Origin of the sequence: Nocardioides pini (assembly GCF_026712185.1) — a bacterium.
GTDB classification, from domain to species: Bacteria; Actinomycetota; Actinomycetes; order Propionibacteriales; family Nocardioidaceae; genus Nocardioides; species Nocardioides pini.
Window position 1 is genome coordinate 337,982 of record NZ_JAPPUX010000001.1, and the last position, 55,217, is coordinate 393,198.

The 55,217-nt window shown below is 72.5% G+C and carries 58 protein-coding genes, 1 tRNA gene and 1 riboswitch (2 of these 60 running past the window's edge); of the genes, 35 read left to right on the forward strand and 24 right to left on the reverse strand.

Annotated features, from left to right (window positions below; genetic code table 11):
* A protein-coding gene (locus NYO98_RS01630; protein ID WP_268109778.1) for an acyltransferase family protein crosses the window boundary here: on the reverse strand, positions 1-436 show its beginning. The gene continues 593 nt to the left of window position 1, outside the view; the window shows 436 of its 1,029 coding nt (coding positions 1-436); its start codon is at positions 434-436; the stop codon falls past the left edge of the window.
* A gap of 31 nt (positions 437-467) precedes the next feature.
* On the opposite strand from NYO98_RS01630, the gene NYO98_RS01635 reads away from it, so the two are divergent.
* The 4 genes from NYO98_RS01635 to NYO98_RS01650 all read left to right on the forward strand — a co-directional run bounded on the left by NYO98_RS01635 (position 468) and on the right by NYO98_RS01650 (position 4,845).
* Positions 468-1,370, forward strand: a complete 903-nt coding sequence (locus tag NYO98_RS01635) for an NUDIX domain-containing protein (RefSeq protein WP_268109779.1) — start codon at positions 468-470, stop codon at positions 1,368-1,370.
* Entirely contained in the window at positions 1,363-2,625 is a 1,263-nt protein-coding gene (locus NYO98_RS01640; protein WP_268109780.1) for a hydroxyacid-oxoacid transhydrogenase, read from the forward strand. The genes NYO98_RS01635 and NYO98_RS01640 overlap by 8 nt, the downstream gene beginning before the upstream one ends.
* A 131-nt stretch (positions 2,626-2,756) precedes the next feature.
* Positions 2,757-3,971: a class I SAM-dependent methyltransferase gene (locus tag NYO98_RS01645; RefSeq protein WP_268109781.1), complete on the forward strand. Its 1,215-nt coding sequence runs from the start codon at positions 2,757-2,759 to the stop codon at positions 3,969-3,971.
* Positions 3,964-4,845, forward strand: a complete 882-nt coding sequence (locus tag NYO98_RS01650; protein WP_268109782.1) for a hypothetical protein — start codon at positions 3,964-3,966, stop codon at positions 4,843-4,845. The genes NYO98_RS01645 and NYO98_RS01650 overlap by 8 nt, the downstream gene beginning before the upstream one ends.
* On the opposite strand, the gene NYO98_RS01655 is transcribed toward NYO98_RS01650, so the two are convergent.
* Together NYO98_RS01655 and NYO98_RS01660 are read right to left on the reverse strand one after the other, a co-directional pair.
* Positions 4,842-5,537, reverse strand: coding sequence for an aspartate/glutamate racemase family protein (locus NYO98_RS01655; protein WP_268109783.1), 696 nt, complete (start codon positions 5,535-5,537; stop codon positions 4,842-4,844). The two genes, NYO98_RS01650 and NYO98_RS01655, sit on opposite strands and share 4 nt — an antisense overlap.
* Before the next feature lie 20 nt (positions 5,538-5,557).
* Complete coding sequence (locus NYO98_RS01660; protein WP_268109784.1) at positions 5,558-6,310, reverse strand: SDR family NAD(P)-dependent oxidoreductase; 753 nt, start codon at positions 6,308-6,310, stop codon at positions 5,558-5,560.
* Positions 6,311-6,335: 25 nt separating this feature from the next.
* On the opposite strand from NYO98_RS01660, the gene NYO98_RS01665 reads away from it, so the two are divergent.
* The 4 genes from NYO98_RS01665 to NYO98_RS01680 all read left to right on the forward strand — a co-directional run bounded on the left by NYO98_RS01665 (position 6,336) and on the right by NYO98_RS01680 (position 9,551).
* Entirely contained in the window at positions 6,336-7,217 is an 882-nt protein-coding gene (locus tag NYO98_RS01665; RefSeq protein WP_268109785.1) for a ribonuclease HI family protein, read from the forward strand.
* Between the two features lie 90 nt (positions 7,218-7,307).
* The gene (locus NYO98_RS01670) at positions 7,308-7,679 is read left to right on the forward strand and encodes a hypothetical protein (RefSeq protein ID WP_268109786.1); all 372 of its coding nucleotides are present in this window, start codon (positions 7,308-7,310) and stop codon (positions 7,677-7,679) included.
* Positions 7,680-7,776: 97 nt separating this feature from the next.
* Complete coding sequence (gene mshA / locus NYO98_RS01675) at positions 7,777-9,033, forward strand: D-inositol-3-phosphate glycosyltransferase (RefSeq protein ID WP_268109787.1); 1,257 nt, start codon at positions 7,777-7,779, stop codon at positions 9,031-9,033.
* The gene (locus tag NYO98_RS01680; protein ID WP_268109788.1) at positions 9,030-9,551 is read left to right on the forward strand and encodes a type III secretion system chaperone family protein; all 522 of its coding nucleotides are present in this window, start codon (positions 9,030-9,032) and stop codon (positions 9,549-9,551) included. The genes mshA and NYO98_RS01680 overlap by 4 nt, the downstream gene beginning before the upstream one ends.
* On the opposite strand, the gene NYO98_RS01685 is transcribed toward NYO98_RS01680, so the two are convergent.
* From NYO98_RS01685 to NYO98_RS01695, 3 genes are all read right to left on the reverse strand, one after another.
* Complete coding sequence (locus NYO98_RS01685; protein ID WP_268109789.1) at positions 9,548-10,477, reverse strand: DMT family transporter; 930 nt, start codon at positions 10,475-10,477, stop codon at positions 9,548-9,550. The two genes, NYO98_RS01680 and NYO98_RS01685, sit on opposite strands and share 4 nt — an antisense overlap.
* A gap of 91 nt (positions 10,478-10,568) precedes the next feature.
* Complete coding sequence (locus NYO98_RS01690) at positions 10,569-11,246, reverse strand: response regulator transcription factor (protein ID WP_268109790.1); 678 nt, start codon at positions 11,244-11,246, stop codon at positions 10,569-10,571.
* A 10-nt stretch (positions 11,247-11,256) separates the two neighbouring features.
* On the reverse strand, positions 11,257-12,489 hold the full coding sequence (locus NYO98_RS01695) for a sensor histidine kinase (protein WP_268109791.1): 1,233 nt from the start codon (positions 12,487-12,489) through the stop codon (positions 11,257-11,259).
* Between the two features lie 120 nt (positions 12,490-12,609).
* Here NYO98_RS01695 and phoU point away from each other — a divergent pair, with 120 nt between their 5' ends.
* Positions 12,610-13,260: a phosphate signaling complex protein PhoU gene (gene phoU, locus NYO98_RS01700; RefSeq protein WP_268109792.1), complete on the forward strand. Its 651-nt coding sequence runs from the start codon at positions 12,610-12,612 to the stop codon at positions 13,258-13,260.
* Positions 13,261-13,504: 244 nt separating this feature from the next.
* Here the strand turns inward: phoU and NYO98_RS01705 are convergent, their stop codons facing one another.
* From NYO98_RS01705 to NYO98_RS01715, 3 genes are read right to left on the reverse strand one after another with little or no spacing between them, the layout of a single operon-like run.
* Positions 13,505-14,248, reverse strand: a complete 744-nt coding sequence (locus NYO98_RS01705; protein WP_268109793.1) for a phosphoglyceromutase — start codon at positions 14,246-14,248, stop codon at positions 13,505-13,507.
* A complete protein-coding gene (locus NYO98_RS01710) occupies positions 14,245-14,727 on the reverse strand; it encodes a hypothetical protein (protein ID WP_268109795.1) in 483 nt (160 codons plus the stop codon). Before NYO98_RS01710 ends, NYO98_RS01705 begins: the two co-directional genes overlap by 4 nt.
* A 21-nt stretch (positions 14,728-14,748) precedes the next feature.
* Entirely contained in the window at positions 14,749-15,459 is a 711-nt protein-coding gene (locus NYO98_RS01715) for a UbiA family prenyltransferase (protein WP_268109796.1), read from the reverse strand.
* A 157-nt stretch (positions 15,460-15,616) separates the two neighbouring features.
* Here NYO98_RS01715 and NYO98_RS01720 point away from each other — a divergent pair, with 157 nt between their 5' ends.
* Both NYO98_RS01720 and NYO98_RS01725 read left to right on the forward strand, forming a co-directional pair.
* Entirely contained in the window at positions 15,617-16,102 is a 486-nt protein-coding gene (locus NYO98_RS01720; protein ID WP_056602200.1) for a CarD family transcriptional regulator, read from the forward strand.
* A gap of 2 nt (positions 16,103-16,104) precedes the next feature.
* Positions 16,105-16,698 carry a 2-C-methyl-D-erythritol 4-phosphate cytidylyltransferase gene (locus NYO98_RS01725; protein ID WP_268109797.1) on the forward strand — a complete coding sequence of 198 codons (594 nt, stop codon included), beginning with the start codon at positions 16,105-16,107 and terminating at the stop codon, positions 16,696-16,698.
* On the opposite strand, the gene NYO98_RS01730 is transcribed toward NYO98_RS01725, so the two are convergent.
* Both NYO98_RS01730 and ispF read right to left on the reverse strand, forming a co-directional pair.
* The gene (locus tag NYO98_RS01730) at positions 16,679-17,362 is read right to left on the reverse strand and encodes an IspD/TarI family cytidylyltransferase (protein WP_268109799.1); all 684 of its coding nucleotides are present in this window, start codon (positions 17,360-17,362) and stop codon (positions 16,679-16,681) included. The two genes, NYO98_RS01725 and NYO98_RS01730, sit on opposite strands and share 20 nt — an antisense overlap.
* Before the next feature lie 10 nt (positions 17,363-17,372).
* Complete coding sequence (gene ispF, locus NYO98_RS01735; protein ID WP_268109800.1) at positions 17,373-17,858, reverse strand: 2-C-methyl-D-erythritol 2,4-cyclodiphosphate synthase; 486 nt, start codon at positions 17,856-17,858, stop codon at positions 17,373-17,375.
* A 36-nt stretch (positions 17,859-17,894) separates the two neighbouring features.
* Between ispF and NYO98_RS01740 the strand changes: the two genes are divergently transcribed.
* Positions 17,895-19,412 carry a molybdopterin-dependent oxidoreductase gene (locus NYO98_RS01740; RefSeq protein WP_268109801.1) on the forward strand — a complete coding sequence of 506 codons (1,518 nt, stop codon included), beginning with the start codon at positions 17,895-17,897 and terminating at the stop codon, positions 19,410-19,412.
* Positions 19,413-19,446: 34 nt separating this feature from the next.
* Here the strand turns inward: NYO98_RS01740 and NYO98_RS01745 are convergent, their stop codons facing one another.
* Positions 19,447-19,917, reverse strand: a complete 471-nt coding sequence (locus tag NYO98_RS01745) for a hypothetical protein (RefSeq protein WP_268109802.1) — start codon at positions 19,915-19,917, stop codon at positions 19,447-19,449.
* Between the two features lie 77 nt (positions 19,918-19,994).
* Between NYO98_RS01745 and NYO98_RS01750 the strand changes: the two genes are divergently transcribed.
* Positions 19,995-20,165 carry a hypothetical protein gene (locus NYO98_RS01750; RefSeq protein WP_268109803.1) on the forward strand — a complete coding sequence of 57 codons (171 nt, stop codon included), beginning with the start codon at positions 19,995-19,997 and terminating at the stop codon, positions 20,163-20,165.
* A 293-nt stretch (positions 20,166-20,458) separates the two neighbouring features.
* On the opposite strand, the gene NYO98_RS01755 is transcribed toward NYO98_RS01750, so the two are convergent.
* Positions 20,459-21,673 carry a peptidase C39 family protein gene (locus tag NYO98_RS01755; RefSeq protein WP_268109804.1) on the reverse strand — a complete coding sequence of 405 codons (1,215 nt, stop codon included), beginning with the start codon at positions 21,671-21,673 and terminating at the stop codon, positions 20,459-20,461.
* Between the two features lie 110 nt (positions 21,674-21,783).
* On the opposite strand from NYO98_RS01755, the gene cysS reads away from it, so the two are divergent.
* The 3 genes from cysS to NYO98_RS01770 are packed head-to-tail and all read left to right on the forward strand — an operon-like array spanning position 21,784 to position 25,665.
* A complete protein-coding gene (cysS, locus tag NYO98_RS01760) occupies positions 21,784-23,184 on the forward strand; it encodes a cysteine--tRNA ligase (RefSeq protein WP_268109805.1) in 1,401 nt (466 codons plus the stop codon).
* Position 23,185: 1 nt separating this feature from the next.
* Complete coding sequence (rlmB, locus tag NYO98_RS01765; RefSeq protein WP_268109806.1) at positions 23,186-24,142, forward strand: 23S rRNA (guanosine(2251)-2'-O)-methyltransferase RlmB; 957 nt, start codon at positions 23,186-23,188, stop codon at positions 24,140-24,142.
* 2 nt (positions 24,143-24,144) lie between these two features.
* Positions 24,145-25,665 (forward strand): metallophosphoesterase, encoded by a 1,521-nt coding sequence (locus NYO98_RS01770; protein WP_268109807.1) that lies wholly within the window; start codon positions 24,145-24,147, stop codon positions 25,663-25,665.
* Here the strand turns inward: NYO98_RS01770 and NYO98_RS01775 are convergent.
* A complete protein-coding gene (locus NYO98_RS01775; protein ID WP_268109808.1) occupies positions 25,649-26,857 on the reverse strand; it encodes a DUF4032 domain-containing protein in 1,209 nt (402 codons plus the stop codon). The genes NYO98_RS01770 and NYO98_RS01775 overlap by 17 nt on opposite strands.
* A gap of 49 nt (positions 26,858-26,906) precedes the next feature.
* A complete protein-coding gene (locus NYO98_RS01780) occupies positions 26,907-28,733 on the reverse strand; it encodes a glycoside hydrolase family 13 protein (protein WP_268109809.1) in 1,827 nt (608 codons plus the stop codon).
* A gap of 49 nt (positions 28,734-28,782) precedes the next feature.
* On the opposite strand from NYO98_RS01780, the gene NYO98_RS01785 reads away from it, so the two are divergent.
* Positions 28,783-28,857: transfer RNA gene (locus tag NYO98_RS01785), tRNA-Thr, on the forward strand.
* A 4-nt stretch (positions 28,858-28,861) separates the two neighbouring features.
* Here the strand turns inward: NYO98_RS01785 and pdxY are convergent.
* From pdxY to NYO98_RS01815, 6 genes are all read right to left on the reverse strand, one after another.
* Positions 28,862-29,725: a pyridoxal kinase PdxY gene (pdxY, locus tag NYO98_RS01790; protein WP_268109810.1), complete on the reverse strand. Its 864-nt coding sequence runs from the start codon at positions 29,723-29,725 to the stop codon at positions 28,862-28,864.
* A gap of 9 nt (positions 29,726-29,734) precedes the next feature.
* Positions 29,735-30,508, reverse strand: a complete 774-nt coding sequence (locus NYO98_RS01795; protein ID WP_268109811.1) for a dioxygenase family protein — start codon at positions 30,506-30,508, stop codon at positions 29,735-29,737.
* Between the two features lie 96 nt (positions 30,509-30,604).
* Positions 30,605-31,327, reverse strand: coding sequence for a uracil-DNA glycosylase (locus NYO98_RS01800; protein WP_268109812.1), 723 nt, complete (start codon positions 31,325-31,327; stop codon positions 30,605-30,607).
* Positions 31,324-32,760 (reverse strand): pyridoxal phosphate-dependent decarboxylase family protein, encoded by a 1,437-nt coding sequence (locus tag NYO98_RS01805; protein ID WP_268109813.1) that lies wholly within the window; start codon positions 32,758-32,760, stop codon positions 31,324-31,326. Before NYO98_RS01805 ends, NYO98_RS01800 begins: the two co-directional genes overlap by 4 nt.
* Positions 32,757-34,106: an MFS transporter gene (locus NYO98_RS01810; RefSeq protein ID WP_268109814.1), complete on the reverse strand. Its 1,350-nt coding sequence runs from the start codon at positions 34,104-34,106 to the stop codon at positions 32,757-32,759. The genes NYO98_RS01805 and NYO98_RS01810 overlap by 4 nt, the downstream gene beginning before the upstream one ends.
* On the reverse strand, positions 34,103-35,281 hold the full coding sequence (locus tag NYO98_RS01815; RefSeq protein WP_268109815.1) for an alpha/beta fold hydrolase: 1,179 nt from the start codon (positions 35,279-35,281) through the stop codon (positions 34,103-34,105). The genes NYO98_RS01810 and NYO98_RS01815 overlap by 4 nt, the downstream gene beginning before the upstream one ends.
* A gap of 113 nt (positions 35,282-35,394) precedes the next feature.
* On the opposite strand from NYO98_RS01815, the gene NYO98_RS01820 reads away from it, so the two are divergent.
* From NYO98_RS01820 to NYO98_RS01835, 4 genes are read left to right on the forward strand one after another with little or no spacing between them, the layout of a single operon-like run.
* Positions 35,395-36,033 carry a fasciclin domain-containing protein gene (locus NYO98_RS01820; RefSeq protein WP_268109816.1) on the forward strand — a complete coding sequence of 213 codons (639 nt, stop codon included), beginning with the start codon at positions 35,395-35,397 and terminating at the stop codon, positions 36,031-36,033.
* A 39-nt stretch (positions 36,034-36,072) separates the two neighbouring features.
* Positions 36,073-36,714 (forward strand): RNA polymerase sigma factor, encoded by a 642-nt coding sequence (locus tag NYO98_RS01825; protein ID WP_268109817.1) that lies wholly within the window; start codon positions 36,073-36,075, stop codon positions 36,712-36,714.
* Complete coding sequence (locus tag NYO98_RS01830; RefSeq protein WP_268109818.1) at positions 36,701-37,417, forward strand: anti-sigma factor; 717 nt, start codon at positions 36,701-36,703, stop codon at positions 37,415-37,417. The genes NYO98_RS01825 and NYO98_RS01830 overlap by 14 nt, the downstream gene beginning before the upstream one ends.
* Before the next feature lie 60 nt (positions 37,418-37,477).
* Positions 37,478-39,040 (forward strand): FMN-binding glutamate synthase family protein, encoded by a 1,563-nt coding sequence (locus NYO98_RS01835; RefSeq protein WP_268109819.1) that lies wholly within the window; start codon positions 37,478-37,480, stop codon positions 39,038-39,040.
* A gap of 16 nt (positions 39,041-39,056) precedes the next feature.
* Here NYO98_RS01835 and NYO98_RS01840 read toward each other — a convergent pair whose 3' ends face one another.
* Positions 39,057-40,499, reverse strand: a complete 1,443-nt coding sequence (locus tag NYO98_RS01840) for an alpha,alpha-trehalose-phosphate synthase (UDP-forming) (protein ID WP_268109820.1) — start codon at positions 40,497-40,499, stop codon at positions 39,057-39,059.
* Positions 40,500-40,710: 211 nt separating this feature from the next.
* Between NYO98_RS01840 and NYO98_RS01845 the strand changes: the two genes are divergently transcribed.
* The 5 genes from NYO98_RS01845 (at position 40,711) to NYO98_RS01865 (ending at position 44,306) form a co-directional block, all read left to right on the forward strand.
* Entirely contained in the window at positions 40,711-41,004 is a 294-nt protein-coding gene (locus tag NYO98_RS01845; RefSeq protein ID WP_268109821.1) for a DUF3263 domain-containing protein, read from the forward strand.
* Between the two features lie 107 nt (positions 41,005-41,111).
* Positions 41,112-41,597: a LytR C-terminal domain-containing protein gene (locus NYO98_RS01850; protein ID WP_268109822.1), complete on the forward strand. Its 486-nt coding sequence runs from the start codon at positions 41,112-41,114 to the stop codon at positions 41,595-41,597.
* 78 nt (positions 41,598-41,675) lie between these two features.
* On the forward strand, positions 41,676-42,506 hold the full coding sequence (gene otsB / locus NYO98_RS01855; RefSeq protein ID WP_268109823.1) for a trehalose-phosphatase: 831 nt from the start codon (positions 41,676-41,678) through the stop codon (positions 42,504-42,506).
* 76 nt (positions 42,507-42,582) lie between these two features.
* Positions 42,583-42,721: riboswitch (SAM riboswitch) on the forward strand.
* A gap of 10 nt (positions 42,722-42,731) precedes the next feature.
* A complete protein-coding gene (thrC, locus tag NYO98_RS01860; protein ID WP_268109824.1) occupies positions 42,732-44,015 on the forward strand; it encodes a threonine synthase in 1,284 nt (427 codons plus the stop codon).
* A gap of 15 nt (positions 44,016-44,030) precedes the next feature.
* A complete protein-coding gene (locus NYO98_RS01865; protein WP_268109825.1) occupies positions 44,031-44,306 on the forward strand; it encodes a MoaD/ThiS family protein in 276 nt (91 codons plus the stop codon).
* A 12-nt stretch (positions 44,307-44,318) separates the two neighbouring features.
* Here NYO98_RS01865 and NYO98_RS01870 read toward each other — a convergent pair whose 3' ends face one another.
* Positions 44,319-44,816, reverse strand: a complete 498-nt coding sequence (locus NYO98_RS01870; RefSeq protein WP_268109826.1) for a GDYXXLXY domain-containing protein — start codon at positions 44,814-44,816, stop codon at positions 44,319-44,321.
* Complete coding sequence (locus NYO98_RS01875; RefSeq protein ID WP_268109827.1) at positions 44,813-46,036, reverse strand: DUF2157 domain-containing protein; 1,224 nt, start codon at positions 46,034-46,036, stop codon at positions 44,813-44,815. Before NYO98_RS01875 ends, NYO98_RS01870 begins: the two co-directional genes overlap by 4 nt.
* Positions 46,037-46,160: 124 nt before the next feature.
* On the opposite strand from NYO98_RS01875, the gene NYO98_RS01880 reads away from it, so the two are divergent.
* The 9 genes from NYO98_RS01880 to NYO98_RS01920 all read left to right on the forward strand — a co-directional run.
* Positions 46,161-47,000 (forward strand): SGNH/GDSL hydrolase family protein, encoded by an 840-nt coding sequence (locus NYO98_RS01880; RefSeq protein ID WP_268109828.1) that lies wholly within the window; start codon positions 46,161-46,163, stop codon positions 46,998-47,000.
* 9 nt (positions 47,001-47,009) lie between these two features.
* The gene (locus NYO98_RS01885; RefSeq protein ID WP_268109829.1) at positions 47,010-47,882 is read left to right on the forward strand and encodes a hypothetical protein; all 873 of its coding nucleotides are present in this window, start codon (positions 47,010-47,012) and stop codon (positions 47,880-47,882) included.
* Positions 47,882-48,745 carry an ATP-grasp domain-containing protein gene (locus NYO98_RS01890; protein ID WP_268109830.1) on the forward strand — a complete coding sequence of 288 codons (864 nt, stop codon included), beginning with the start codon at positions 47,882-47,884 and terminating at the stop codon, positions 48,743-48,745. Before NYO98_RS01885 ends, NYO98_RS01890 begins: the two co-directional genes overlap by 1 nt.
* Before the next feature lie 244 nt (positions 48,746-48,989).
* Positions 48,990-49,367, forward strand: coding sequence for a TadE/TadG family type IV pilus assembly protein (locus NYO98_RS01895; protein WP_268109831.1), 378 nt, complete (start codon positions 48,990-48,992; stop codon positions 49,365-49,367).
* A complete protein-coding gene (locus tag NYO98_RS01900; RefSeq protein ID WP_268109832.1) occupies positions 49,364-50,833 on the forward strand; it encodes a TadE/TadG family type IV pilus assembly protein in 1,470 nt (489 codons plus the stop codon). The genes NYO98_RS01895 and NYO98_RS01900 overlap by 4 nt, the downstream gene beginning before the upstream one ends.
* Positions 50,834-51,086: 253 nt before the next feature.
* Entirely contained in the window at positions 51,087-52,715 is a 1,629-nt protein-coding gene (gene groL / locus NYO98_RS01905) for a chaperonin GroEL (RefSeq protein WP_268109833.1), read from the forward strand.
* Between the two features lie 216 nt (positions 52,716-52,931).
* The gene (locus NYO98_RS01910; protein ID WP_268109834.1) at positions 52,932-53,993 is read left to right on the forward strand and encodes an ABC transporter ATP-binding protein; all 1,062 of its coding nucleotides are present in this window, start codon (positions 52,932-52,934) and stop codon (positions 53,991-53,993) included.
* A complete protein-coding gene (locus NYO98_RS01915; protein ID WP_268109835.1) occupies positions 53,990-55,204 on the forward strand; it encodes an ABC transporter substrate-binding protein in 1,215 nt (404 codons plus the stop codon). Before NYO98_RS01910 ends, NYO98_RS01915 begins: the two co-directional genes overlap by 4 nt.
* Positions 55,205-55,207: 3 nt before the next feature.
* On the forward strand, positions 55,208-55,217 hold the 5' end (the start) of the coding sequence (locus tag NYO98_RS01920; RefSeq protein WP_268109836.1) for an ABC transporter permease. It continues 869 nt past the right edge of the window; 10 of the gene's 879 nt are visible here — the first part of the coding sequence; its start codon is at positions 55,208-55,210; the stop codon falls past the right edge of the window.

Consider the following 55,217-nt stretch of genomic DNA (forward strand, 5'->3'; position numbering starts at 1 on the left):
CCCCGCCGACCAGGCTGACGATCACCGACAGCGGCAGGAAGAGCCAGTGCAGCTTGAGGATCGGCGTCACCAGCCGCCACATCAGCAGCACGATGAGGTACCACATCGTCCAGTGGGGCTCGATCCACAGCGGACCGGTCACGCCCTCGCCGACCACCTCGCGACGGTAGTAGAACAGTGCCGGCTCGAAGAGCAGGTAGGGGACGGCGAGCGTGTAGACCAGGTTCTTCATCCGCCGGCGGTCCCACTCGAACGACTTCGACAGGTAGCCGCTGATGAAGACGAAGGCCGGGATGTGCCACAGGTAGATGAAGTCGTAGACCCAGTGGCTACCCGCGGTGGCCTCGACAAGGCCGATCGCGTGGCCCACCACGACCAGCGTGATCAGGACCATCTTGACGTTGTCGAGCCACGGATCTCGGGACGCGGGGGGCACGGCGCTCACCGTACTTCACTAGGTTGGGCGCATGGGATCCCTGCCGAGGCGACAGCGGGTGGCGGCGTACGCCGTCATCCTCCGCGAGCGCGGCGGCCGGGTCGAGATCCTGCTGAGCCGTCTCGCGCCGCGGGTGTCCCGCTCCGAGCTCTGGACCTTGCCGGGCGGTGGGGTCGACCACGGCGAGGACCCGCGCGACGCCCTGATCCGCGAGGTACAGGAGGAGACGGGCCTCGACGCCACGGTGGGTGACCGGGCCCGCGTCTACAGCGCCCACATGCCCCGGTCGCCGCGCGACGGGCAGCTCGTCGACGCCCACGCGATCCGGCTCGTGTACGAGGGCTGGGTGCCGCCGGACGCGCCCGTGCCGCGGGTGGTGGAGGTCGACGGCTCCACGATCGAGGCGGCCTGGAAGGCGCTCGACGACGTCGCCTCGGGCGCCGTCCCGGTGTCGTCGGTGGTGACGGAGGCCCTGGTCGACCACCAGCCGTTCCGGCTGCAGCGCGTCGCGGCGTACGCCCTCATCACCCGGTGCGCCGGTGCCCACGACGAGGTGCTGCTGACCCGCCTCTCGTCCACCGCCGCGCACCCCGGTCGGTGGACGCTGCCCGGCGGGGGCGTGGACCACGGCGAGCACCCGTCGGTCGCGCTCGCCCGTGAGGTCGAGGAGGAGTGCGGGCTGCCGTGCGAGGTCGGCGCGCTGCTCGGCGTGCACGACACCCACTTCTCCGGCACCGCCCCGTCGGGGCGGATCGAGGACTACCACGGCGTGCACCTGCTCTACCGCGCGACCGTCGCCGACGGCGAGCCGCGCGTGGTGGAGCTCGACGGCACCACCGACGCCGTCGCCTGGGTGCCCACGAGCGACATCGCGTCGGGCGAGGTCGACGTGCTGGACCTCGTCACCTACGCACTGGGAGCGAATCGTGGCTGAGAGCGTCTTCACCTACGCCGCGCCCGGCCTGAAGCTGGGCCGCGGCGCCAGCGACGAGATCGGCTGGGACGTCCAGCAGCTGTGCCGCGACGTCGCCGGCGACGTGCGGGTGCTGCTCGTCACCGACCCCGGCGTCGCGGCCACCGGCCACCCCGACCGGATCGCCGACGGGATGCGGTCGCGGGGCCTCGAGGTGGTGGTCTACGCCGAGGCGCACGTCGAGCCGACGGACGCCTCGCTGGAGGCGGCGATCGGCGCGGCCCGGGGGAGCGGTCCGTTCCACGCGGTGGTGGCGGTCGGGGGCGGCTCGTCGATCGACACCGCCAAGGCGGTCGACCTCATGCTCACCAACCCCGGCGAGCTGATGGACTACGTCAACGCGCCCGTCGGCGGCGGCCGGGCCCCCGAGCACCCGCTCCTGCCCCTCGTCGCCGTGCCGACGACCACCGGCACCGGCGCGGAGTCGACCACCATCTGCGTGCTCGACGTCCTGGCACTCGAGGTCAAGACCGGCATCTCCCACGCCCGGCTGCGGCCCACCCTCGCGGTCGTCGACCCCGACCTGACGATGACGCAGCCTGCCATGGTGACCGCGTCGGCGGGCATGGACATCCTGTGCCACGCGCTGGAGAGCTGGACCGCACGCTGGTTCGCCGACTTCGACGCCAAGCAGCCCGAGCAGCGGGTGCCCTACTGCGGCGCCAACCCCATCGCCGACGTGTGGGCCGAGAAGTCGCTCTCGCTCCTCGCCGGGGCGTTCCGGCGGGCGGTCCGCGACGGCTCCGACGCCGAGGCGCGCGAGCAGATGGCGCTCGCCGCCACCTTCGCCGGGCTGGGCTTCGGCAACGCCGGCGTCCACGTCCCGCACGCCTGCGCCTACCCGATCGCCGGCCGGGTCCGCGACTACCGTCCCGAGGGCTACCCGGCGGACGAGCCGATCGTCCCGCACGGGATGGCCGTGGTGATGACGGCGCCCGCCGCCTTCGCGTTCGTGCACGACGCCGCGCCCGAGCGGCACCGCCGGGCGGCCGAGCTCCTCGGCGGCACCGGCGAGCCGCTCCCCGACGTGCTGCGGCGGCTGATGCGCGACGTGGGCCTGCCCAGCGGCCTGGCCGAGCTCGGCTTCGGCGAGGCCGACGTCGACGACCTGGTCGAGGGGGCGCTCCAGCAGCAGCGCCTGCTCGCCACCGCGCCCGTCGACGTCACCGCCGAGGACCTCGCAGCCGTGTTCCGGGAGTCCCTCGAGCACTGGTGACCCGTGCGCGAGGAATGAGGGGCCGACGCCCCGGTCACTAGGATGAGGGGCATGAACCCGCGCCACCGTCGACTCGTGATCCCGGTGGCGCTGGGGGCACTCATCCTCATCGTCGTCCTCGCCGCCGTCCTGTGAGCACCACTGCCGGGGCTGAGCTCGCCACCGTCCGGTCGGCGCTCCTCGACGCCGACCACCTCGTCCGCGCGCTCGCGAGCGGGCGGCGCAAGGGACAGCCGGTGCCGGTCGTCGAGGGACGCGAGGTGCGCCGGGTCGAGGTGCGGGTCGTCGACCTGCGGGCCGGGCGCCACCTGCAGGTGACGTCGTACGACGCCACGCAGGCGCACACCACCAACCACCTCGTGGGCGAGGCGGCGGAGGCGGCGGTGGACGCGCTGCTCGCGCAGCCGTTCGCCAACTGGCACGTCGACACCGCCACCGCCACCCACCAGCTGCGGGTGACGAAGAAGGGCGTGCCGCTGCTGCACACCTCGACGCGCGCCGAGGAGGTCGCGCCGTCCCGCGGCCACGACCGGCCCAAGGACCGGCTGCTCGCCGAGGACCACCCGGTGCTCGTCGCCCTCGGGATCAGCGACGCCCAGGGCCGCGTCAAGCCGACCCGGCAGGCGAAGTACCGCCAGGTGGAGGAGTTCGTCCGGCTGCTCGACGCGAGCCTCACCGAGGCGGTCGCGCAGGGACGGGTGCGCACCCCGACCGCCGACGACCCGCTGCGGGTGGTCGACCTGGGCTGCGGCAACGCCTACCTCTCGTTCGCCGCCCACGCCTTCCTGTCCGGACGCTTCCCGGTGCGGGTCACCGGCGTCGACGTCAAGCAGCAGTCCGCCGACCACAACTCCCGCGTCGCCGCCGACCTCGGCATCGACGCCGACTTCGTGGTCGGGTCCATCGCCGACGCCCGGCTCGAGCAGGCACCCGACGTGGTGCTCGCGCTGCACGCCTGCGACACCGCGACGGACGACGCCCTCGGCCGGGCGCTCGAGTGGGAGGCCCCACTGGTCCTCGCCGCGCCGTGCTGCCACCACGACATCGCCGCCCAGCTCCGCACGGCCGACGTGCCCGAGCCCTACGCGATGCTCACCCGCCACGGCATCCTGCGCGAGCGCTTCGCCGACACGCTCACCGACGCGCTGCGTGCCGCGCTGCTGCGCCGCGAGGGCTACCGCGTCGACGTCGTGGAGTTCGTCGAGAGCGCGCACACCCCGCGCAACACGCTGCTGCGGGCGGTGCGCACGGGCGCCGACGGCTCCGAAGCGGCGCGCGAGTACGACGACCTGCTCGCCGCGTGGGGCGTCCGGCCCCGGCTCGGCGAGCTGCTCGGGCATGGCTGAGCGTCGTCGGATCGCCCTCGCGGCGCTCGTCGCGGTCCCGTTCCTGCTGGGCGCGGCGGCCGGGGCGCCGGGCGCGGCCGACCACCCGGCCTTCCGCTTCCGGGACCCCGAGATCGTGGAGTCGAGCGGGCTCGTCGTGCTGGGACGCGACGGTGGCCTGGTGGTCACCACCAACGACTCCGGCGACCCGGGCCGGGTCTTCGCGGTCGACCCTGCCACGGGCGACACGGTCGGCGTCACCAGCTGGGAGACCGACCCCGAGGACGTGGAGGCGCTGGCCCCCGCCGGCCCCGGCCACGTGTGGGTCGCCGACATCGGTGACAACCGGCACGCCCGCGACGCGGTGTCGGTGCTCCGGGTGCCGGTCGGGCGCGGCGACCGCGTGGTCGTGCCCGAGGCCTACGACCTGGTCTACCCCGACGGCTCGCACGACGCCGAGGCCCTGGTCAGCCACCCCGTGACGGGCCGGCTCTTCGTCATCACCAAGGGTGTCTTCTCCGGCACGGTGTACGCCGCCCCGCAGCGGCTGCGCGCGGACCGGCCCAACCGCCTGACCGAGGTCGGCCAGGCGCCGGGCATCGTCACCGACGCCACGTTCCTGCCGGGCGGGGGCGGGGTCGTGATGCGCACCTACACGACCGCGCACCTGTCGGCGTTCCCGTCGTGGCAGGGCGTGGAGTCGTGGACCCTGCCCGACCAGGACCAGGGTGAGGGCGTCGCCCTCGACGGGGACGAGCTGCTGGTCAGCACCGAGGGCGCCCGGTCCCAGGTGCTCCGGGTGGGCCTACCGACGTCGGCCGGCGCGACCGACCGGCTCTCACCGGCCTGGACGAGCCTGCGCTGGCTCGCGACGGCGTACGCCCTGCCGCTCTAGCCCTCGGCGAGTGCGGCGTCGAGCGCCGCCTGGACGTGCAGCGTCGTGCACGGGAACACCGGCAGCTCGACGTCGGCCTGCTTGACCAGCAGCTCGAGCTCGGTGCACCCCAGCAGCACGCCACCGGCACCGGCGTCCCACAGCTCCTCGATGATCGACACCACCCGGCTGCGCGTGCGGGGCAGCACGACACCGTGCACGAGCTCCTCGTAGATCGCGTCGTTGAGGAAGTCGTGGTGCGAGGCGTCCGGCACCACGACCGACAGGCCGTGGGACTCCAGCCGGTCGACGAAGAACGACTCCGACATCGCGACCTTCGTGCCGATCAGCCCCACGGTCTCGACCCCCGCCGCCTTGACCGCCTCCGCCACGACGTCCCCGAGGTGCAGCAGCGGGATGCCGACCGCCTCCTCGACCTGGTCGGCGACCTTGTGGAACGTCGTGGTGCACAGCAGCAGGAAGTCGGCACCCGCCCGCTCCACCCCACGCGCCGCGTCGGCGAGGAGCACGCCGACCTGGTCCCAGCGCTCGTCGTCCTCGAGGTGGGTGACCTCGGCGAAGTCGACGGTCGTGAGCGCCAGCCTGGGCGAGGACAGCCCGCCCAGGCGCTCCCGCATCCCGAGGTTGAGGTCGCGGTAGTAGACCGCGCTGCTCTCCCAGCTCATGCCGCCGACGAGTCCGATGGTCTTCACGCGCGGCAGTCTCCCACGACTCAGGAGCGGTGCACCTTGTGTGCCGCAGCCTGGGCACGCGGCTTGATCACCAGCTCGTCGATGTCGACGTGCGAGGGCCGGGTGGCCACCCACGCGATGGCGTCGGCGACGTCCTCGGCCAGCAGCGGCTGGTCGACACCGGCGTACACCGCGTCGGCGCGCTCCTGGTCGCCGCCGAAGCGCACGAGGGAGAACTCGTCGGTCCGGACCATGCCGGGGGCGACCTCGCTGATCCGCACCGGCTCGCCGTTGAGCTCGAGCCGCAGCGTCTCGGTCACGACCTTCACGCCGTGCTTGGCGGCGGTGTAGCCGGCGCCTCCCTCGTAGGCCCAGCGCCCGGCGGTCGACCCGACGTTGACGATCACCGCGTCGCCGCTGGCGCGCAGCGCGGGCAGCAGCGCCTTGGTCACCCGGACCAGGCCGAGCACGTTGACCTCGTACATCCAGCGCCAGGCCTCCACGTCGGCCCCGTCCACCCGGTCGACGCCGACGGCGCCACCGGCGTTGTTGACGAGCACGTGGCAGGTCGGCACGGCCGCCGCGAGCGCGTCGACCGACGCCTGGTCGGTGATGTCGCAGGTGATCGCCTCGCCGCCGATCTCGGCCGCCAGGTCCTCGATGCGGTCGGTGCGGCGGGCGGCGCAGACGACGCGGAAGCCCTGCGCCGCCAGCGCACGGGCCGTCGCGGCACCGATGCCGCTGGAGGCGCCGGTCACGACGGCCGTACGGGTCTGGGTGCTGTCATCGCTCATGCAGCCATCCTGCCAATATGTCCCCGTGATCATCGCGGCGGCTGACGGTTCGGCACTCGGCAACCCCGGCCCGGCCGGCTGGGCCTGGTACGTCGACGACGACTGCTGGGCGTCCGGCGGCTGGCCGCGCGGCACCAACAACATGGGCGAGCTGATGGCGGTGCTCGACCTCCTGCAGCAGACCGCCCACGTCGACGACGAGCTGCACGTCTTCTGCGACAGCAAGTACGTCATCGACTCCGTCACCAAGTGGATGCCCGGCTGGAAGCGCAAGGGCTGGAAGAAGAGCGACGGCAAGCCCGTGCTCAACGTCGAGCTGATGAAGGCCCTCGACGCCGCCATGGAGGGTCGGCGCGACCGGGTCCGGTTCGAGTGGGTCAAGGGCCACGCCGGCCACGAGCTCAACGAGGCCGCCGACAGGCGCGCCAACGCCGCCGCCACCGCCTACCAGCGCGGCGTCGAGCCGGACGCCGGGCCCGGGTTCGCGGGGAGCAGCGTCTCGCACCCCGACGCCGCGGTGGGCCAGGTCGAGGCGGAGCCCGACCTCTTCAGCGACCTCGACGACGCGGAGCCCACCGACGAGGAGCGCGTCGTCGCGATGGAGCGCTCGCTGCTCACCGACGAGGTGCGCGGCGACCGCGCCGCCGTCGCCGCGCTGCTGCACCCCGAGTGGCAGGAGGTCGGGCGCTCGGGACGGCTGTGGACCCGCGACGACCTGCTCGCCGAGGTCGGCCCGATCGAGCCGGTGAGCCTGGACGTCGTGGCCGTCGAGCGGGTCGACCGCGACACGATCCTGCTGCTCTGGCGAGCGCTGGCAGACGACCGGTCCACGCTGCGCAGCAGTCTGTGGGTGCGCACCGGCGGGCAGTGGCAGCAGCGCTTCCACCAGGGCACCGACGAGCCCTGACGGGGCTCGACCGGCCCTGACCGGCCCTGACGGCCGCGGGGGACCGGGCCCGGGACCGCCCATCGGGGTGAGTCGTGGCACACTCGTGCGATGCCTCCTGCGAAGCTCGCTGCGTCGCTCGCTCTCCTGGGCGGCGTGCTCTGGATCCTGCACGCGCTGCTCGGCGGCGGTGACGGCACCCTCCTCGACGTCCTGCACGTCCTCGGCCTCGTCTGCCTGATGGGCGCGTCCGCCGTCTTCGGCACCACGCTCGTGAAGAGCGACGCCGTGGCGGTGCGCGCCGTCGTCGGCGTGGCGTCGGCGCTCCTCGCGCTGTCGGTCGTCGAGGCGTTCCGGCCCGACGGCACGTCGTGGTACGACGGCTTCTGGGGCGTCGTGGCCGTCCTCCTCGGTGGCGTCGCACTGGTGCGCGGCCGGGGCCGCGCGCCCGCCCGCCGGACGTCCGGCGCCCACGCCCGCTGACCGGCGGGGATCCTCGGCGGGAATCCCGGGAGGCCCTGCGGGGTTGTGCCTGAGGTGCCCTGACCGGGGCGCGCAGTCGAGGTCTCGAGGAGGCAACGTGGGCGAGCGGGTCGCGATGATCAGCCTGCACACCTCACCGCTGGACCAGCCGGGGACCGGCGACGCGGGCGGCATGAACGTCTACGTGATCGAGCTCTCCCGTCGCCTGGCCGCCCAGGGGATCGCGGTCGACGTGTTCACCCGGGCCACCTCGTCCTCCCTGCCGCAGGTGGTGGAGGCCGCCGACGGCGTGCTCGTCCGGCACGTCGCCGCCGGGCCGTTCGAGGGGCTCACCAAGGGGGAGCTGCCCGGCCAGCTCTGCACCTTCGCGCGCGAGGTGCTGCGCACCGAGGCGATGCAGCCCCTCGGCCACTACGACGCGGTCCACTCCCACTACTGGCTCTCCGGCCAGGTCGGCGCGCTCGCCCGCGACCGCTGGAACGTCCCCCTCGTGCACTCGATGCACACCATGGCCAAGGTCAAGAACGAGGCCCTGGCCGACGGCGACACCCCCGAGCCCGTGTCCCGCGTCATCGGCGAGGAGCAGGTCGTGGAGGCCGCCGACCTCCTCGTCGCCAACACCGACACCGAGGCCCGCCAGCTCGTCGACCTGTACGACGCCCGCCCCGACGCGGTCGAGGTGATCCACCCCGGCGTCGACCTCTCGGTCTTCGCCCCGCGCGGTCGCGCGGAGGCCCGCCGCGAGCTCGGCCTGCCCGAGGACGCGGCCGTGCTGCTGTTCGCCGGCCGCATCCAACCGCTGAAGGCGCCCGACGTGCTGCTCCGCTCGGTCGGGGTGCTGCTCGAGCAGGACCCGTCGCTGCGGCACCGGCTCGTCGTACCCGTCGTGGGCGGTCCGTCCGGCTCGGGCCTGGAGCACCCCACCGCCCTGGCCGACCTCGCGTCCGGTCTCGGGATCGACGACGTGGTGCGGTTCGTCCCGCCGGTCAGCCAGGCCGAGCTGGCGGTGTGGACCTCGGCCGCCACCGCGGTCGCGGTGCCGTCCTACAACGAGTCGTTCGGCCTCGTCGCCGTCGAGGCGCAGGCGACCGGCACGCCCGTGGTCGCCGCCGCGGTCGGCGGGCTCACGACGGTGGTGCGCGACGGTGTCAGCGGGCTCCTCGTCGACACCCACGAGCCCCGCGACTGGGCCGCCAGCCTGCGCCGCCTGATCGACGACCCGCAGCTCGTCGAGCGGCTCGGCCGCGGCGCGGTCGCCCACGCGCAGGACTTCTCGTGGGAGCGCACCGCCGAGCGCACGCTGGCGGCCTACGAGCGGGCCGGCGGGCGCATGCGTGCTGAGATGGCCTCATGAGCAGCCCCTCCACGCCCGCGACCGCGACGGCCGTCGACGTCGTGCGCGACTACCTCGTCGCCAACGACATCGAGCACGACGAGACGACCCGCGAGGGTGTCGAGGGCGCGAGCTTCTCGCTCACGCTGCCGGGGGAGAAGAAGCTGCAGACGCCCGTCCGCCTCGACGTCGGCGCCCACGCGCTGGGCGTGCACGCCTTCGTGTGCCGCAACCCCGACGAGAACCACCCGCGGGTGCACCGCTGGCTGCTCGAGCGCAACCTCAGGATGTACGCCGTCTCGTTCGCCGTCGACCGCCACGGCGACATCTACCTCGAGGCGCGGCTGCCGCTGGCCGCGGTGGCCCCCGACGAGCTCGACCGCATCCTGGGCTCCGTGCTCGCCAACGCCGACGAGTCGTTCAACGCGATCCTGGAGCTCGGGTTCGCCACGTCCATCCGCAAGGAGTGGGAGTGGCGGATCTCCCGCGGCGAGTCGACCCGCAACCTCGAGGCCTTCCGCGGCTGGCTCGAGGCCTAGGCGACCTGCGGCCGCGCGGCCCGCGGCTTGCGGCGCGTCATCAGCACGCCGACGATCGCCAGCGCGCCGCCCACGAAGCTGAGCGTCGGCGGCACCTCGTCGATCGTCAGCCACGCCACGAGCGTGGCGATCCCCGGCACCAGGAACGTCGTCAGCGACAGCGCCCCGGCGTCGGTGTGGGTGAGCGCGTAGGCCCAGGTCGTGAAGGCGACGGCGGTGGGGAAGACGCCGAGGTAGACGATCCACCACAGCTCGGCGCCCCCGTCGGCGACGATGCCCGGCAGGTCGCCGGAGAAGGGCAGGCAGATGAGCGCGCCCATCAGGAACGACACGAACACGACCTGGACCGACGGCAGGCGGCGCAGCAGGACCTTCTGCGTCAGCACCCCGACGGCGTACATCACCGCGGCGACGAGCACGAGCCCCACGCCGAGGAGGCTGGCGTCCGCGTCGGTCGAGGACCCGCGGGCGATGACCGCGACGCCGGCGAAGCCGACGACCATGCCGCCCAGCAGCCACGCGTGCAGGCGCTCGCCGAACAGCGGGATCGCGAGCAGGGCGACGATCACTGGGCCGATCTGGATGATCATCGCGGCGGTGCCGGCGTCGACGTGGCGCTCGCCGGCGTTGAGGGCCAGGTTGTAGACGCCGAACCAGCCGACGCCACCGGCCGCGAGGAGCATCCACTCACGCCGGGTGGGGCGGACCCACCCGCGGCGCAGCACCAGCGGCAGGACCACCAGCGCAGCGACCAGCAGACGACCCGAGCCGAGCGCGCCCGGGCTCACGTCGTGGGCGACGTGCCGGATCACGACGAACGCCGACGCCCACATGACCAGCGTGACGGCGCCGGCGGTGACCGGCAGCCAGGGGGCGGGGGAGGTGGTGGTGCGGTCGTTCGCGGCGGTCGGGGTCGTGGTCGTCACAAGTCAAGGCTAGGTACGGTCATGACCGACCGCCAGCGCATTTCGGACGCCGTACGCCCACATCCCGCCGCGCCGGATCTCGTCCCTCCGGTCAGAGGTCCAGCTTGTAGCCCAGCCCGCGGACGGTGACGAGGTACTTCGGCTCGCCCGGGTCGGGCTCGAGCTTGGCCCGGAGCCGCTTCACGTGCACGTCGAGGGTCTTGGTGTCGCCGACGTAGTCCGAGCCCCACACGCGATCGATCAGCTGGCCGCGGGTGAGCACGCGGCCGGGGTTGCGCAGGAACATCTCGAGCAGCTCGAACTCCTTGAGCGGCAGCCGCTGCTCCGTGCCGTCCACCGTGACGACGTGGCGCTCGACGTCCATGCGGACCGGGCCGGCCTCGAGGGTGTCGGGCATGAGGTCGGGCTCCTGGCCACGGCGCAGCACGGCGCGGATGCGGGCGACCAGCTCGCGCGGGGAGTAGGGCTTGGTGACGTAGTCGTCGGCGCCGAGCTCGAGCCCCACGACCTTGTCGACCTCGTCGTCCTTGGCGCTGACCATGATCACCGGCACCGACGACGTCTGGCGGATCTGCCGGCAGACCTCCGTGCCCGGGATGCCCGGGAGCATCAGGTCGAGCAGGACGATGTCGGGGCCGAAGCGGTCGAACTCCGTGAGGGCGGTGTTGCCGTCGGCGGCGATGGCGACCTCGTAGCCCTCCTTGCGGAGCATGTAGGCGAGTGCGTCGCTGTAGCTCTCTTCGTCCTCGACGACGAGTACGCGGGTCATGCGGGGGTGCTCATGTGGTCGTCTCCTGCTGTGCTCTGCGTGGTGCGGGATCGGTGGCGGACCTGGGTCGCGCGGGCGCGACGACCTCGACCGGGGTGGTGGTGCTGCCGGTGGCCGGGCCGGGCTCCGAGCTGCGGGGGAGGGTCAGGGTGAACGTCGAGCCCTGCCCCTGGACCGACCAGACGGAGATGTCGCCTCCGTGGGTCGCGGCGACGTGCTTGACGATCGACAGGCCGAGGCCGGTGCCGCCCGTCGAGCGGTGGCGCGCGGGGTCGACGCGGTAGAAGCGCTCGAAGATGCGGTCGATGTCCTCGGCGGGGATGCCGATGCCCTGGTCGACCACCGAGATCTGGACCTGGGAGCCCTCGGACCTGGTCGTGACGACGACGCGCGAGCCGGCGTTGGAGTAGGCGACCGCGTTGGCGACGAGGTTGCTGATCGCCGCGCCGATCTGCTCCTGGGAGCCGAAGACCTCCAGGCCCGGCTCGCCGCGCGACTCCACGGTGATCTGCTTGGCGGTCGCCTCCATCGCGCTGGTGTCGACGGCGGTCGCGACCGCCGCGTCGAGGTCCACCATGACGGGCGTCTCGAGCGGGTCGTGCCCCTGGAGCCGCGAGAGCTCGATGATCTGCTGGACGAGCTTGGAGAGCCGGTCGCTCTCGGTGAGCATCCGCCCGGCGAAGCGCTGCACGGCCTCGGGGTCGTCGGCCGCGTCGGTGACGGCCTCGGCGAGCAGCCGGATCGCGCCGACGGGGGTCTTGAGCTCGTGGCTGACGTTGGCCACGAAGTCGCGGCGCACCGCCTCCACGCGGCGCTCGCGCGTGCGGTCCTCGACGAGGGCCAGCACCAGGCGGGCTCCCAGGGGGGCCACGCGCGCGGTGAGCGTGCGGGTGAGCCCGCCGTCGGGGGCAGGCATGTCGATGTCGCTCTCGCGGATCTGCCCGTCGCGGCGCACCTGCGCGATGAGGTCGAGCAGCTCGGGCACCAGGACGGTGTCGCCGCGCACCAGCCCGAACGCGTACGCCGGAGCCGACGCCTTGAGGACGTGGTCGGACTCGTCGACCACGACGGCGCTCGAGCGCAGGATGCTCAGGACGGCCGCGACGCCCGCCTGCACCACGGGCGGCTCCACCTCGGGCACCCGGTGGCGCTGGCGGTCGCTGATGTGCCACGCGAGGACGGCGCCGCCCGCCACGATGGCTCCGACCAGCGCGGCCAGGGCAGCCTGCGTCGTCGGATCCACGCTCACATCGTACGCATCGCGAACGCGCGTCCCGACCGGATGGAGGGGCGGCACGGAGTGTTCATCCCTCGTTCATCGAGCACGCACATCTGTTCGCTTCGGCTCCCTACAGTGCCCGTCATGCGTGAGGCTTTCCATGACCAGCTCGACGGCATCTTCGCCGACCTCTCCGACATCTGCGGACAGGTCGAGGTGGCAGTGCGCGAGGCCACCAAGGCGCTGCTGAGCGGTGACGTGCACACCGCCGACCAGGTGATCAGCAACGACAAGGCGATCGACGCGGCCCGCGAGCGGGTCGACGACACGTCGTTCGCGCTCCTGTCGCTCCAGCAGCCGGTGGCGGGCGACCTGCGGATGATCGTGTCCGCGCTGCGGATGGTCAGCGAGCTCGAGAGGATGGGTGACCTCTCCGTCCACGTCGCGAAGATCGCCCGCCTGCGCGTGCCGTCGGTCGCGGTGCCCGACGAGCTGCGGCCCACGATGGAGCGCATGGCCGCCACCGCCGAGGACATGGTGCGCCGGGTGCGGGACATCATCGTCGACCGCGACGTCGACGCGGCCATCGAGCTCGGCCGCGACGACGAGGTGATGGACCAGCTGCGCCGCCGCAGCTTCACGGAGCTGCTCTCCACCGACTGGCAGCACGGCGTCGAGGCCGCGGTCGACATCGCCCTGCTCGGCCGCTACTACGAGCGCATCGCCGACCACGCCGTCTCGGTCGCCAACCGGGTCGTCTTCGTCGTCACCGGCGACCTGCCCCCGCGCGACTGACGTACGCCCCGCCGCTGCCGCTCGGCCTCGAGCGGTGCCGGAGCCACATTCCGGTGCTGCGGAACGTGGGTGGGCCACCGCCCGCGGGCGTGTCGTACGACGGCCCGCGCTCGGGCGGTGCCGGAGCCACCTTCCGACGCTGCGGAACGTGGGTGGGCCACCGCTCGGCGCGAGCGGTGAGCAGGACACGGCGCCGAGAGGCGGCGTCACTCCCGCTCGGACCGACTCCGTCGGTCCGAGCTGCTCAGCGACCCTGGTTGGCGACGGCGGCCGCCGCGGCTGCCGCGGCCTCGGGGTCGAGGTACTCGCCACCGGCGACGGTGGGACGCATGTCCTCGTCGAGGCGGTAGACCAGCGGCATGCCGGTGGGGATGTTGAGCCCGGCGATGTCCTCGTCGCTGATCTGGTCGAGGTGCTTGACCAGCGCGCGGAGGCTGTTGCCGTGGGCGGCGACGAGGACGGTCCGGCCGGACTGCAGGTCCGGCACGATCTCGGCCTCCCAGTAGGGCAGGAAGCGCGCGATGACGTCCTTGAGGCACTCGGTGCGCGGCAGCTCGTCGCCGAGGTCGGCGTAGCGCGGGTCACCGGCCTGGGAGAACTCCGAGGAGTCGTCGAGCGGCGGCGGCGGGGTGTCGAACGAACGGCGCCACAGCATGAACTGCTCCTCGCCGAACTCGGCGAGGGTCTGCTTCTTGTCCTTGCCCTGGAGCGCTCCGTAGTGGCGCTCGTTGAGCCGCCACGAGCGCTTCACGGGGATCCAGTGCCGGTCGGCGACGTCGAGCGACAGGTGCGCGGTGGTGATCGCGCGACGCTGCAGCGAGGTGTGCACGATGTCGGGCAGCAGGCCCGCCTCGACCATGAGCTCGCCCCCGCGGACGGCCTCGGCGCGGCCCTTCTCGGTGAGGTCGACGTCGACCCAGCCGGTGAAGAGGTTCTTGGCGTTCCACTCGCTCTCGCCGTGGCGGAGCAGGACGAGCGTGTGCGTCATGAGGCGTCCAGGCCTTCCCAGTAGCCGGCGTCGTCGGGGACGACGGGGACGTTGAGCGAGATGCTCTCGCCGTTGCCGAAGTCGACGGAGAGCGGGACGAAGTTGCCCGCGGTGAAGTCGCCGGTGAGCACGATGTCGGCGGGCGGGTCGGCGAGGTTGACCAGGCCGTTGGCCGGGACCGTGACGGGCTCGAACTCGACGGCCTCGATGGTCGCCCCCTCGCTCCCGGAGAGGCCGGAGACCCCGGTGAGGCTCTGCTCCTCGAGCTCGTCGTTGTTGGACAGCGACGCCACGAAGGTGCCCGACCCCTCGGTGCCGGAGACCACCACGGCGGAGAGCACGTCGACCACGCCCTCGCGGTTGTTGGCGGCACCGGCGGGGGTGTAGGTGCGCTCGGTGGCGTAGTCGAACCCACACGAGGTCAGCGGTGCGGCGAGAGCGATGACCGCGGCGGCGGTCGCGAGGGATCGGAGTCGCATGGCCGACAGCCTAGCGTCGGCTCAGGTCAGTCCGACGGTGCGCCCTGCGATCAGGATCGCGACGACGACGGCGGCGGTCCACACCCCCGCCAGGAGGAGCAGCCGCGGGGTGCCGGTGCGCAGCGCGACCAGCATCGGGAAGGACTTCTCGCCCTCCTCGTGGTCGTCGACGAGGCCGGGCAGGGCGAGGAGCACGTGGACGCCGAGGCCCAGCGCCGCCGCCAGGGCGACCATCACCGGCGTGGGCGGGGTGGGCGAGCCGACCCCGCCCCAGCCGCCGTACGCCAGGAACGCGGGGTAGAGCGCGAAGCTCGCCATCCACGGCACGAACGACAGCGCCCGACCGTGGAGGAACCGGTCACCGACCGCGGAGACCGCGAGGAGCGCGAGGTACGTCGCCCCGGCGCGGCGGCCGTTGGCCACGGCGAGGGGCACGACGAGCAGGAACGCGCACGTGAGCGCGAACCACACGGTGCCGGGGTCGAGCCGGCCCGAGGAGAGCGGCTTGTCCGGTCGCCGTCGGGCGTCACGCTCCCGGTCGGTGAGGTCGTCGACCCAGCCCAGCATGGACTGTCCGACCAGCACGGTGGCGGCGACGAGGCCGACCTCGCGCAGCGGACGCCCGGCGACGGCGGCGGCGGTGCCGAGGGCGACCGCGGACAGGATCGCCTGGCGCGGGTGGGCTGCCCGGAGGAGGAGCAGCGACGGGGGCATCGGTCGGGCCCGGAGCATGGGCCGCAGTATGGCCGAGCGGCGCCCCGTTGGGGGGCGCGCACCACAGCAACAGGCGACTTGTCAAGCCCGCATATGGCCTCTGACCTGCACAAACGCGGCTGGAGGTGTCTCGAACCCGTGTTAGAATGTTCACCTAGGAAGGGGAACTGAACATATGACTTTCACCGTTGGCGAAACGGTCGTCTATCCCAATCACGGGGCCGCGGTCATCGAGGACATCGAGATGCGGACGATCAAGGGAGAGGACCGGCAGTACCTCGTCCTCCGGATCGTCGCCCAGCAGGACCTGGTCGTGCGCGTCCCGGCCTGCAACCTCGATCTCGTCGGCGTCCGCGACGTCGTCGACAAGGAGGGCCTCGACCGCGTCTTCGACGTGCTGCGCGCGGCCCACGTCGAGGAGCCGACCAACTGGTCGCGCCGCTACAAGGCCAACCTGGAGAAGCTGCACTCGGGTGACGTGATGAAGGTGTCGGAGGTCGTGCGCGACCTGTGGCGCCGTGAGCGTGACCGGGGCCTCTCCGCGGGCGAGAAGCGGATGCTCGCCAAGGCCCGTCAGATCCTGGTCTCCGAGCTCGCGCTCGCCGAGAAGACCAACGAGGACAAGGCCGAGGCCATGCTCGACGAGGTGCTCGCCTCCTGAGCGTGGACGACGCCGGCCGAGGCCCCTGGGACGAGGTTCCCAGGGGCCTCGGTCTCGTTCTGGACGAGGACCGCGGCTCCCTGCCCTACGCGCTGATCCACGGCGAGGCGTTGGTGGCCTGCGCCGCGTGGGCGCTGGGGGAGTCCGGGGTCGACCTCGTCGACGCGACCGTGTCGTGGGAGGGGCTCGTCGAGTCCGGCGAGGACCTGGTCCTCCACGACGCCCTGTGCCCGATGACGCCGCCGGCCTTCCTGGCCGCCTGCCTCGAGCGGGCGCGCACCACGGGCCGTCCCGTCGTGGGCGTCCGGCCGGTGACCGACACCGTCAAGGTGGTCGCCGACGGCGCCGTCGGCCCGGTCGTCGGCGAGACGCTCGACCGCGACGACCTCGTGGCCGTCGCCTCGCCGCTCGTCATCCCGGCCGCCGTCCTGGCGTCGCTGGCGCGGCGGCCGTCGCCCGACCTCGCCCGGGCGGTCGCCGACCTGGCGGCCGCGGGTCACCCGGCCGAGACGGTCGAGGCGCCGCCGGAGGGCCGCCGGGTGTCCTCGCCCGACGATCTACGCCTCCTCGACGCCCTCACGGCCCGGTCGCGCTGAGCTCCTCCGCGAGCGCGACGTCCTCGGGGAAGGTGACCTTGAGGTTGAGGGGGCTGCCGGGGACGGCCGCGACCTCGACGTCGCTGTAGGCGGCGACGCACGCCGAGGTGTCTGTGCCCTCGAAGCCGTCGGCTGACGCCGCCCGGTAGGCCGCGAGCACGTCACCGGCCCGGAAGGCCTGCGGCGTCTGCACGCCGCCCACCGTCTCGCCGACGAGCCGCTGGTCGTGGTGCAGCAGGTGGGTCACCGCGACCACCGGGATGGCCCCGCCGACCTCGCGTGCGGCCCCGACCACCGCCGCCCACAGCGGACCCCCCGCCAGCGGACGGGCCCCGTCGTGGACGACCACGACGTCCACCTCGCCCGACTCGACCTCGGGCGCCAGCACCCGCAGCGCCGCCCACTCCGAGGCGTGCCGAGTCGCGCCACCGTCGACGACCAGCACCTCCCGGTCGCCGAGGTGGGGCGCGACGGCCGCCTCCACCGCGGCGCGGTCCTCGGGCCGCACGACGAGCACGAGACGACGTACGTCGGGCAGCGCGAGCGCGTCGCGCACGGACCACACCAGCACGGGGACGCCCCGCAGCGGCAGCAGGACCTTGTTCACCTCGGCGCCGACCCGGCTGCCCGAGCCGGCGGCGAGGATGACGACAGCGGTGGACACGGGTCGCGCCTCAGCGGGTGAGGAGCGCGGTGGCGATCGCCGCCACGCCCTCGCCGCGGCCGGTGAGCCCGAGGCCGTCGGTGGTGGTCGCGGACAGGCTCACGGGGGCGCCGAGGGCGGCGCTCAGCGCGGCGACCGCCTCGTCGCGGCGGGGGCCGAGCCGCGGGACGTTGCCGATGACCTGCACGGCGACGTTGCCGATCTCCCACCCCGCCGCCCGCACCCGGCGGGCGGTCTCCTCCAGCAGCGCGGCGCCCGACGCGCCGGCCCACTCGGGGGCGGACGTGCCGAAGTTGCTGCCCAGGTCGCCGAGCGCGGCGGCGGAGAAGAGCGCGTCGCAGGCGGCGTGGGCGGCGACGTCGGCGTCGGAGTGGCCCTCGAGGCCGGCCGGCTCGTCCGGCCACGCCAGGCCGGCCAGGTGCATCGGCACACCGGCGACGAGCCGGTGCACGTCGGTGCCGATGCCGATCCGCGGAGTGGGGAAGGGGGAGGTCACGTCGGCATCATGCCGGACGCCCGTCACAATGGACGCGTGACCGCTCGCCGTACGCCTTGGGTGCTCGCCGGGGTGCTGGCCGGTCTCGCCGGCCTGGCGACCAGCTATGCCACCGCGATGGTGCTCACCATCCGGGAGGCACCGGTGGTGGCGGTGGCCGAGCTGGTCATCCGGCTGACCCCCGGACCGGTCGCCGAGCGGGCCATCTCTGTGCTCGGCACGTTCGACAAGCCGTTCCTCGTCGGCGTCGTCCTGCTCCTGCTCCTGGGCTGCTTCGCGCTGGCGGGCCTGCTGGCCCGCGGTGGGTGGTACCGCCCGCTGCTCGTCTGGATCCCGCTCGCCGGGGTGGGCCTGGTCGCCGTCCTGAGCCAGCGGGGCGCCGGGCCGGTCGACGCCCTCCCGGTGGCCGTCGGCCTGCTCACCTGGGTGACCCTGCACTCCGCGTTGAACGACGCCCTGAACCGGGGACGGCGCCGCCCGGACCTCGAGTCACGCGAGCGTCGGGTCTTCCTCATGGTCGCCGGTGCCGTCACCGTCGCGGCGGTCGGCATCGCCCTCGCCGGACGACTTGTGGGGGCGGGCCGACGGCACGTCGAGGCCAGCCGACGGCTGCTGCGCATCCCGGGCGTGACGCGCCGCCAGGCGCCCGCGAGCACCTCGGTCGGGCTGGCCGGTGTCGCGCCGTGGCAGACGCCGAACGAGGACTTCTACCTGATCGACACCACCATCGCGAAGCCGACCATCGAGCCCGACGAGTGGTCGCTGCGCATCCACGGCCTGGTGGAGCGGGAGCTCACCCTCAGCTACTCCGACCTGGTCGCCCGCCGGATGACGGAGTCGTGGATCACCCTCAACTGCGTGAGCAACGAGGTCGGTGGCGGCCTGGTGGGCAACGCCCGCTGGAGCGGCATCCGCATCGCCGACCTGCTCGCCGGCCTCGGCGTCTCCGACGACGCCGACTGCGTCCTCCAGACCTCGCACGACGGGTGGACCTGCGCCACCCCTCTCCAGGCCCTCACCGACGACCGCGACGCCATGCTCGCGGTCGCGATGAACGGCCGCCCCCTGCCCATCGAGCACGGCTTCCCGGTGCGGACGATCGTGCCGGGCCTCTACGGCTACGTGTCGGCCACCAAGTGGGTCGTCGACCTCGAGGTGAGCACGTTCGCCGACTCGACCGGCTACTGGACGACGAGGGGCTGGTCGGCCGAGGGGCCGGTCAAGATCGCCTCGCGCATCGACGTCCCGCGCGCCGGTGACGACGTCGACGCCGGCCCGGTGTCGTTCGGCGGCGTGGCCTGGCACCAGCACACCGGCATCGACTCCGTCGAGGTGCAGGTCGACGGCGGGGAGTGGACCCGCGCCGAGCTCGGCGGCGTGCCGTCGGTGGACACGTGGGTGCAGTGGAAGGTGACCATCGACGTTCCGGAGGGCGACCACGAGGTCCGGGTCCGGGCGACCGGCAAGGACGGCGAGACCCAGACGAGCGTCGTACGGTCCCCCGACCCCGACGGGGCGACCGGCTGGCACACGGTCGAGTTCAGCGCCGGCTGACGCCTTCCGGCGTGATCGGGGAGCGCCGGCCTGCTCAGGGCGAGCCGGGAGTCCCCGATCCGACCTCGCAGCCGGGGGAGCACGGGTGTGGGCTCCCCTCCCATCCGCGAAGCGCGAAGAAGGCGGCGAGCAGTCGAGCGGTGCGGCACGGCCAGCCGAAGACCTGGGCGCAGCGCAGCCGCGGCACGACCAGTCCGGAGGCGATGTCCTGCAGGTCCCGGTCGGCGTCCGAGTCCTTCTGCCCGCTCCCGTCGTGGTGCCCGCCGTCGAGCTCGACGTGTGCGTCGAGGCCGGCGAACGAGGTGTCGCGGTACTCCCTCCCGCGCCGCCCGCGAGCAGGTGCTTGCCGGCGGGTCGGCAGCGGCAGCCCGTGCGGACGCAGCACCCGGTCGAGGAGGCCGTGCTCCAGCACGGAGTGCGTGCCCGCGGCCAGGTCGTCGATCAGCGCGACGACGAGACCGCGGCGGGCGTGCCGGGAGCGGGCACCGAGGTCTGCCGCGAGCACGGTCGGCCGCGAGGACCGCCGCCGTCTCGAGGCGCACTCGCGGCGGGGAGCGGTTCCAGCTGACGTGGGCGTCCAGGTTGCGCATCCGCACGACGCGGATGCCCGAGCGGGTGCGGACCCGGCGGGTCCAGTCGATCGCGACCTCGATGGGCTCGGTGGGCGCGGTCGGCGGATCGGGCAGGGCATGGCGTCCCGCGAGTGCCGCAGGCTCGGCGTACAGCACGGCCGCCCAGCAGCGCTGGGCGTAGCTCGGGGTGCCGGTGTGGTCGACGTAGACGCCCGGGTGCATCGCGACGAGCGAGCGTCGGCGCAGCAGGGTCTCGACCTCCGGCTTGGTCAGTCCGAGGGACCGCAGCTGCCGTCGGTTCGCCACGCCGTCCTGGGAGCCGAGGAGGTCGGCCACACGGTCGGCCATGGCGGGCGGCAGGTCCATGCGCACTCGATGCCCGACCGCAGGCGTCGTACACCTGCGGGCCGCTGCCTGTGGACGGTGGGACCGGGGAGCGCCGGCCTGCTCAGGGCGGGCCGGGAGTCCCCGCTGTCAGCCGTTGCGGACGACGTACGCCGTCCCGCCGGAGGCGGCGATCCAGATCCGCTCGAACTGGGCGCGGTCGTAGACGCGGCGCACCTCGGCGTTGGTCGCACCCGCCGGGTCGTTGACCACCACGTCGCCGTCGGCCTCGAAGCCCACGACGACCAGCAGGTGGCCGTTGCTCGCCGAGATCGGGGCGCCGGCGAGCTGGTTGCGGCCGAAGGCGATCGAGACGATCAGCGGCACCCCCGCGGCGATGTAGTCCTCGGCCTCGCGCAGGTCGCGCATCCGGGTGACGTAGGAGTCGCCGCCGACGAGGGTGGCGGCGTAGGCGGTGTTGAAGGCCCAGTTGCCGGTGCCGCGGTAGCCGTGGTCGTAGACCATCCTGGCGGTGTGGTCGACCACCGCGTCGGTGTGGCCGGGGGTGATCCCGGTGGGCGCGGGGGAGACGCCGTGGTAGGCGAGCACCATCGCCAGCGACGTGGGGGAGCACCACGCCTCGCCGCCCCCGCCCCAGGCGGGGTAGTGCCCGCTGTGCACCATCTGGGAGTACGTCGGCACGGGCAGGACGGTGCCGGCCGCGGGGCCGGGCTGCGAGGTGGCGCGCGGGGCCGAGGCGTCGGCGGAGGCGACGGCGCCGACCCGCTCCAGGCTGACGGCCTTGCTCGAGCCCTTCGGTCGCATCAGGGTCACGCGCAGCTGGTACGCCGTCACGGCGGACGCGGCGAACCAGGTGTCGGCGCTGACGCGGCCGAGGTCGTCGCTCTGGCCGGAGTACGTCGTCCGCGGCACGGGGCGGTCGGTGCGCGCCCAGTCGGCCACGGTGTCCCACGTGCCGGTGCGACCGCCGGCGTCCTGCGCCCGGATCTCGACCCGGACCAGGGTGCGGCCGGGGGTGGTCGCCTCCCACGACGGGATGACGGCGGTGGCGCCGAAGCCCGTCGTGGCCCACGGCGAGGTCCAGGTGCCGGCCTCGTAGGACTTGCCCGCGACGGTGCGGGGCCTGGCGTCCAGCAGGGAGACCTGGCCGCGGCCGAGCTTGAGCCCGGTGCGCTTGCCGGCCTTGAGGTCGCGGTAGCTGGTCCACGACGTCAGCTGCACCTGGGGCGTCACCCGCTTGCGGGCCGAGGGCCCCTCGGCGGCGCCCGCCGCGGGGGCGAGCGCGGGGGCGAGGGAGGTCGCCAGCAGCAGGGGAAGGGCGAGGACCGCGACACGTCGGAGCACCGGTCGACGATAACCCGGAATGTCCCACGCGTCTCAGGAGTCACACCGGCCGATCCTGCGGGGCGGTCGTCGAAGCCGGAGGATCGGACCGCTCGCCCTAGACTTGCCCGGTGACTCTGAGGCTCCACGACACCGCGACGCGCGAGACCCGTGACTTCGTCCCGCTCACCCCGGGCCGGGCGGGCATCTACGTTTGCGGGCTGACGGTGCAGTCGGAGCCGCACGTCGGGCACGTGCGCTCCGCAGTGAACTTCGACGTGCTCCGCCGCTGGCTCGCTGCCACCGGCCACGAGGTCGACTTCATCCGCAACGTCACCGACATCGACGACAAGATCCTGACGAAGTCGGCCGAGCAGGGCGTCCACTGGTACGCCCTCGCCTCGGCGATGAAGCGCGAGCTCGACGCCGCGCTTGCGGCGATCAACGTGCTGCCGCCGACCTACGAGCCGGGCGCGACCGGCCACGTCCCGGAGATCGTCGAGCTGATCGAGCAGCTGATCGCCCGCGGCCACGCCTACGCCGCCGAGGACGGCAGCGGGGACGTCTACTTCGACGTGCGCAGCTGGCCGGCGTACGGCGAGCTGACCCGCCAGCGGGTCGAGGACATGGAGCCCGCCGGCGACGCCGACCCGCGCGGCAAGCGCGACCCGCGCGACTTCGCGCTGTGGAAGGGCTGGAAGAAGGAGTCCGAGCCGCAGACCGCGTCCTGGCCGTCCCCGTGGGGGCCGGGTCGTCCCGGGTGGCACATCGAGTGCTCGGCCATGGCCGGCAAGTACCTCGGCCCCGCCTTCGACATCCACGGTGGTGGCGTCGACCTGCGCTTCCCGCACCACGAGAACGAGCAGGCGCAGTCGCGTGCCGCCGGCCGCCCGTTCGCGTCGTACTGGCTGCACAACGCCTGGATCACCACCGCCGGCGAGAAGATGAGCAAGTCGCTGGGCAACTCGATGCTCATCCCGTCGGTGCTCGAGCGGGTGCGGGGCATCGAGCTGCGCTACTACATCGTGGCGGCCCACTACCGCTCGCACGTCGAGTTCAGCTTCGAGGCGCTCGAGGAGTCGGCCAAGGCGTTCCGGCGCATCGAGGACTTCCTCGACCGCGCCGCCCCCGTCGTCGGCACCTGGTTCGCCTCGATGCCCGACGCCTTCCGCGACGCGATGGACGACGACCTCGGGACGCCCGCCGCGGTGGCGGTCATCCACGACTCGGTCCGCGAGGGCAACCGGCTGCTGGCCGACGGGCCGTCCGACGAGCTCAGCCAGAAGTTCGGCGAGGTCATCGCGATGCTCGACGTGCTCGGGCTCAACCCCGCCGACGACGCGTGGGCGACCGTCGGGTCCGGTGACCGGCTGACCGAGGTCGTCGACGCGCTGGTGAAGGGCCTGCTCGAGGAGAGGGCGGCCGCGCGCGAGGCCAAGGACTGGGCCCGCGCCGACGCCATCCGCGACCGGATCAAGGCGGCCGGCGTCGAGGTGGAGGACACCCCTACCGGACCGAAGTGGAGCGTGTGACATGGCGGGCAACTCGCAGCGCAAGGGCGCGATCAAGAAGACCGGCAAGGGCAACCCCACCGCCGGGTCGGGGGGACGGGTGCGTCGCGGGCTCGAGGGCAGGGGCCCGACGCCCAAGGCCAAGGACCGGCCCTACCACCAGGCGCACAAGGCGGCCAAGCGCGCCGAGCGCGACAAGGCGACGCGGTCCAAGCGGCGCACGACCTCCGACGCGGAGTGGGCCGCTGGTCGCAACTCGGTCGTCGAGCTGCTGCAGGCCGGCGTGCCGGTCGCGGCGATCTACGTCGCCGAGGGAGCCGAGCGCGACGGCCGGATGCGCGAGGCCTTCAAGCTGGCCGCCGAGCAGGGGCTGACGCTGCTCGAGGTCACCCGCAACGAGATGGACCGGATGACCGGCGGTGCCGTGCACCAGGGTCTCGCGGCGCGGCTGCCGGCCTACGAGTACGCCCACGCCGACGACCTCCTCGAACGGGCGTCCGACGCCAAGGAGCCGGCGCTGGTCGTCGCCCTCGACTCGGTCACCGACCCGCGCAACCTCGGCGCCGTCGTCCGCTCCGCGGCCGGCTTCGGCGCCCACGGCGTGCTGATCCCCGAGCGCCGGGCCGCCGGCATGACCGCCTCGGCGTGGAAGACCAGCGCCGGCGCCGCCGCGCGGCTGCCCATCGCGCAGACGGTCAACCTGACCCGCCAGCTCAAGGCCTACCAGGACGCCGGGTGCATGGTCGTGGGCCTGGCGGCCGACGGCGACATCTCGCTCCCCGAGCTCGTCGCCCCCGGTGGCCTGGCCGAGGGACCGCTGGTGGTCGTCGTCGGGTCCGAGGGCAAGGGCCTCGGGCGCCTCGTCGCGGAGACCTGCGACCAGATCGTCTCGATCCCGATGGCCGGCCAGCTGGAGTCGCTCAACGCCGGCGTGGCCGCCTCGGTCGCCCTCTACGCGATCTCGCAGGCCCGCTCGTAGGGATGTCGTCCACCCCGCGGCGGGTCCTCGTCGGTGCCGTGCTGCTCGTGGGCAGCATGGCGCTCGGGCTCGCGGTCGCGGTGTCGCTGTTCCTCAACAGCAGCCGGACCGTCGTGCTCGTCGGCCACGACACCGTCGTACGGCCCACGCTGGCGCGCGACGCGGTGGTCGAGACCGGGCCGCTGCTGCCCGACCTGCGCATCCGCGACGTCGGCCCGCTCGGTGTGACGCTCACGCTCGGCAAGACCGAGGTGGGGTCGATCGAGGAGCTGGTGCAGCGCTACGCGCTCATCGCCAGCGACCCGTCCGCGCCCATCGACAAGGTCGAGGGCGTGGTGCGCGACATGGCCCTCTCCGCGGCCCTCCGCGGCCTCGCGGTGGGGCTGCTGCCGGTCGCGGTGTTCCTGCTGCTGGGACGCCATCGGCGAGGCGAGCTGTTCCGGGGGCTCCGGACGCGCCAGGGCCTGCTGGCGCTGGTCCTGCTGCTGACGCTCCCGCTGCTGGTGTGGCAGCCGTGGGAGAACGACGAGGAGACGCAGGACGACCAGGGCACCTGGCAGACGCTCGCCGACCTGGCGGGCCCCGACGTGGACCTGCCGGCCGAGGTGCGCGGCATCGAGGTGCGCACCGGCCCGGTCACGACCCAGAGCAAGCGGCTCGTGCTGAGCGCGGTGGACACCTACGACAAGAGCAAGGAGTTCTACTCCACGGCTGCCGAGGAGGCGGCCGACCTCCCCGAGAAGGGCCTGCGCACCCCGGAGGACGGCGAGACCGTCGCCCTCCTGGTGAGCGACCGCCACGACAACATCGGCATGGACCGCGTGGCCCGCGCCATCGGCGAGGCCGCCGGGGCGACCGTCGTGCTCGACGCCGGCGACGACACCTCGACCGGCCAGCCGTGGGAGGCCTTCAGCCTCGACTCCCTCCAGACCGCCTTCGACGACTGGGAGCGCTTCGGGGTCGCCGGCAACCACGACCACGGCACGTTCGTCAGCACCTACCTCGCCGACCTCGGGTGGACCATGCTCGACGGCGAGGTGGTCGAGGCCCCGTGGGGTGGCACCCTGCTCGGCGTCGACGACCCGCGCAGCAGCGGGCTCGGCAGCTGGCGCGACGAGACCGGTCTCAGCTTCACCGAGGTGGGCGACCGGCTCGCGGACGGGGCCTGCGCCGCCGCCGAGGACGGCGAGCGGGTGAGCACGATGCTGGTCCACGACGCCAACCTGGGCCGTGAGGCGCTCGCCCGGGGCTGCGTGGACCTCGTGGTCGGCGGGCACACCCACGTCCAGAACGGTCCGGACGCCGTCGACGGCGAGGACGACGCGACCGGCTACACCTGGACCAACGGCACGACCGGCGGTGCGGCGTACGCCTTCGCGCTCGGCAGCAAGCCGCGGCGCGACGCCGAGGTCAGCCTGGTGACCTACGCCGACGGTCGACCGGTCGGGCTGCAGTGGGTGCGGCTGCGCACCAACGGCTCGTGGCAGGTCGGCGACTGGGAGCCGGTCACTCCTGCCCCGTGATCGCTTCGTCGGGCTTGGCGGTGAGGAACCGGTCGATGTAGTCGCGAGCGGTGGCGTGGATGTTCACCTCGTGCCCGGCCCGCTCGGAGAGGTACCAGCGGTGCTCGAGGATCTCGTGGAAGACCTCCGCGGGCTCGAGCTTGCCGGTGGCGTCGGGCGGGATCATCGTCATGATCGGCTCGAAGATCTCGTGCATCCAGCGGCTCGCGACGAGGTGACGGTCCTCGCGGCCGAGGTCGTGGTGGGCGGTGTAGGACGCGATGTCGTTGAGGATCCGGCGTGCCTGGTTGTCCTCGACCGTCATGCCGGTGAGGTCGCGCAGCTCGCGGGTGTGGTGGCCGAGGTCGACGACCTTGGGCTGGATGCGGATCGTGTCGCCGCCGAGGTCGGTGACGATGTCGAGCTCGTCGACGTCGAAGCCGAGGTCGTTGAGCCGCTCCACGCGGCGCTCGATGCGCCACATCTCGTCGGCGCCGAACTCCTCGAGGTCGGTGAGCTCGCGCCACAGCGCCTCGTAGCGCGAGCGCAGGTGCTCGATGATCTCGAAGCCGTCGATGGGGCGCTGCACGGCGCCGCTCGCGCTGAGGTCCATCAACTCGGCGAAGATGTTCTCGCAGCCCACGGTGATGTCGTACTCCCGCAGCCGGTCCCCGACGGACTCGTGCAGCTCGCCGGTCTCGGCGTCCACGAGGTAGGCGGCGAGGGCGCCGGCGTCGCGGCGGAACAGCACGTTGGACAGCGACACGTCGCCCCAGTAGAAGCCGGCGAGGTGGAGCCGGACCAGCAGCACCACGATCGCGTCGATGAGCGTGGGCACGTGCTCGACGTCCATGCCGCGGCTGAACAGGCTGCGGTAGGGCAGGGAGAAGCGGAGGTGGTGGGTGAGCAGCGCCGCCGGCAGCTCCTCGCCGTCGCGGCTCTCGCGACCGGTGACGACGCCCTGCGGCACCACCGACGGCATGCCCATGCGCTGGAGGTCGCGCAGCATCCGGTACTCGCGGAAGGCGATGTCGTCGTTGGTCTCCTTGACGGCGTAGACGCTGCTGCCGAGCCGCACGATGCGGACGACGTGGCGCGACAGGCCGCGGGGGAGTGGTACGACGACCTCGTCCGGCCACTCCTCGAGCGGCAGGTGCCAGGGCAGCCGGAGGATCGCCGGGTCGGGCCGGCTGGCGACGATCCGCATGGCCATGCGAAGCACCCTAGCCGGGCACGGGACGCGCGTGGAGCGCCTGCTCGCCTCAGATCTCCCAGACGTCGAGCCGCGGCCCCGCGGCGGCCGGGACCTCGGCGCCGTCGGGCCCGGTGACGAGGTCGGCGCCGCCGGGCTCGGACCCGAAGAGGTGCCGGCCCGCGCCCGTGGGGAGCGTGAAGGCGCTGCCGGCGGCCCGGCGGGCGACGACGAGCACGGTCTGGTCGGGGTGCTCGCGGAGGTAGGCGATGGTGTCGTCGTCGACGTGCGCCCAGCGCAGCCCGCCCCGGCGCAGGGCCGGGTGCTCCCGCCGCAGCCGGGCCAGGTCGGCGTACGTCGTGAGCGTCTGCCGGTCCCACTCCTCGCGGCGGTGCCACGGCATCGGGCGGCGGGCGTCCTCGCCGTTGACGCCTTCGAGGCCGATCTCGTCACCGGCGAAGACCATCGGGACGCCGGGCATCGTGAACTGCAGGCCGGCGGCGACGCGGTGGACGGCGGCGTCCCCGCCGACGAGGGTGCGGATCCGGGCGGAGTCGTGGGAGCCGAGGATGTTCCAGCTCGACGCGGTGGCGCGCCAGCCGAGCGCCCCCTGCCAGGCGCGGAACGTCTCGACGACCGCGCCGCCGCCGCGGCGCGGGACCGGCACCGGGCGCCCGAAGGGACGGGCGGGCGAGGCGGGGTCGCGCAGCCACGACCAGACGGGCCAGGAGAAGCCGGAGTAGTTCATCGTGCCGTGCCAGCCGTCGCCGTCGACGTCGCCGGTGGCGTCGTGGTTGTGCTCGCCGATGACCCACGGGTCGTCGTGGAGCGCGGCGGCGGTGGCCCGCACGGCGCGGGCGACCTCGTGGGCCACGTCGATGTCACCGAGCCGGCCGGTCATGTTGGCGACGTCGATGCGCCACCCGTCGACGGCGTAGGGCTGCTGCAGCCAGCGGCCGACCACCGAGTCGGGGCCCTCGACCATCGCGTGGCGCACGTCGAGGTTGGCGTGGTTGATCTTCGGGAGCGTGCCGTGGCCCATCCAGTCGGCGTAGGTGCCGTCGTCGGAGAAGTAGTAGAACGAGCGGTGCGGGTCGCGCGGGTCGTCGACCGCGCAGAGGAACCACTCGTGGGTGTCGCCCGTGTGGTTGGTGGTGAGGTCGCCCAGGATGCGCCACCCGCGCTCGTGGACGGCGGCGCTCAGCCGGGCGTACGCCTCGCTGCCGCCGAGCAGCGGGTCGACCTCGGTGAAGGTCGTCGCGTTGTAGCGGTGGTTGCTCTCGCCGGGGAAGACCGGCGTCGTGTAGAGGATGTCGGCCCCGACCTCGGCGAGGTGGTCGAGGTGCTCGGTGATGCCGTCGAGGTCGCCGCCGAAGAGCTGCATCGGCGTGCGCGGGTCGCTGCCCTCGAAGACCACCTCGTCGTCCCAGTCCGCGGGCAGCGCCCAGTCCGGGACCTCCCGCTCCTCGGCCGCGGCCGAGCGGGCGAAGCGGTCGGGGAACACCTGGTAGACGACCCCGTCACGCCCCCAGTCCGGTGCGGGCGGGTGGGCGGCCAGGCGAAAGTCGTCGGCGTCCGGCACGTCGTGGGCCACCACGCCGGCGCCGGTCAGCCACTCCTGCTCCTCGCCACCGTCGCGGACGAGGAGGAAGCGGTAGTGCGTCACCGGGTTGTGGACCGGCAGCTCGCCCTCCCACCACACGGCGTCGCCGATCGTGGTCGGCGTGGTCGGGTGGAAGACCGGCTCGGCGTCGTACGTCGTCCGCAGCCAGACGGCTTCGACCGGGTCGGTCGCGCTGGTGCGGACGCGCACGGTGACCCTGGCGCCGAGCGCCGGTGCCTCGTCGGAGACGAAGAGCGGGGACCCGTCGTGGTGGGGGTCGTGGAGGAGGCTCACGGGCCACATCCTTCCTCACCTAGGATGGCCGCCGCGTCCTCGGGCGCACGCCGCGTTAGCTCAGGGGTAGAGCACCAATCTTGTAAATTGGGTTGCGAGAGTTCGAATCTCTCACGCGGCTCCAGCCGTCAGCGGACCTGCTGCACCTCGAACTCGCACGCGGGGGAGGCGATCGCGTCCTGCGCGGCGATCAGCCGGAGCTCGCGCTCGCCGGAGTCGAGGGTCTCCTTGAGGACCGCGAAGACCGAGGACGCGGTCCGGGCGAGGGCGTCGGCGGGGGAGCCGGTCGTGCGCAGGTGGGCGGTGAACAGGGCGGCAGTGATGTCGCCGGAGCCGTTGGCCTTCATCGGCAGGCGCGGGGTGGTGACGAGCCACGCGCCGTCCCCGGTGACCGCGAGCATCTCGATGACGTCGTCGTCCGCACCCTCGCGGTCGACCGACGTGACGAGCACGGTCGAGGGGCCGAGGCCGCGCACCTCGTCCACGGCGGACAGGATGTCCTCGAGGGTCGACGGGCCGCTCAGGCCGTCACGGTCGGTGATGAAGCCGAGCTCGAACTGGTTGGGCGTCAGCACGTCGGCGACCGGGATCACCGTGGAGCGGTACTTCGGCGGGATCGCCGGGTTGACGAAGCAGCCCGAGGTGGCGTTGCCCATGACCGGGTCGCAGGTGTACGTCGCGTCGGGGTTGGCCGCCTTGACCTGCGCGACCGCGTCGACGATGACGTCCGCGATCTCGGGGGAGCCCTGGTAGCCCGACAGGACCGCGTCGCAGGTCTCGAAGGCGCCGCGCTCGCCGATGCCGGTGATCACCTCGGCGACGTCCTGCGCCGCGATCAGCGGCCCGCGCCACGCGCCGTAGCCGGTGTGGTTGGAGAAGTTCACCGTCAGGACCGGCCACACGTCGTGGCCGAGGCGCTGGAGCGGGAACACGGCAGCGGAGTTGCCGACGTGGCCGTAGGCGACGTGGGACTGGATCGAGAGGACGCGCACACCCCGACCTTAGGCGACCTGCAGGGACCGCTTCGACAGGCCCATCCAGTAGCCGTCGATGACCTGGACGCCCGGCTCGTCGGCGGTCGTCGCCGCGCCGAGGGTCACGAACAGCGGCGTGTAGTGCTCGACGGTCGGGTGGGCGTACGGCATGCCGGGCGCCTTCGACCTGTAGTCGGACAGCGTGTCGACGTCGCCGCGGGAGAGCGCGTCGGCGGCCCAGAGGTCGAAGTCCACCGACCAGCCGGGGGCGGCGGCGTCGATGCGGAACTCCTCGAGGAAGGGCAGGCCGTGGGTGAGGAAGCCCGAGCCGATGACGAGCACGCCCTCCTCGCGCAGCGGGCGCAGCCGCTCGCCGAGCCGCATCAGGCGGTGCGGGTCGTCGGTCGGCAGCGACATCTGCAGCACCGGGATGTCGGCCTCGGGGTACATGATCTTCAGCGGCACCCATGCGCCGTGGTCGAGGCCGCGCGAGACGTGCTGGTGCACGGGCTCGCCGGTCGGCATCATCGCTGCGACGCGCTGCGCCAGCGCGGTGGCGTCGGGCGTCTGGTAGGTCATCCGGTAGTACTTCGGCGCGAACCCGCCGAAGTCGTAGACCAGTGGCGCGCCGCTGGCCGACAGGCTCACCGGCGCCGACTCCCAGTGCGCCGAGACGATGAGGATCGCCTTCGGGCGCGGCAGGTCCTTCGCCCAGGCCGCGAGCTGCCCGGACCAGATCGGGTCGTCGAGCAGCGGCGGCGCACCGTGGCCGATGTACAGGGCAGGCATGGGAGTGGTCATGACGTCCTCAATAGTTGTTGGTTCAACTATATTCCACCGGTAGTCCAGGGACAAGTGGTCGTCTGCGGGTCGTCCGTACGACAGTTCGCCACTGGACTACCGCGCCGGGACGTCGTCGTACGCCGGCAGGCTCCAGTCGACGGGCTCGGCGCCCTGGTCCACCAGCAGGCTGTTGACCGTGCTGAAGGGCCGGGAGCCGAAGAAGCCGCGCCGCGCGCTGAGCGGCGAGGGGTGGGCCGACTCCACGCACGGGACGGCGCCGAGCAGCGGCTTCAGCTTCTGGGCGTGCCGGCCCCACAGGATCGCGGCAGCCGGCCCGCCGCGCTCGGCGAGCGCGACGATGGCCCGTTCGGTGATCGCCTCCCACCCGCGGCCCTGGTGGCTGTTGGAGTCGCCCGGCCGCACCGTCAGGGTCCGGTTGAGCAGCATGACGCCCCGGTCGGCCCACGCCGACAGGTCGCCGTGCCGCGGCGGCACGATGCCGAGGTCGTCGCGCAGCTCGACGTAGATGTTGACCAGGCTCGGGGGCAGCGGCCACACGTGCCGCTCGACGGCGAAGCTCAGCCCGATCGGGTGGGCGGGGTTCGGGTACGGGTCCTGCCCGACGACGAGGACGCGTACGTCGGCCAGCGGGCGCTGGAACGCCCGCAGCACCAGCTCGCCCGCCGGCTGGTAGCCGCGACCGGCGGCGACCTCCTCGCGCAGGAACTGCCCCATCGCCGCGATCCGGTCGTCCACGGGGGCCAGCGCCTCGGCCCAGTCGGGCGCGACCAGCCCCTTGTCGACCAGCCCGGCGAGCGCGCTCGTGGCGTTGCTCATGCCCGGCTCCCGCGGACGGGCCTCTGCAGCCGGTCGAGGAAGGCCACCAGCAGTGCCTCCCGCATGGCCGGCGACGCGACGTCGAGCATCGCGTTGACCTCCGCCATCCGGCTCGGCAGCTCGAGCTCCCCGTCGGCCGACTCGCCGACCAGGCCCGACGCGGCGAGCAGTCCGTCGAAGTCGTCGTCACCGAGCGCCGCCGGGTCGAGCGCCTCGATGAACGCGACCACGCCCGGGTCCACGGCCACCGGGCCGGCGGCCTGCGCGGCCGCCACGGAGTCGGCGAGGGCCGAGGCGAACTCCTCGACGTGCGGGTGCGTGCCCGCGCTGACCGACAGGTGGATGCTCGGCCCGTCGTCACCGAAGGACAGCTGCGGCTGGACGTACCAGCCGCGGGCCACCAGCTCGTCCGTGAGCGTGAAGGGGTCGCAGGACGCATCGGTCGCCAGGGTCACGAGCGTGGAGTCGGGCGCCACGACCAGCCGCAGCGCGGGCTCGGCGTCGATGCACGCCACGATCGCGTCGACCGCCGCGAGCGCGCGGTCCGCGAGCGCGAGGTAGCCGTCGTCGCCGATGTGCTCGACGACGGCCCACGTGCCGGCCACGGGGCCGCCCGACCGCGTCGACTGCGTCGTGGCGTTGAGCATCGTGTAGCCCGGCCACGCCGCGGAGGCGAAGAACTGCGGCTTGCGCAGCGAGGCGTCGCGGTGCAGCAGGAGCGAGGTGCCCTTCGGGGCGTAGGCGTACTTGTGGGTGTCGACGGAGATCGACGTGACGCCGTCGACCGCGAACGTCCAGGGCGGCACCGGGCGCCCCAGCCGGGAGGCGTACGGCAGCACCCACCCGCCGATGCACGCGTCGACGTGGCAGCGGACCCCGCGCGCTGCCGCGGCCGCGGCGATCGCCGTCACCGGGTCGACGACCCCGTGCGCGTAGGACGGAGCGCTCGCCACGACGAGCACCGTGTCGTCGTCGATGGCGGCGGCCATCGCCCCGGCGTCGGCCCGGAAGTCGGCACCGACCGGCACGAGCACCGCCTCGACGCCGAAGTAGTGCGCGGCCTTGTGGAACGCGGCGTGCGCGGTCGACGGCAGCACCATCCGGGGACGCGCGACGTCGGGCCGGCTGTCGCGTGCGCCCTGGACCGCCAGCAGGATCGACTCGGTCCCGCCCGAGGTCACGGTGCCGACCGCCGAGCCCGGTGCTTCGAGCAGCCCGCACGCGAAGCCGACGAGCTCGTTCTCCATCTGGAGCAGTGACGGGAACGCGGTCGGGTCGAGCGCGTTGGAGGCGGCGTAGGCCGCGACCGCCTCCCGGGCGACCCGGTCGACCTCCGGGTCGCCGGAGTCGTAGACGTAGGCCAGCGTGCGGCCCCCGTGCACCGGCAGGTCGCGGCCCTGGAGGACCGCGAGCCTCTGCATCGCGTCGGTCATCGGACTGCTCCTTCCGCGGCCGCCACCTCGGCGGGGTCGAGGGCGTACTGCCGCAGCCACCAGAGGCTGACCACGGTCAGGACCGCCGGGACGATCGAGAACCCCAGCGCGATGGTCGTCAGCGCCGAGTCGGGCTGGCTGATGTCACGGCCCTCGCTCGAGAGGTAGCCGCCGAGCGCGAGCATCAGCGCGAAGAGCGCCGGACCGAGGGCGAGCCCGAGCGTCTCGCCGGCCGTCCAGACGCCGGTGTAGACCCCGGCGCGGTTCTCGCCCGTCCGGGCCGCGTCCACGGCCGCGACGTCCGGCAGCATCGCCATCGGGAACACCTGGCAGCCTGCGTAGCCGACGCCGACGAGGCCGGTCGCCACGAACGTCCACACGTCGTTGCCCCCGCGCGCGAGCACGGCGAGGGCGGCGCCCGCCGCGAGGAGCAGCGACGCAGCGACGTAGCCCTGCTTCTTGCCCACCCGCTCGCCCCAGCGGGCCCACAGCGGTGTCAGCAGCAGCGCCGGGCCGACGAAGCAGACGAACAGGATCGTGGCTGCCGACGTGCGCCCCAGCAGGTCCTCGGCGACGTAGGCGACGCCCGCGAGCATGCAGCCGGTCGCGAGGGCCTGCAGGACGAACGTGGTCAGCAGCACCCGGAAGTCGCGCGCCCGCGAGACGACCTGCAGCTGCTCGCGCAGCGACCCGGCTCCCGCGCCCACCGCCCCGATCGGCGCGCGCCGGGTGCCCCACCAGGCCGCGAGGACGCCGAGGAGGATGACGGTCGCCATGACGACGCCCATCACCCGGTAGCCGTCGCGCCCGCCCACCGCGTCGCGGATCACCGGGGCCGTCGCGCCGGCGAGCATGATCGTGAGGGCGAGGATCGCCACGCGCCACGTCATCAGCCGCGTCCGCTCGTCGTACGACGTCGTGATCTCGGCCGGCATCGCGACGTAGGGCACCTGGAAGAAGGCGTACGCCGACGCGGCGAGCACGAAGAAGAGGAGCACCCACCCGGCCTCGAGCCAGCGGCTGTCGAGGTCGGGGGCCGCGAAGATCAGCGCGAACGCGCCCGCCAGCATCAGGCCCGCCCGGATCAGCCAGGGACGGCGCGGACCGGCCGGGTCGACGGTCCGGTCGCTGACCCGCCCCGCGACCGGGTTGAGCAGCACGTCCCACGCCTTCGGCGCGAACACGATCGTGCCGGCCCACAGAGCCGCGATGCCCAGCTCGTCGGTGAGGTAGGGCAGGAGCATCAGGCCCGGGACCGTGCCGAAGGCGCCCGTGGCCACCGAGCCGCTGCCGTAACCGATGCGGACGCCGCGCGGCAGCCGCCCGGCGTCGACCGCCGTCCTCACCGCCCGCCCAGCGCGCGTGACCCGGCCGACCCGTAGCGACGCGTGGGGTTCGACCCGATCGTGCCCGCGGAGGCCTTCGGCGTCGCCTTCCTGCGCGCCGGCAGCGGCCCGCGCGACCACTCGTCCACCCACTCGTCGATCACCGTCCAGGTCGTCGACCGCGCGGCGCGCCCGGTGAGCATGCCGAGGTGGCCGCCGGGCACGACCTCGAAGCGCACCTGCGGCGAGCCGGTGAGCAGCGGCACCACGGCGCGCACGGCGGGGAACGGGGCGATCCCGTCGGTGTTGCCCGCGAACACCAGCGTGGGCACCGAGATCGCCGCGAGGTCGACGGTGCGGTCCCCGATCTCCATGCGGCCGGTCGCGAGGGCGTTGCCCTTGACGAAGCGGTGGTAGAGCTGCCCGAACGTGCGGCCGGGGTAGGCCGTCATGTTGTTCATGAAGCGGGTGACCGCCTCCATCTGGGCGAGGTAGTCGGTGTCGTCGAGGTGCGTCAGCACGGCCAGCGGCTTGGTGACCACCTTCTGCGCCGAGGCGGCGGTGAAGGCCCAGTTGACGAGGGGGGTCGGTACGCCGCCCAGGACCCGGTAGGCCCGGGTGATGACGCCCTTGCCCTGGGTCAGGTTGAGCAGCGGCCGCACCGGGGCCACCAGGGGCACCTTGGTCACGTCGACCGGGGACCCGACGACGGTGATCGAGGCGATCGGCAGGTCCTGCTGGTCGGCGGCGACGAGCAGGGTGAAGATCCCGCCCAGGCTCCAGCCGACGAGGTGCACGCCGCGTCCACCCGCGTGCTCGTGGACGGTGCGGATCGCCTCGGGCAGCACCTCGTCGACCCAGTGCTCCATGCCGAGCGACCGGTTCCGGAACGAGACCTGCCCGTACTCGAGCAGGTAGGTCGGGCGCCCCTGCGTGACAAGGTGCTCGACCAGGGAGCAGCCGCGGCGCAGGTCGTAGCACAGCGCCGGCGCGGCCAGCGGTGTCACCAGCAGCACCGGGTCGCCGTTCGGGGCGACACCGGCGACCGGGCGGTAGTGGTAGACCTCGCGCAGCTCCCCGTCGTCGATCAACGTCCGGGGCATCGGCCGCAGGTCGGCCAGCCCGCCGTAGAGCAGGGTGTGCGCGACGTTGCCGGCCGCGGCGACCACCTGGTCGGGCTTGGGGATGAGGTCCATGGAGGAAATCTACGTGCAGAAAAACTTCGGGACAGGTGCATCCAACGGCGGGGTCGGTCCGGAGAAGGGGGTGACGGGCGCCAACGGGCGCCCCTGACGGAAGGACCTCCCTCATGAAGCGACGCGTTCCCGCCATCCTCGCCGCCTCGGCGCTCGCCCTCGGCGCGGTGCAGGCCACGGCGCCCGCCGCCAGCGCCAAGGCCGCTGGTGAGGACAGCCTCGCGGCCCTCCTCACGTCCGACGGCAACACCTTCGACAAGAACAAGAAGGACTTCGACATCGTCACCGAGGCCGCCCTCGCCGTCGTCGCCGCCAAGCCCGACTCCCCGGTCGCGCTCCTGGCCGACGGCAGCAAGCGGCTGACGGTCTTCGCGCCCACCGACGAGGCGTTCCGCCTGCTGGCCGAGGACCTGACCGGCAAGACGATCAAGAGCGAGAAGAAGATCTTCGACGCGCTGGTCGACCTCGCCGGCGTGGACACGATCGAGACCGTCCTGCTCTACCACGTCGTCCCCGGCAAGACGCTCACCAGCAACAAGGTGCTCAAGGCCGACGGCGCGAAGCTGGCCACCGCCCAGGGCGGCAAGGTCAAGGTCGACATCAAGAAGAAGCCGAGCCTGAGCATCACGCTCAAGGACCTCGACAAGAACGACCAGGACCCGAAGGTCGTCCTGAAGGCTATCGACCTCAACAAGGGCAACAAGCAGGTGGCCCACGGCATCGACCGGGTGCTCCGCCCGATCGACCTCTGAGGCCGGAACGCACGGACGCCTGACGGGCGGGGGACGACGGTGACCATCATCCCGTTCCCCGCCCGTGGGCCCCGCCGGTACGGTGACCCGGTGGTCACCGGGGCGATGGCGTTCGAGGACGAGCAGGACGAGAGCGTCCATGTGCTGGCGTCCCGGCTCGTCGACGGCGACGAGACCGCCCTCGAGGAGGTCTACGACCGCTGGTCGTCGCTGATCCACACCTACGCGCTCCGTGCGCTGCGCGACAGCCACGACGCGGAGGACGTCACCCAGCAGGTGTTCGTCGCCGCGTGGCGCAGCCGGCACACGCTGACCCCGAGCCCCGCCGCCCTCCCCGCCTGGCTGGTGGGGATCGCCCGTCACAAGGTCGCCGACCTGCGGGCGGCCCGGGCGCGTGACGCCGACCGGCTCGCGGCCGTGGTGTCGCTGCCCGGCACCCACGACGACGCGATCCAGGCCGCCGACGACGAGGTCGCCGAGCGGCTCGTCGTCCGCCAGGCCGTCGAGGAGCTCCCCGACCCGCGCCGCACGATCGTGTTCCTCGCCTTCTGGGAGGAGCGCAGCCACGCCGAGATCGCCGAGAAGGTCGGCCTGCCGCTCGGCACCGTGAAGAGCCACGTCCGCCGTGGCCTGATGAAGCTGCACCAGCAGCTCGAGGGGGTGCGCCATGAGTCACGTTGATCCCGAACAGCTCGCGGGGCTCGCCCTCGACCCCACGGACGGTCCTGCCGACGTGCGCGAGCACGCCGAGACCTGCCCGGAGTGCGCCGGACTCGTCGCGGCCTTCACCGGCGTACGCCGTCGTGCCGGCGCGGACGCGCTGGTCCCCCCGCCCGCCGCGCTGCGGGCGCAGGTGCTCGCCGAGGTGAGGTCGGGTGACGCCGAACCGCAGCCGCGGTCCGCGCCCGCCGGACCGGCACGGCGACGCGGCGTACCCCTCTGGCTGGCCGGTGTGGCCGCCGCTCTGGCCCTCCTCGCGGGCATCGGCCTCGGGCGCATCGGCACGAGCGGTGACGACACCCCCGAGGCGGTCGAACCGCCGACGGGCGCCGGCACCGTCGTGGCCGCGGCGCCCCTCACCGCCCTCGACAGCGACGCCGCGCGTGGCGAGGCCGAGGCCGTGCAGACCGACGAGACCTTCACGATCCGCGTCAGCGCGAGCGAGCTCGGCGACGAGCCGGGCGTGCACGAGGTGTGGCTGATCAACGTGGACGGCAAGCGGATGATCTCCATCGGCCTGCTCGCCGCGGGCGACGAGGGGGAGTTCGCGGTCCCGATGGACCTCATCGACGAGGGCTACCGCATCGTCGACATCTCGGTCGAGCCGGACGACGGCGACCCCACCCACTCCGGGGTGAGCGTGGCGCGCGGCGAGCTCGCCTGACCCCCTCCATCGGGACGGTCCGTCCTCGACAACGCGTCGTGGGAGGGCTAGGAACGGGGGATGAGGTGGAGGTACGCGATCCTGGGCGGCACGGCGGCGGCCGCGGCTGCCACGACGGTGCACGACCTGGTCCAGACGAAGCACGCGATCGTGCGCAACTTCCCCGTGATCGGGCACGCCCGGTTCTTCCTGGAGCGCTTCGGGCCCGAGCTGCGGCAGTACATCGTCACCAGCAACGACGAGGAGCGCCCGTTCAGCCGGGACCAGCGGCGCTGGGTCTACGCCAGCTCCAAGCTCGAGAACAACTACTTCGGCTTCGGCACCGACAACGACGTCGAGCGGGTCGAGGGCTACCCGATCATCAAGCACCGCACCTTCACCGGTCCTGGCGCGGCCACGATGCCCCACGCGCAGGAGGAGATCGCGCTGCCGTGCGCCAAGGTGATGGGCGCGGCGCGCGGTCGTACGCACGCCTTCCGGCCCTCGTCGGTGGTGAACATCTCCGGGATGAGCTTCGGCTCGCTGTCCGGCAAGGCCGTCGAGGCGCTCAACCGGGGCGCGGCCATGGCCGGCTGCTTCCAGAACACCGGTGAGGGTGCCCTGTCGCCCCACCACCGCAACGGCGGCGACGTCGTCTTCCAGATCGGCACCTCCTACTTCGGTTGCCGCGACGAGCGGGGCCGCTTCGACATGGCTCGCCTCGTCGACGTGGTCCAGTCGGCGCCCGTGCGCGCGATCGAGGTCAAGCTGAGCCAGGGCGCCAAGCCGGGGCTCGGCGGCATGCTCCCGGGCGGGAAGGTCAGCCGGGAGATCGCCGAGATCCGCGGCATCGAGGAGGGCAAGGACTGCGCGTCACCGAGCCGCCACACCGTCTTCCACGACATCGACTCGATGCTCGACTTCGTCGAGTCGGTGGCGGAGGCCACCGGCCTGCCGGTCGGCATCAAGTCGGCGGTCGGCAACCTCACCATGTGGGACGAGTTGGTCGAGGAGATGGCGTCCGGCGCCCGCGGCGTCGACTTCGTCAACATCGACGGCGGCGAGGGCGGCACGGGCGCGGCGCCGATGATCTTCGCCGACTCCGTCGCCTACCCGTTCCGCATCGGCTTCAGCGAGGTGTGGCGCCGCTTCGCCGCGGCCGGCCTCAGCGACGACCTGGTGTTCGTCGGTGCGGGCAAGCTCGGCGTGCCGGAGAACGCCGTGGTGGCGTTCGCGCTCGGCGCCGACATGGTCAGCGTCGGCCGAGAGGCCATGCTCTCGATCGGCTGCATCCAGGCCCAGAAGTGCCACACCGACCACTGCCCGGTCGGCATCGCGACCCAGAACCCGCGCTACACCCGTGGCCTCGACGTGGGGCTCAAGAGCGTCCGGGCGGCCAACTACATCCGCTCCCTGCGCCGCGACCTGCTCAAGGTCTCCGAGGCGATCGGCGTCGTCCACCCCGGCCTCATCGCGCCCCGCGACATCGACATCCTCGACGGCACCCGCTCCGCGGTGGGACTCGGTGAGGTCTACGGCTACGACCCGTCGTGGCCGCGCCTGGGAGCCAGCCTGGTGCGCGACATCGAGGCGATCATGGTCGCCCAGGACGAGACCGCACCCTCACGGCGCACGCCCGCCTGAGCCGAGCCGGTCGGAGTCAGCTCGAGCGCGACCGGCGCACCGTCTTGTCGTGGTGCTCGGGCAGCTCCTCGAGCTCGCGCAGGAAGTCGGCGGCCCACTTCGCGACGTCGTTCTGGACGACGGTCCTGCGCATCGCCCGCATCCGCCGTGAGGTCTCCCTCTTCTCCGCGGCGAAGGCGTCCATCAGCGCGGACTTCATGCCGTCGATGTCGTAGGGGTTGACCAGCCAGGCCTGCCGCAGCTCCTGCGCGGCGCCGGCGAACTCCGAGAGCACCAGCGCGCCGTCGTCCTCGAAGCGGCAGGCGACGTACTCCTTGGCCACGAGGTTCATCCCGTCGCGGAACGGTGTCACCACCATGATGTCGGCGGCGCGGTAGAACGCGGCCATCTCCTCGCGGGGGTAGGAGTTGTGGAGGTAGTGGATGGCCGGGTTGCCGATCTTGCCGTAGTCGCCGTTGATGCGCCCGACGAGCATCTCGATCTCGTCGCGCAGGATGCGGTACTGCTCGACGCGTTCGCGGGACGGGGTCGCCACCTGCACGAAGACGGCGTCCTCGACGTCGAGGTGCCCGTCGCGCACCAGCTCCCCGAACGCGCGCAGGCGCGAGTAGATGCCCTTGGTGTAGTCGAGCCGGTCGACGCCGAGGAAGATCCGGCGCGGGTTCCCCAGCGCCTCGCGGATCTCGGCGGCCCGCTCCGCCACCGCCTCCGACCGGGCCAGCTCCTCAAAACCGGCCGTGTCGATCGAGATCGGGAACGCGGTCGCCTTCACGGGCCGGCCGTCCGGCAGGTAGATGGTGTCGCGGTGGGTCTTGTGGCCCACGCGGCTGCGCACGAGGCGCACGAAGTTGGCGGCGGCACCCGGCAGCTGGAAGCCGATGAGGTCCGCGCCCAGCAGCCCCTCGAGGATCTGGCGGCGCCACGGCAGCTGCGAGAAGAGCTCGGCGGGCGGGAACGGGATGTGCAGGTAGAAGCCGATGCGCAGGTCGGGCCGCCTGGCCCGCAGCATCTGCGGCACGAGCTGGAGCTGGTAGTCCTGCACCCACACAGTCGCGCCCTCGGCCGCCACCTCGGCGGCGCGGTCGGCGAAGCGCTGGTTGACCGAGACGTAGGAGTCCCACCACTCCCGGTGGAACTCCGGCTTCGCGATGACGTCGTGGTAGAGCGGCCAGAGCGTGCCGTTGGAGAAGCCCTCGTAGAACTCCTCGACCTCCTGGGCGCTCATCGCGACGGGGATGAGGGACAGCCCGTTCTCCTCGAACGGCTCGAACTCGTCGTCGTCGGCCGAGCCCGGCCACCCGATCCACGCGCCGTCGTTGGCCCGCAGCACCGGCTCGAGCGCGGTGACCAGCCCGCCGGGCGAGGGGCGCCACGACACCGCGCCGTCCGGCTGGGTCACGCGGTCCACGGGCAGGCGGTTGGCCACGATCACGAGGTCTGCCTGCGGCGCTCCAGTCACGTCCGCAACACTAGCGACGGCCGGTGAGGCCGAGACCACCCCGCGGTGTCCCCCTCGAGGCGCTGCCGGCCGCCGCACTCGGCTCACGAGCCCGGCGCCGGTTTTGTCCAGACGACTCGCCGGAGGCGAATGACATCGTTGTGGTTCGTCGCCTAGACTCGTGCCCGTCCACCCGGTCACGGGTGGTGTGGGGTCGAGGAGGAGATGTCCGATGGACGCAGCCGAGCACATCGCAGCCGGGCAGGAGACTGCTGCCGGGCTGAGCCAGCGTGACCGCGACATCCTCGAGTTCGAGCGGCACTGGTGGAAGTACGCCGGCGCCAAGGAGCAGGCGGTCCGCGAGAAGTTCGACATGTCCTCCACCCGCTACTACCAGGTCCTCAACGCCCTCATCGACCGTCCCGAGGCGCTCGAGGCCGACCCGCTGCTCGTCCGCCGCCTCCGCCGGCTGCGGGCGTCCCGCCAGCGGCAGCGCTCGGCGCGCCGCCTCGGCTTCGAGATCTGACACCACCTGTCGAGTCACGGCCCGCCCACTCACGATTGGTCACCTTCCCCATGGCCTCCTTCCCCAGCCCCGGCCGCCCAGCGCCCCGTCGTCGCGACGAGCGTGGCGTGGCCTTCCCGTCCCCGCTCGTGATGCTGTCGGTCCTCGCCGTCGCGATGGCCTCGATCACCTTCGTCGCCACGCGCGACCAGGCGCCGACCGAACGGCGCGTCGACACCGCCACGATCGCCAGCGCCGACCAGTCGCCCAGCACCGAGGCCACCCCGGCCCCGGTCGAGACCCCGACGCCCGAGCCGAAGCCCAAGCCGCAGCTCAAGCGGGGCGAGGTCTACGTCGAGGTCTACAACAACTCCGGCATCCGGGGCCTCGCCGCGGCGACCGCCGCGAAGGCCACCGAGGTGGGCTGGGCCGTCGTCGGTGAGGACAACTGGCAGGGCCTGATCCCCACCAGCACCGTCTACTTCCCGCCTCGGCTCGAGGCGGCCGGCAAGCAGCTCGCCCTCGACCTGGGGATCAAGCGCACCGCACCGGCCGTCGGCGTCATGAAGCGCGACCGGCTCACGATCATCCTCACCGCCGACGCCCCGCGCTGACCCCGCGGACCGCCCCGTCCCGCGCCGCAACGGCGGGCAGGGTCGGCGCGCCCGCGCCGCACGTGGTTGGGTTGACCCATGGAGTTCACCTCCGACGACGCGCGCGCCCACTACGACGCCGTGCGCGAGGTCCTGGACGGCGTGGTCGTCGGCCTCGACTTCGACGGCACCCTGTCCCCGGTGGTCGACGACCCGGAGGCGGCCCGGCTGCACCCGGCTGCACCCGGTGCGCTGCTCGAGCTCGCGGAGGTGGTCCGTGCGGTCGCGGTGATCACCGGCCGCCCGGCACGCCAGGCCATCGCCATGGGCGACCTCGACGCGCTCGGCAACGCCATGCTGGACCGCGGTGCGGAGCTCTTCGTGTTCGGCCAGTACGGCAACGAGCGCTGGTCGGCCACCGAGCAGCGCATCCGGTCGCCGCGCCCCCCGGCCGGGCTGGCGAGCTTCGAGCGCGAGCTGCCGGCGGTGCTGCGCAGCGCCGGCGCCAGTGAGGCCTATGTCGAGGAGAAGGGCCTTGCCGTCGCGGTGCACACCCGGCGCATGGACGACCCGGTCGGCACCTTCGAGCGGCTGGTGAAGCCGATCTCCGCCCTCGCCGAGCGGCACCACCTCACGATCGAGCCCGGTCGCAACGTCATCGAGGTGCGTTCGGGTGACATGCACAAGGGCCACGCGCTCCGGACCTTCGTCGCCCAGCAGGAGGCCACGGGCGTGGTCTTCTGCGGCGACGACCTCGGCGACGTCGAGGCGTTCGAGGCGGTCAGGACGCTGCGTGCCGACGGCCTGCCCGGCCTCGTCGTCTGCTCCGCCTCCACCGAGCAGCCCGACCTCGTCCGGCTCGCGGACGTGGTCGTCGACGGCCCGCAGGGCGTCGTGGACCTCCTGGCCGGTCTCGCCTCGCGCCGCTGACCGCGTGGCGGACGCCGATGCGACCACATCGTGGACTCGGTGTGCGCATCGTGAGACGGCCTGCCTAGGCTGAGCGTGCTCATCACGAGGGACTGAGGGAACGGCCCGACGAAGTCCCGGCAACCACCCGCGAGCCTCCTGTCCGGCGCAGCCGGCAGTCGCGGGAGCAGGTGCCAAATCCGGCCCCGGCGAGAGTCGCGGGGGACAGATGAGAAGGAGGACTTCATGAGCACCCTGCTGGACGACAGCACCACCACGGCGACCGGCACGGGCCTGCGGGAGGGCGCCTTCGGCAACGCCCGCTCGCTCGCCTGCCGCGAGTGCGGGCACGAGGTCGCGCTCGGCCCGTCGTACGCCTGTCCGGAGTGCTTCGGGCCGCTCGAGGTGGCCTACGACTTCCCGGCCGTGACCCGCGAGGAGATCGCGGCCGGCCCCCGCAACATCTGGCGCTACAAGGCGCTGCTCCCGGTGCCCTCGGACATCGAGGAGAGCCCGAACACCGAGCCCGGGTTCACCCGCCTCCTCGAGGCGCGGAACCTCGCTCGCGAGCTCGGCCTAGAGAAGCTGTGGGTCAAGGACGACTCGACGAACCCGACCAACTCCTTCAAGGACCGCGTGGTCGCCTGCGCGCTCAGCGCCGCCCGCGAGCTCGACGCGAAGGTCTTCGCCTGCCCCTCGACGGGCAACCTCGCCAACGCCGTCGCCGCGGCGGGTGCCCGCGCCGGGATCCCCACGGTGGTGTTCATCCCGAGCAACCTGGAGACGCCGAAGAAGGTGAACTCGGCGGTCTTCACCGAGAAGCTCGTCGCGGTCGACGGCAACTACGACGACGTCAACAGGCTCGCCTCGGAGATCGCCGGCGAGGAGGAGGGCTGGGCGTTCGTCAACGTCAACGTGCGCCCCTTCTACGCCGAGGGCTCCAAGACGCTGGGCTACGAGATCGCCGAGCAGCTCGGCTGGCGGCTGCCCGACCAGGTCGTCATCCCCGTGGCCTCCGGCTCGCAGCTCACCAAGGTCGACAAGGCGTTCCAGGAGCTCATCACGCTCGGCCTCGTCGAGGACAAGCCGTACAAGGTCTTCGGTGCCCAGGCGACCGGCTGCTCGCCGGTGTCCGTGGCCTACAAGGCCGAGACCGACGCGATCCGACCGGTCAAGCCCGACACCATCGCCAAGAGCCTGGCGATCGGCAACCCGGCCGACGGCGTCTACGTCCTCGACGTCTGCCGCCGCACCGGGGGCGCGGTCGAGGACGTCTCGGACGACGAGGTGCGCGAGGCGATCGTGCTGCTGGCCCGCACCGAGGGCATCTTCACCGAGACCGCGGGGGGCACGACCGTCGGCGTGCTCAAGAAGCTCGTCGAGACGGGCCGGCTCGACACCTCGCTCGAGACCGTCGTCATCAACACCGGCCACGGGCTCAAGACCCTCGACGCGGTCGCCGACCGGGTCGGCCCCGCCGCCACCATCGCCCCGTCCTACGACGCCTTCGTGGCGTCGAAGGTCCTCTGAGAGGAAGAGAGAGACATGAGCGTCTCGGTCCGGATCCCCACCATCCTCCGCACCTACACCGGCGGCGAGTCGGAGGTGAGCGCCGAGGGCGACACCCTGTCGGCCGTGCTCGACGACCTCGACGGCAACTACTCCGGCATCAAGGGACGGATCCTCGACGAGGCGGGCCAGCTGCGCCGCTTCGTCAACGTCTACGTCGGCAACGACGACGTGCGGTTCCTCGACGAGCTCCAGACCGCCACCCCCGACGGCGTGCAGATCTCGGTGATCCCGGCGGTCGCAGGAGGCTGACCGGCGCGCGCGTCACGGAGCGCGTACGTCGACCACGGCGGCGTGGCCGCGGTCGTCGACCCGCAGCTCGGCCACCGCGCCGTCGCGCAGCAGGTCCTCGGCCCGCTGGGCGTCCTCCTGCGGGAGGAACCAGCTCTCGATGCCACACCTGACCTGCCACGACCGGTCGTCGCACGCGAGGTAGGGGCCGTCGTCGGGGCGCGTCCGGGACCATCCGTCGGCCACCCACACGCCGTCCTCCTCGACCAGGGAGATGTAGACGTCGCCGGACTCCCCGTCGTCCAGCGAGCCGAGGCCGGGCTCGACGAAGGACTGCGACGAGTCGTGACGCAGGTCGGGGTAGTCGAGCGCGACGTAGGCGCCACGGAGCGGGTCGACGGGGTCGACGGGCGCCACACGCACCAGGTAGGTGTCGCCCGTCAGCCGGGCGGAGAGCTGCGGCGCCACGGCCAGGCCGACGAGCGCGAGCTGGCTCACGGCGATCACGGCGGTCGTCAGGGTGCGGTTCATCGGTCGGTCCTCCGGGTCGTGGTGGGCGAGTCGCCGTCGAGGGCGTGGGCGAGCTGCCGGCGGGCCCGGTCGAAGAGGAAGCCGGTGCCGAGGAAGACGGTGCCGAGCACCACGAACAGCCACGCGCCGGTGACGATCGGCGCGAAGACGGCGAAGCTCTGGAAGGTCGTGAAGACGACCAGTCCGACCATCGCCATCCAGATCAGTGGCTGGTGGTCGCGGACGGTGCCGAGCGCGACCAGCCCGACGGCCAGGACCACGTAGGCGGTGACCGCGACGGCGGCGTGGGCCCAGTCCGCGGCGTCCACCGACGTCGTGTCGGTGCCCGTCGTCCAGAGCCCGATGAGGGTGGCCACGAGGAGCACGAGCACCGCGCCGAGGGGCTCCAGGACGCGCAAGCCGGGGCGCGTGAGCACCGCGGCCAGCGCGGCGACCCCGGCGACGACCAGCGCGACCACCAGCCAGGTGGTCCACTCGATCCCGTCCGAGCCGATGTCGGGGATGGCGGCGGCGAAGAGCGCGAGCAGTGCCATCGCGCCACCGACGGTGCGCCACGCCCAGGCGTAGGAGTCGATCCAGCCGTCGTGCAGGACGGCCAGGCTGGTCGCGAGGACGGCGCCGGCCCCGAAGAGGAGCACGATCGTGAGGCCGTCGGGCGCGTCCCACAGCGGCTGCCAGAACCACCAGGTGACGCCGGTGACGAGTCCGACGAAGAACGGCACGTGGGACCGGGTCAGGTAGCCGTGGAGCAGGGTCCCGGCCGCCCAGAGCCCGACCAGGCGCGGCTCGTAGGCGGGGACCTGGAGCGACTGCGCCGCCTGGAAGATCATGGCGCCGGCCCCCAGGGCGGCGAGGAGCCGCGCGGCGCCGACGAGCGGGGGTGAGGCGTGGCGGGCGGCGAGCCACTCGCCTCCGACGAGGAAGGCCAGCCACAGGGCCGCGACGGCGCAGAAGCGCGCGAGCGGCGAGAGCTCGTCGAGGTTGGCCGCGACCAGCCAGATGAGACCCACGCCGACGAAGCCGCCGCCGAGGTAGAGGAGCACCCGGCCGACACTGATGCGGGCGTGGTGCTCGGAGCGGTAGCGCGCGGCGATGCGCGCGGCCTGCTGGTCACTGATGAGGCCCTCGGCGGTCCAGTCGGTGAGCTCGCGGCGGAGCCAGGCGAGCTGGTGCGGTGCGACCGGTCGGGTGGGGAGGGCTCGTGGCGAGGTGTCGGTCATGCCTCCACCGTGGCGCGTCGGCGCCGGGTTGTCCTGAGTACATCGCCCCATCTGTGGGGTGCTGTTGGGCCATGGGTCGACCGCGGTTGTGTGCCCGTTCAGGACCGTCTGGTTCACAGGGGGCGTGGGAAGCAGACACCTGACCCGGGCCGGCGTCGCGCTGGCCGTGCTCGGCGGCCTCGCGGGAGGGACGGCGTACGGCGCCCGCGAGCTGCTGCAGCGCCAGGCTGCCCAGGCCCGCCGCGCGATCGGCAAGCCGCTGGGGGAGCAGGCGCCGGACGCCGACCGGCACTACAAGAAGAAGCACGGCGAGCCCGTGGACCTGCTGGTGCTCGGCGACTCGATCGCCGCGGGACTCGGAGCGGATCGGGCCAAGGACACCCTCGGCGGCCGGCTGGCCCGCGGCATCGCCTCCCACGCCGGCCGGTCGGTGCGGCTCCGGACGGCGGCCGTGGTCGGCGCGGAGAGCAGCATGCTCGCCGGACAGCTCGCCTCCCTGCCGCCCGGGTACCGCCCGCACGTGGCCGTCATCGTGGTCGGCGGCAACGACGTCACCCACCGCGTGCCGGTCGCGGAGTCCGTACGCCACCTGGCCGAGGCCGTCGACGACCTGCGCGGTCGCGGCACGGAGGTCGTCGTCGGCACCTGCCCGGACCTCGGTGCGCTCCGGCCGGTGCCGCAGCCGCTGCGGGCGCTCGGCTCGCTGGCCTCGCGACAGCTCGCGGAGGCCCAGCGGACGGCGGCCCTCGCCCGCGGGGCACGGGTCGTCTCGCTGGCGCACGTGGTGGGTCCGTTCTTTGCCACCCTCCCCGAGGAGATGTTCAGCCTCGACCGCTTCCACCCGAGCGCGCGCGGCTACAAGCGCACGGCGAAGGCGATGCTCCCGTCCGTCCTCGCGGCCCTCGGCGTGGTGGCCGACGTGCCATCCGGGCACCACGCACCCGAGGTGGGCGGGTCAGGCTAGGGTTCCCGGGTGCGCACCACTGCTCGACGAGCCGGCCAGGCCGTCAAGAAGGCCGCCAAGAAGGCCGGCAGGATGCAGGCATCGCCCGTGCCGGTCGAGCCCCCGCCGCTCGACCCGAAGGCGGAGCGCCGTCGCCGGCTGCTGGCCAGCAACCTGACCGAGCTCGCCATCGAGTTCCGCACCGACAAGTGGGGCGTGCACAAGTACACCCCCCACTACGAGCGCCACCTGCAGCACCTGCGCGGCGAGTCCTTCACCCTCCTCGAGCTGGGGATCGGCGGCTACAAGAAGCGCCGCAAGAGCGGCGCCTCGATGAAGATGTGGCGCTGGTTCTTCCCGAAGGCGCGCATCGTGGGTCTCGACATCGAGGACAAGTCGTGGCTCACGCGGGGCCACATCCACACCTACCTCGGCGACCAGACGGACCCCGAGGTGCTGCACCGGATCATCGAGGAGCAGGGTGCGCCCCTCGTCGTGATCGACGACGGCAGCCACATCCCGGCCCACGTGCGCGAGTCGTTCCGGATCCTGTTCCCGCTGCTCCCCGACGGCGCCATCTACTGCATCGAGGACACCCAGACCTCCTACTGGCCGGCGTGGGGCGGTCAGCTCGACCCGCGCGCGCCGGGCACCTCGATGGACCTGGTCAAGGACCTCGTCGACGGCCTCAACCACGAGGAGTTCCTCGTCGAGGGCTACGAGCCCACCTACACCGACCAGTGGGTGCGGGCCGTGCACTGCTACCACAACCTCGTGATCATCGAGAAGGGCGACAACCGGGAGGGCACCAACCGCGACCGCGTCGCGCACGAGCTCTACGGCGCCTCCGAGCTGCCCGGCGACTCCGGCGACTCCGACGACTCCGACGACTCCGACGACTGATGAACGTCCTGCTCGCGACCAGCGGCGACCTGCCGCAGGGGGAGCCCGGCGCGCCCGCCCTCGACGCCGCGCTCCGCGCCCGGGGCACCGACTTCGCCTGGGTCCGCTGGGACGACCCATCCGTGGACTGGGACGCCGGCGACCTGGTCGCGGTGCGTTCGACCTGGGACTACGTCACGCGCCACGCCGAGTTCCTCGCATGGGCGGCCTCGCTCGACCAGGCCCGCCTGCTCAACGGCGCCGACGTCTTCAGCTGGAACCACGACAAGCGCTACCTCACCGAGCTCGGCGACCTGCCCGCGGTGCCCACGCTGCTCGCCGACGACCGCGCCGGGCTGGCCGACGCCGTTCGCCACTTCGGCACCGCGGTCGTCAAGCCCCGCGTCGGTGCCGGCGGAGCCGGGCTGCTCGTGGTCACCGACCCCGACGACCCGCGCCTGGGACGCCCGGTCCGCAGCCACGCCGACTACCCCGAGGTGGACGGACCGTGGGTGGTCCAGCCGCTCGTGGAGTCGATCCACACGCACGGCGAGGCATCCGTCTACGTCCTCGACGGGCGACTGGGCCAGCGCTTCGACAAGCTGCCCGGCGAGGGCGACGTCCGCGTCAACGAGGAGTTCGGCGGCCGGGTGCGCGCCGTCGAGACCGGTGACGTCGGCGACCTGGTGATGGGCGCGTACGACGCGATGGCCGAGCGCTTCGGCCGGCCGATGGACTACCTGCGCGTCGACCTGCTGCGCTGGGGCGGCGGGTGGGTCGTCAGCGAGCTCGAGCTCATCGAGCCGGGTCTCTACCTCGACGTGTCACCGGCCAACGCCGAGCCGTTCGCCGACCTCCTCGACGCGCGGTCCGGCAGCCGCTGACCGACGGGTCTAGACAGGTCGGCAAACAAATCCCCGTCCGGGGGGTGGGGCATGCACCCCTCGCGCTAGGTTGCCCTCGTCTTGCCTGCGCTGGGGGGTGCGGGCAGGGCCGGTGATCCGTCATCCGTGCCGGATCACCGCACAACCTTCGCGACGTCCGGGAGCGTTCTCTCGCGCGTCGCACCTGCGGGAGGAAATAGTCATGCCCTTTTCACGCCCACGCGGGGATCGCGGGGCGTCAGCAGTGGAGTTCGCACTCGTCGTGCCCGTCCTGCTGGCGGTCCTGTTCTCGATCATCGACCTCGGGTTCGCGATCAACCGCTACACGATGCTCAACAACGCCACCCGCGAGGGGGTGCGGGCCGCCAGCCTCAGCGCCAGCAAGAGCGAGGTCGACAAGGCGGTCAACGACTCGCTGTCCGACCTGAAGGGGAAGGTCACCGTCACCGTCTCGTGCACGACGCCCCTCGGGGGGACCTGTGGGTCGTGGGACGCCAACCACGCCTCGGGTGGCGTCGCCGTGGTGACGGCGACCTACCAGCACGCGTGGCTGACCCCGATGGGCAAGGCGGTGTCGTCGAGCCTGACGCTGTCCAAGACCAGCCAGATGAGGATCGAGTGAGGCGCGCGCTCGAGGCGCGCGCACGGCAGGAGCAGGACGAGACGGGAGCGGTGGCCGTCCTCGTCGGCCTGCTCGCGATCGTCATCTTCGCCTGTGCTGCGCTGGCCGTGGACATCTCTTCCCTCGCCATGGAACGACAGAAGCTGCACGACCACGTCGACTCGGCCGCGCACGCCGGTGCCTTCGAGCTGCCGGCGAGCGGGGCCGCCGCCAAGACCTGGGCCGTCACGATGGCCAGGACACAGGACCCGGAGATGACGCCCGACACCGAGCTGTTCTGCGTCGTCGCCTCCACCGGCGCCGGCAAGCAGGTGGCTGCGGGGCAGATCCCGGCGACGTGCGACCCGGGGACCTACTCGAGCGCCCAGGTGCGGTGCAACACGAAGATCTGCTCCGTGCCGTGCCCGGTCACGGCCCGGTGCAACACGATCCGGGTCACCGACTCCAAGGACGTCGACTTCGACTTCGCGCCCATCATCGGCCACGACCGGGGCTCGACCGGCTCGGTGGCGTCCTCGGCCTGCCGCGGGTCGTGCGGCGAGACGCTCCCCAACCCGATGGACGTCGTCTTCATGGCCGACCGCACGACGAGCATGGCCGACGACGACCGGGAGGACATGCAGGCCGCGATCGTCGAGAGCCTGGGCGTCATGGACCCCACGCTCCACTACGTCGCGTTCGGGGCGATGCACAAGAGCAAGGCCACGTCGACCTGCGCCACCGCGGCCACGACGGCAGCCGACGGCGCCAAGGGCGGCACGTGGATCGCGATCGACTTCACCAACGACTACCGCGCCAACCGCGACTCGCCGATCAGCTCGAGCAGCAAGCTGGTGCGCGGCGTGAGGTGCATGCCCAACGGCGCCGTGCCGGGGCTGTCGACCGGCAGCTACGGCACCCACCTCGCGTCGGCGTTCAAGGGTGCCGCCCGGTACCTCCTCGGGCTCGACCCGAACAACCTCGGCTCGCTGCCCAAGCGTCCCGGCACGCCCAAGAAGGTGCTGATCTTCGAGACCGACGGCCAGCCCGACGAGCTGCTCGAGGAAGGGAGCACGTCGATGACCAGCGCGGGCGACGTGGGCGCCGGTCGCAACACCTACGGCAACGGCAAGGGGAAGAAGGGCTGCGAGAACCTGACCGACGTCGCCGAGCAGGCCAAGGGGCGCGGCGTCACGGTCCTGGTGATCGGCTTCGGGGATGCCCGCTCGGCGTCGTGCGAGAAGCCGGGCGGCCGCACGCCCCGCTCGCCGTGGGTGCGCGACTACCTGGCCGAGTCCGCCTCTGCCGGTCCGACCGGGGCGCCCAGCCGGGCGGACAGCGACTGCTCCACGTCGGCGGAGCGCACGGCCGAGAACAAGGACGGCGACTACTACTACTGCGCCGCCAGCGGCTCGGAGCTCGGTCCGATCTTCGCCACGGCGATCAATGCGGTCACGGAGGGGATCAAGCTCATCGAGATGCCCTGAGCCGACGGAGGAGGAGCGGCGCGCGCACCCCGGCGCGCGCCACTCCTCCCGGGACCTGACGTTTGCACTCTCATGGGGCGAGTGCTAAACATGACGTTGGCACTCTCCTCACGAGAGTGACAACGACCCAGGTGACGCTGAGGTCCCCGACGCCGGCGGGAATGGATCGCCGGCCGAGCGGGACCGTCCGTCGCGGGCAGCCCGCCAGGTGTCGCACCCACAGAACTCACGTCGACAGGAATCGCGAAGAGTCATGCCGAAGCTGATTGCTTTCAACGAGGAGGCCCGCCGCGGCCTCGAGCGGGGTATGAACACCCTCGCTGACGCGGTGAAGGTCACCCTGGGCCCGAAGGGCCGCAACGTCGTCCTGGAGAAGAAGTGGGGCGCCCCCACCATCACCAACGACGGTGTCTCGATCGCCAAGGAGATCGAGCTGGAGGACCCCTACGAGAAGATCGGTGCCGAGCTGGTCAAGGAGGTCGCCAAGAAGACCGACGACGTCGCTGGCGACGGCACCACCACCGCCACCGTCCTGGCCCAGGCCATGGTCCGCGAGGGCCTGCGCAACGTCGCGGCCGGCGCCAACCCGATGGGCCTCAAGCGTGGCATCGAGGCCGCCGTCGCCGCCGTCTCCGAGCAGCTGCTCGGCATGGCGAAGGACGTCGAGACCAAGGAGCAGATCGCGTCCACCGCGTCGATCTCCGCCGCTGACACCACCGTCGGCGAGATCATCGCCGAGGCGATGGACAAGGTCGGCAAGGAAGGCGTCATCACCGTCGAGGAGTCCAACACCTTCGGGCTGGACCTCGAGCTGACCGAGGGCATGCGGTTCGACAAGGGCTACATCTCGGCCTACTTCGCCACCGACCTCGAGCGCATGGAGGCCGTGCTGGAGGACCCCTACGTCCTCATCGCCAACTCCAAGGTGTCGACGGTCAAGGACCTGCTGCCGCTGCTGGAGAAGGTCATGCAGTCCGGCAAGCCGCTGCTGATCATCGCCGAGGACGTCGACGGCGAGGCGCTGTCGACCCTGGTCGTCAACAAGATCAAGGGCACCTTCCGCTCCGTCGCCGTCAAGGCGCCGGGCTTCGGTGACCGCCGCAAGGCCATGCTCCAGGACATCGCGATCCTCACCGGTGGCCAGGTCATCTCCGAGGAGGTCGGCCTCAAGCTCGAGTCCGCCGGTCTCGAGCTGCTCGGCCAGGCGCGCAAGGTCGTCATCACCAAGGACGAGACCACCATCGTCGAGGGCGCGGGCGACCAGGGCCAGATCGAGGGCCGGGTCAACCAGATCCGCGCCGAGATCGAGAAGTCGGACTCCGACTACGACCGCGAGAAGCTGCAGGAGCGCCTCGCCAAGCTGGCCGGCGGCGTGGCCGTCATCAAGGTCGGCGCGGCCACCGAGGTCGAGCTCAAGGAGCGCAAGCACCGCATCGAGGACGCCGTCCGCAACGCGAAGGCTGCGGTCGAGGAGGGCATCGTCGCCGGCGGTGGCGTGGCGCTCGTCCAGGCTGCCGACGCCGCGTTCGCCAAGCTCGAGCTGACCGGCGACGAGGCCACCGGTGCCGAGATCGTCCGCAAGGCCACCGAGGCCCCGCTCAAGCAGATCGCCGTCAACGCCGGCCTCGAGGGTGGCGTCATCGCCGAGAAGGTGCGCAACCTCGAGCCGGGTCACGGCCTCAACGCCGCGACCGGTGACTACGTCGACATGATCGCCGAGGGCATCATCGACCCGGCCAAGGTCACCCGCTCGGCGCTGCAGAACGCCGCGTCGATCGCCGCGCTGTTCCTCACCACCGAGGCCGTCGTGGCCGACAAGCCCGAGAAGGCGCCGGCCATGCCCGGTGGCGACATGGGCGGCATGGGCGGCATGGACTTCTGATCGGTCCGTCCCCGCAGCACCACCAGCAGGGCCCCCGCTCCGGCGGGGGCCCTGCTGCATGTCCGGGGGGTCCCGGACGGCCTCCTGGTATGGACCACCAGGCCGGAGTTCCTGTGCCGAATCGTGATCTCGTGATGATGTTCAGTGCGGGATCGAAGGTCCTAGTCTGACTTTCGCAACGCATTCCGTCGTCCCGAGCGTGGTGGAGGAAGCTGCATGAGCACCCCGGCCGTCGAGCTGGTCGGCCTGACCAAGTCCTTCGGCAGCGTCACGGCCGTGGACGGCCTCGACCTGCGCATCGAGGACGGGGAGTTCTTCTCCATGCTGGGTCCGAGCGGCAGCGGCAAGACGACCGTGCTGCGGATGATCGCCGGGTTCGAGCTGCCCAGCGCGGGCCGGGTGTTGCTCGCCGGCGAGGACGTCACCGGGCGGCCCCCCTTCGCCCGCGACGTCAACACCGTGTTCCAGGACTACGCGCTGTTCCCGCACATGGACGTGCTCGCCAACGTGGAGTACGGCCTGCGGGTGAAGAGGGTGCCGGCCTCGCAGCGCCGTGACCGCGCCATGGCGGCCCTCGAGTCCGTGCAGCTCGGACAGCTCGCCCGCCGCCGCCCCACCCAGCTCTCCGGCGGCCAGCGCCAGCGCGTGGCGCTCGCGCGGGCTCTGGTCAACCGTCCCCGGGTGCTCCTCCTCGACGAGCCCCTCGGCGCGCTGGACCTCAAGCTCCGCCGGGCGATGCAGCTCGAGCTCAAGGACCTCCAGCGCGAGGTCGGCATCACCTTCGTGTTCGTGACCCACGACCAGGAGGAGGCGCTGACCATGAGCGACCGGATCGCCGTCTTCAGTGAGGGCCGCATCGAGCAGGTCGCGAGTCCCGCGGAGCTCTACGAGAGCCCCGGCACCGCCTTCGTCGCCGGCTTCGTGGGCACCTCCAACCTGCTCAGCGGGGACGCCGCCGCGGCGGTGCTCGGACGCACGGGCACCTTCAGCATCCGCCCGGAGAAGATCCACCTCGACTCCGACGTCGAGTCCGGCAACACGACCGCCCGGGGGACCGTCGCCGACGTCGTCTACCTCGGCTCGGTCAACCACTACCTCGTCGACCTCGACGCCGGCCCGACCCTCACCGTGCTGAAGCAGAACCTCCGGGACAGCACCGAGCAGGCGATGGGCCGCCGGGGCCAGCAGGTCACCGTCGGGTGGGCCGACGAGCACGTCATCGAGCTCTCGGGCGACACACAGCAGGTGCAGCAGTCCCACGAGAAGGAGAAGTCATGAAGCAGACCACCAGGCTCGCCGCGCTCGCCGCGGCGTTCACGCTCGCGCTCACCGGCTGCGGCACGTCCTCCGGCGACGACGACGGCGACAGCGCCACCGGGACGGAGGCGCAGGGAGGCTTCACCGCCCCGGACATCCCGATGGCCGACGAGGTCGGGGACTACGAGGACAGCCTCAGCGTGCTGGCCTGGCCCGGCTACGCGGAGGACGGCTCCACGGACAAGTCCGTCGACTGGGTGACCCCCTTCGAGGAGGAGACCGGCTGCCAGGTCGACGTCAAGTACTTCGGCACCTCCGACGAGGCGGTGAACCTGATGAAGACGGGTCAGTACGACGTGGTGTCCGCCTCGGGCGACGCGTCGCTGCGACTCATCGCCGGCGGTGACGTGGCACCGGTCAACACCGACCTGATCCCGAACTACGCCGACGTGTGGCCGTTCCTGAAGGACCGCGACTGGAACTCGGTCGGCGGCCAGATGTACGGCGTCCCGCACGGCTACGGCGCCAACCTCCTGATGTACAACACCGACGTCGTCACCCCCGCCCCGACGAGCTGGAGCGCGGTCTTCGACGACGCGTCGTCGTACTCCGGCAAGGTCACGGCGTACGACTCACCGATCTACATCGCGGACGCCGCGCTCTACCTCATGGAGACGCAGCCGGACCTCGGCATCAAGGACCCCTACGCCCTCGACGAGGACCAGCTGGCGGCGGCGGTCGACCTGCTCAAGAAGCAGCGCGAGGACATCGGCGAGTACTGGTCGGACTACCTCAAGGAGATCCAGTCCTTCAAGACGGGTGACTCCGTGGTCGGCACCACGTGGCAGGTGATCGCGAACCTGGCGAAGGACGAGAAGGCCCCCGTGGAGGCGATCCTCCCCGACGAGGGAGCAACCGGCTGGTCGGACACCTGGATGGTGCAGGCGTCGACCGAGAGCCCGAACTGCGCGTACGGCTGGATGAACCACATCATCAGCCCCGAGGCCAACGCAGCCGTCGCCGAGTGGTTCGGCGAGGCCCCGGCCAACGAGAAGGCGTGCGACCTGACGAGCAAGGGCTTCTGCGAGACCTACCACGCAGGTGACGAGTCCTACGCCGAGCAGATCCACTACTGGACGACCCCGATCGAGGAGTGCCTCGACGGCCGCACCGACGTGACGTGCACGACCTACCAGGACTGGACCCAGGCCTGGACCGAGATCAAGGGCTGAGGCATGACGTCCC

Coding starts and splice junctions, on each gene's coding strand:
- NYO98_RS01635 (WP_268109779.1), top strand. CDS start 468: ATGGGATCCCTGCCGAGGCGACAGCGGGTGGCGGCGTACGCCGTCATC.
- NYO98_RS01650 (WP_268109782.1), top strand. CDS start 3,964: ATGGCTGAGCGTCGTCGGATCGCCCTCGCGGCGCTCGTCGCGGTCCCG.
- NYO98_RS01660 (WP_268109784.1), bottom strand. CDS start 6,310: ATGAGCGATGACAGCACCCAGACCCGTACGGCCGTCGTGACCGGCGCC.
- NYO98_RS01670 (WP_268109786.1), top strand. CDS start 7,308: ATGCCTCCTGCGAAGCTCGCTGCGTCGCTCGCTCTCCTGGGCGGCGTG.
- NYO98_RS01680 (WP_268109788.1), top strand. CDS start 9,030: ATGAGCAGCCCCTCCACGCCCGCGACCGCGACGGCCGTCGACGTCGTG.
- NYO98_RS01690 (WP_268109790.1), bottom strand. CDS start 11,246: ATGACCCGCGTACTCGTCGTCGAGGACGAAGAGAGCTACAGCGACGCA.
- phoU (WP_268109792.1), top strand. CDS start 12,610: ATGCGTGAGGCTTTCCATGACCAGCTCGACGGCATCTTCGCCGACCTC.
- NYO98_RS01705 (WP_268109793.1), bottom strand. CDS start 14,248: ATGACGCACACGCTCGTCCTGCTCCGCCACGGCGAGAGCGAGTGGAAC.
- NYO98_RS01710 (WP_268109795.1), bottom strand. CDS start 14,727: ATGCGACTCCGATCCCTCGCGACCGCCGCCGCGGTCATCGCTCTCGCC.
- NYO98_RS01715 (WP_268109796.1), bottom strand. CDS start 15,459: ATGCTCCGGGCCCGACCGATGCCCCCGTCGCTGCTCCTCCTCCGGGCA.
- NYO98_RS01720 (WP_056602200.1), top strand. CDS start 15,617: ATGACTTTCACCGTTGGCGAAACGGTCGTCTATCCCAATCACGGGGCC.
- rlmB (WP_268109806.1), top strand. CDS start 23,186: ATGGCGGGCAACTCGCAGCGCAAGGGCGCGATCAAGAAGACCGGCAAG.
- NYO98_RS01770 (WP_268109807.1), top strand. CDS start 24,145: ATGTCGTCCACCCCGCGGCGGGTCCTCGTCGGTGCCGTGCTGCTCGTG.
- NYO98_RS01775 (WP_268109808.1), bottom strand. CDS start 26,857: ATGGCCATGCGGATCGTCGCCAGCCGGCCCGACCCGGCGATCCTCCGG.
- NYO98_RS01795 (WP_268109811.1), bottom strand. CDS start 30,508: ATGACCACTCCCATGCCTGCCCTGTACATCGGCCACGGTGCGCCGCCG.
- NYO98_RS01800 (WP_268109812.1), bottom strand. CDS start 31,327: ATGAGCAACGCCACGAGCGCGCTCGCCGGGCTGGTCGACAAGGGGCTG.
- NYO98_RS01805 (WP_268109813.1), bottom strand. CDS start 32,760: ATGACCGACGCGATGCAGAGGCTCGCGGTCCTCCAGGGCCGCGACCTG.
- NYO98_RS01815 (WP_268109815.1), bottom strand. CDS start 35,281: ATGGACCTCATCCCCAAGCCCGACCAGGTGGTCGCCGCGGCCGGCAAC.
- NYO98_RS01820 (WP_268109816.1), top strand. CDS start 35,395: ATGAAGCGACGCGTTCCCGCCATCCTCGCCGCCTCGGCGCTCGCCCTC.
- NYO98_RS01830 (WP_268109818.1), top strand. CDS start 36,701: ATGAGTCACGTTGATCCCGAACAGCTCGCGGGGCTCGCCCTCGACCCC.
- NYO98_RS01835 (WP_268109819.1), top strand. CDS start 37,478: ATGAGGTGGAGGTACGCGATCCTGGGCGGCACGGCGGCGGCCGCGGCT.
- NYO98_RS01845 (WP_268109821.1), top strand. CDS start 40,711: ATGGACGCAGCCGAGCACATCGCAGCCGGGCAGGAGACTGCTGCCGGG.
- otsB (WP_268109823.1), top strand. CDS start 41,676: ATGGAGTTCACCTCCGACGACGCGCGCGCCCACTACGACGCCGTGCGC.
- thrC (WP_268109824.1), top strand. CDS start 42,732: ATGAGCACCCTGCTGGACGACAGCACCACCACGGCGACCGGCACGGGC.
- NYO98_RS01865 (WP_268109825.1), top strand. CDS start 44,031: ATGAGCGTCTCGGTCCGGATCCCCACCATCCTCCGCACCTACACCGGC.
- NYO98_RS01870 (WP_268109826.1), bottom strand. CDS start 44,816: ATGAACCGCACCCTGACGACCGCCGTGATCGCCGTGAGCCAGCTCGCG.
- NYO98_RS01875 (WP_268109827.1), bottom strand. CDS start 46,036: ATGACCGACACCTCGCCACGAGCCCTCCCCACCCGACCGGTCGCACCG.
- NYO98_RS01890 (WP_268109830.1), top strand. CDS start 47,882: ATGAACGTCCTGCTCGCGACCAGCGGCGACCTGCCGCAGGGGGAGCCC.
- groL (WP_268109833.1), top strand. CDS start 51,087: ATGCCGAAGCTGATTGCTTTCAACGAGGAGGCCCGCCGCGGCCTCGAG.
- NYO98_RS01910 (WP_268109834.1), top strand. CDS start 52,932: ATGAGCACCCCGGCCGTCGAGCTGGTCGGCCTGACCAAGTCCTTCGGC.
- NYO98_RS01915 (WP_268109835.1), top strand. CDS start 53,990: ATGAAGCAGACCACCAGGCTCGCCGCGCTCGCCGCGGCGTTCACGCTC.